Below are 51650 nucleotides of genomic sequence, written 5' to 3' on the forward strand. Positions count from 1 at the left end.
CTCGGACGGTCCGCCGCGCCCTGTCCCTTCTGGAGCCGTACTCCTTCGAACGCGTCTACGGCGGCTGGTGGAAGAGGGTCGTGCACACCGACGGCGCCGAAGCCGTCCGCCGCTCCGCCGACCGCTACCTGACCTACGCCCTGGACGACGCCCCGGAGTGATGATCCGGGACCGACTCCATCGACCTTTCCACTTCGTGTGACCAGCGACCGATCGCTCCGAGAGATCACAGGTTGATCACCCGACGCCACAACGCCCACTTGCTCAAATAATCTCCACATGTGCAGAAAGTAGCAAAACCTCCATACGCCAAAATCGGCCGTTCCCTGACAATTTTGAAAGGCGCCACCGAGGACGTCCAAGGCGAGAGTTGCTCGGGTAAGCGGGCCACCGGTCGTCAAACGACCTGGAGTCTCAAGATTGAAGGCCACCATACTCTCCCGGTTTGGCTGCGGGAGTGGAACACGGGTGAGAGCGATGTCGTGCTGGGACGCCCCCCCAACGTACCGCCGATGCCGGAAGCACTGTCAACGCTCCTTAACAGGCGGAGGGCCGGCATCGAGCAGCGACGCGAATCGTTCATGAGCGTCTATCTAGTCCAGCCAAACGATCAAGGCTGGCCAAAGCTGCGCAAGAAGCTCACGTTCGACGACTTCCATCGCGCAGTGGGTTCTGAACTGATCGAAGCGACGCACAACCTCGGTGTCATGTGTATCGCCTCCAAGGAGGAACTTCTCGGTGAGACCGGGCGGAGCATGAACGAGTTGTGTGGAACGTTCAAAACCTATACGGAAGCGGCTCCGGTGGCGCTCTACGTAATCTCGCGAGTGGTCCCCACTCTGCGTGCTGTCAACTGGATGTAAGAGGGACTACGGAACACCATGGAGCGCCTCAATGTTTTCATCCAGGAAGGTGTGGGCGGCGACCTTCGCCTTCGCACCATCGGAAGTGAATCCCAGATCAAGGCCGTTGCGCTTCAAGTAGCCCAACTAGCTGTCGACAATCAGTTCGAACCGGTGGTCATCGCCTCGGTCCCGGGTGACCTGAATACGATCAAAGTACTTCTGGAAAAGTACAAGACTCCAACCGCCGGCAAGGCGAGCGTCTATCAGACGGAGCCCGTTCTCACGCTTCTCAAGGGACTTGGAACGCGGATGACTTCTGCGGCCAAGAAATTCGAGGATACGCTGGCCGCGTACTACGGCCAGGAGATGGCCCGAACCTACGTAAGTCCCGACCCGGTCAATCGCACTGGCAACACGGGCCTTGCCATGATCCAGGACCAAGTCCGCAGTTCCCTGACAGAGCATATCCAAGCACTTGCCGCAGTCGGCCTGATCACCGCCGATGACCTGCTTGCCATCGCAACCAAGATCGAAACCTCTTCATGAGCTGAGGTAAGCATCGGTGGTTTGTTGTGATCGCGGCCGTGGTGGGGTTGCCTCACGAGAGGCAGGATGGAGAGTGAAGCTCTGCTCATTCACCTGGGAGGACATCATGGCTGAGCGGCTTCCCGTTTCTCCGGCTCCGGGTCCGTTGGAAGGCTACCTGGCCTGGTTTCGACGATCTTCTCGTCTCGCGGGCGCAGCGCCGGACGCTGCGGGACTATGTCACGGCGCTGCTGGCCCCGCGTGAGCGCAACAAGACGCTGACCGCGCTGGCGGAGGCTGAGCCGGTCATTGGCGCCACGCACCGGGAAGTCCAGCGACTACAGTGGTTTTTATCCGAATCGCCGTGGGAGCACGAGCCGATCAACGACCAGCGGCGCGCCGCAGGTGACCGCCATGTCGCTGCCCTGCGTAACCTCTTCATTCTGTTTACAGCTGACCGCTAACGACGAACCGACTACATTACGGTTGTGAGCGTGTGGCACGGGCCGGAGGTATGGGAGACGGTCGCCGCCGAGCTCCGTACCTATCGGCGGCGTGGTCTCGGTCAGCTGCTTACCGAGGACACGGTGCGGTTCGCCGCGGCGCGGGCGCTCGTTGATGCCGGTGCCGACCCCGCCGGGCTCCGTGTCGAGTGGCCGCACCCGGTGCTCAAGGGGGCGCGTGTTGACCTTGTAGCCGGTGGTCAGCCACCGGCCGTGCACATCGAGTTCAAGTTTCCGCGAGAGCCCAACGAGCAGAACGCCGCCTGGACGATGGTGCTGGGTGAAGTCCTCAAGGACTTCTACCGGCTCGCCACTTGCCCGGGGCGGGCGGACCGGCTGTTCGTGTACGTCGAGACCGCCCAGTTGCGCCGATACATGGCCGGTGCCGCCCAGCGATACGGCTTAGATCTTGATGTCGGAGAGGTTGCTCTGCGCCCGGCCGACGTGGCGCGGCTGCCGATGACCGCGGCGCAGATCATCGGTGCCGATCTGACCGCTCACCATGTCAAAGCACGGCGCCTCGTGCTCATCGACGTCGACGACGCGCTGCGGCTGGCCGTGTACGAGGTCGACCCGCTAGGCGCGCCACCTGATCCGACCGCTGGTCGTCTGACCGTCGAAGGCACTCCGCTTGATTGGGCCGCTACGGTGGCGGAGCCCGGCGGCGGGCTCTCGTTGCAGACGGCGGGTAAGGATAACGCGCCCGAGCTGCCGACCACCATGGCGGTAGTTCCCGTCGGGACTCGAGATGGTGCTCGACGCGAGATCCTCGAGGCGATCCGCGTCCTGCTCGCCCGTTCCGGTGGCGACACGTTCACCCCCGCGCAGGTTGTGGCCGAGATGGCCCATCGCGGCACCGGCTACGCCGAGTCGACGATCCGCACGATGGTCATCTCGCATATGTGTCGCACCGCGCCGGACAATGCGGCGACCACCTACGATGATCTGGAACGGGTCGACCGGGGCGTTTATCGGCTCGTCTATCACGGCCACGCGGATGGTCAGCCGGTGAGGTAGAACCAGATGAGGCCGTCGTCGCGGATGATGGTGAAGCCGAGTCCCCTGAGGGCCTCCTCAATCTCATCGCGTCGTTCCGCCGGGTAGACGAACTCCGGCTGCTCCCACTCCCGAGAGGGCATTGCGTAGTAGCCGCCCTCGACCTCCCCGAACCGGGCGGCCACCTCGCTCGGCATCCAGGAGTCGGTGTCCAGATCAAGGTCTGCTTCGGGTGAGTCGGCGTACTCGGACACGGTGGTGTCGAACGCCGGGTGACCGTCCACGGTGAACGGTTCATCGTCGCTGGGGCACACGATGTCCCACAGCTCTTCCTCGGTCAGATCATCAAGCTCCTCTTCTGGGTTTCGGTCCTGGTACATGTCCAGGTAGTAGTCGAGGAGACCGTGGCGTTTCGGATCGTCGATTTGGTCGCCCCACCCCGCCGCCCTCACCTCGCCGTAGGTCCGGGCTGCCGCAAGCTTGGCCTGATTGTCGGCACCCCACAGGGCCGTACGCCGGGGGATCATCGTCAGCTTGCCGCGCACGGCGACGGAGGTGACGAGCGTCGGGTCATCGCCGAGATGGGCCAGAAGTCGGGCCGCCGTCCAGCGGTCCGGGTTGGTTTCCCTGGGCTGGTCCTCGGCCTGCGGCGCCGCGTGCACGAGCGTCTCGGGCTTCTCCTCCGGTGCAGGAGCGGGGGCTGCGGCTCGGCGGGCAGCGTGCCAGCGTCGGGGCGTGAGCAGAACCGCATCCTCGTCTCCGGGCCACCAGGTCCGCAGCAGCGCAGGCTGACGACCGCTGGTCGGCGTGGGATGAAGAGCGCGGACGGCGACGGCCCTGACCATCTCCTCCATCGCCGGGACGGTTTCAGAAACGAGAGAAAGCAGACGCGCCGACATAACGGCCCGGTACTCGACACCACTCTGATCCTCACGCCGCCAGTGCCCAGGCGCGAAGCGGCTCAGCTGCGCGTCGGCACGGTTCAGGTCCTGCAGTTGGATGCCGATCGCGTCTCGCGACTCCATGGCAGCCGCTGGGGGCCGGGCGACCAGGCACAACCCCCAGCCGGTGCGCCTGCCGTACTCGACCCGGCCGAAGAACGCCTCTCCCGCCGGGCCGGTCGCCGACATCGCACGCTCTTCCTGTTGGACGCTCCATCCGGAAGGGAACGTTTCGGATGGAGCGTCCAACAATCCGTTCAGCCCCTGCAGGGAGTCCTGCCGTAAGCCGTTGATGCGCGGCGATCGCCCTACCAGCGGGTGAAAGAACCTTCTGCGGCGACCGTCGACGAGCGTGACCGCCGGATACCCGGGGAGGTGATGCCGAGCGATAATCGCCTCCCCGTCGTACACCAACTCGGCCACGCATCCGCTCAGCAGACGAACCGCAGCCAAGCCGCCGAGGATCGGCAAGTCGGAGACAAGCGACAGGATCAGACGGTGCGGGTCGTGGACCAGACGGCCCAGCGACCGCGGGAGCACGAGACCATCGCGGTAGAGACTCCAGAGGTCGGGACCGGTACGTGCGCCACAGGTCAGCCGTACCTCGATGCGAAGGCACGGACGGTCTGGGTCGCCGGTCACGGTCAGCCAGGTGCCGAGCTGGCCAGCGACGAATCCGATGCCGCTATCGTCTTCGACGGTCCACTCCGGCTCCATCGCCAGCTCGTCGACGATCTTCCTCAGGAGCATCTCAGCCATCCCGGCCTTCCTTGTTTTCTCTTTCAGAGCCGCATGGGACCTGCGCAAGCAGCCTGCAGGGGTCTGTGGAACTACTCGATGAGCACGTCAACATGGAGGTCAGGACAGCCATCTGTCAAGGAATGCGCCGTCACGCAAGAGGTGATCTCGGACCACGGTGAATCCGAGGTCGCGGAGCGCCTGCTCGATCTCATCCTGCTTCTCGAGCGGATAGAGATATTCGGCGGGAAAGTAGTCCAGTCCACATCCGTTGTCGGGGGTACCGAAGCGCTCGGCGATCTCGGCTGGCATCCACTCGTCGGTGGCGAGGTGCAACGGGATGCGGCGTTCGTTGTAGTGGTATTCGTACCATTGCTGCTCGTCGAAGCCTTCGTCAAGGTCATTCTCAGTCGGGGCCGGTGGTTCGCGGGGCAGGCTGTTCTCCCACTCCTTGAGCACGACAAACAGCTGCACGGGATTGCTGTTGTCGATGGCCATCGTGGCGGATGGCCAGATCGCGAGGATCTCCACTGCGGTGCGGCGCGGTGAGCCGGTCAATTCGGGCACGATTGTTGGGCCTTTCGTAGGGATCAAGTCATCGGCCACGTTCGGCCTCGTCTCCAGGAGTGCGATAGGGGGTTCCCCGAGGTGTAGACACCGGCTGTTATGCAGCAAATGGCACGCTCTCCGCTAGTCGTTCGTAGTCGATCGGGCTGAGGTAGTTCAGGCTGGAATGCCTTCTGCGGGTGTTGTAAAGGGTGATCCACTTGAAGACTGCCATGACGTCTCCCTACTGGCCCGGGCGCTGGGTGCTCTTGCGCCAGGGCTACTACGCCTGGGCCAAGGAGGGACCCTCACGCCGAGCTCAGGAGGATGCGTGGCTCACGGAGAGATCCGCAAGCATCACACGGCGTCCGATGCACCCGCACACTCCTTCATCTCCCGCACAGCACCATTCCTGGAAGCTGCCCTACAGCGAACTCCCTTTCATGTTCAGGACACAAGAACCGGGGATACGACAGAGCGCCTCGCGGCGCACAAGGTCCGCTCGACCACCCACCTGCAGGAGATGCCGTTGAATCCCCGCTGGTCGGCTGGTTTGCGCACGATCTCGATCGTGGTGCGCAACGTGTCTTTCGCCCAGTCCACCAGTCGGCCCGCGAGGTCCTGGTCGGCGAACACCTGCGTCCGTACCCCGGCGACGATCAACGGTTGAGCAAGGCGCGGATGCGCGCTGCCGTGTCGGGATCGTCCCCGTAGAGCTCCAGTAGTGCGTTGAGGAAGCGGAGTCCTTCCTCGCTGCGTGGTTCGAAGCCGATCTCGGGCTCGTCGAAGTCGTAGTACCGCTCCTCGTCGTCGAGGTCGGTTTCGTCCAGTTCCTCATCATCGTCGAGGTCGGTTTCAGGCAGTTCGTCCTCGACGCCGAGCAGAGAGTTGAGGATGTGGCGGCCGAACCTGAAACCGGTCAGTTCCTCGACGGCGAACTTCGGAAGGTCTCCACGGGCCAGCGTCAGGGGGCGGTCCCACATCTCCTCCTGGAAGTCGCCCCAGGAGACATTGAGACCCGGGCGGATCTCCCCAATGGTCTCGAAGCCCGGGCCGCTGGAGATGCCGCCCCCGTCGAAGTCGTAGCTGATCGACAGGAACGTGCGGGTCAGCACCGGGGTGGGGAAGCTGGCGTCGTTGTTGACGGGGATGAGCGCCCAGCTGTCGTCGAGTCTCGCGGCGAAGTGGAGGATGCCGTTGACGCGCAGCCGGAGGGGCACCAGGTTGTCGAAGTAGCCGATGAGCACATCCTCTTCGACCTCGAAGAAGTCGAGGTCGTCCTGGTTCAGCGAGTCGATCATCTCGCGGCGGTTTGGGTCGGCGCTGAGCCGGATGGTGTCGGCGACCGCGAACAGGGCGTCGGTGGTGATGTCCACCGCCGTGTGCGGGTCGAACGTGAGTAGGTCGGGGACGGCCTGGAGGGCGAGGGCCAGCGGGTCGTCGTCCGCGGTGAGCGGACCCAGTGTGGTGACGGTCTTGGGGATGCCCTCTCCAGTCCTGACCAGTTCCAGGATCTCGTCTCGTATGCGGAGCGCGTACTCGCCACTGCCGGCGGCGTGGACGGTGAGGAAGGACTCCAGCGGCAGGGCGGAGACCTGTTCCTTCCAGTTCCAGCCGAGCAGTGCCGGGCCTTCGTAGGTGGAGACCAGCTTCCACTCCTCCTTCCACGGTTCTTCGAGGATTTCCGGTGGTGCGGCGGGCAGCAGGCGGGGGGTGGGGCCGCCGTAGTGGCGGCACAGGAACTCTCGCTGGCCGTAATCGAGCCTCGTGTAGAAGGCCAGGCCGTGGCCGCGGGCCAGGAGGAGGTCATGGAAGGCGGGCTCGCCGTACCGGGTGCTGGTGGTCTTGAGCGCGGTCAGCAGGAACTGCCGTGCCCGCCGCTTGTTGAGCGTCTGCACGGGAGGCCGGCGAGATTCCTTGTCATCACCCCACCTGGCGGTGAAGGCGTCGACGAGGTCGTCGAAGTCGTCGTCGTCCTCGTCGTCGTCCTCGTCCTCGTCCTCGTCCTCCGGTTCGTCGTCTGCTTCCTCGGGCGGGTCCTTCGGTTCCTCCGATTCCTTCTCCATGGGCGGGTTGGGGTTGGGGAACACGCCGATCAGCGTGGCGGAGTCGTATCGGTCGCTGAAGACCTTCGTTGAGGGCGGGTGCGACCGGCCGGCCGGTCGGGCGAGCACCCGGCCGTTGGCAGCCCGGTAGAAGGCCACGTCGGCTCCGGCGGCGAGCCACTCATCGAACGCCTGGTCCGTGGCGTGCTCGCCGTCGGGGGTGATCTCCGCCGTCGCGAACAGGTTCTTGGCCGTGGTCATGTCCATAGTGGTTGATCCTGGTCCGCTTGGAACTGTCATTCTTCGATTTCGATCACGCACTCGCCCGGGCAGCCCAGATAGTCCCAGGCGGCCACGCGGCGCTCGAACTCCTCGACGCTGCAGCGGGCGACGAGGACATCGCCGTCCTCGACCCCGGTGGCCCAGGCGATGTGCAGGTCGCCGCGGACGTTTCCCGAGCCGGTCCACCAGTGGCTGTTGGAGGGCCAGAAGCCGTTGTCGCATCCGCACGAGTCATGGTCGAAGTACTCGCAGACCCGGGGGATCGGAGGGCCATCTCCTGGATAGATGTCCATCGGGATGAGGGTCCAGCGTCCGTCGACCTCCGCGACCAGGTGCAGGACGCCGTTGATGTGGATGCGGACGGCGGTCAGTCCGTCGTAGCGGGTGCAGGCGCCCCCGTAGCGGGACCAGGCATGCTTACGCCCGGCGTTGTAGTCGTCCCAGTCCTCCTCATCCCAGTCCTCCTCATCCCACTCCTCGTTATCCCAGTCGTCGTCGTAGTCGTACAGCTCCTTCCCCTTCACGGGGTACAGGTCGTCGCCGGTCAGTTGGACGAGGTCGGCGACCCGGTCTTTCCCCTCGACCTCCTCGACCTCCTCGACACGGCAGTCGATCTCCACGGCGGCCTCCGTGGGAAAGGTCAGGAGGTCTGGCACCCGGGCAAGAGCGGTGGCCAGGGCGTCGGCGGGGATGGGCCCGAGGTCGATCGACTCCACCGGGTCCTTGCCGCGGCGGCTGAGAAGTTCCAGTCGGCCGTCGCGGACATGTAGGACCCGTGCCAGCCTTCTGCCGAACATGCGCCAGGCGCGAATGTCGAGCAGGACCTGCCCGGTTTCGCCGAGCGGGCGGCTGGGATACAGGCAGTCCGCGACGAGCCGTTCCGGCTTCGGCGGAGCAGGATGCCGGGGAGCGGGAGCCGTCGGAGCAGCAGGCGAGGGAGCGGAGAGACTGCGCGGCGGCCGGCGCTTCTTCGGGTTCCGGTACGGCAGGCGTCACCGGTTCCCGGTCCCGTGCGGCCGATGCCGTGAGTTCCTCCGGGGCAGGCTGTTCGGCGGAGGTGTCCGACTGCCAGCCCGCCAGGGAGCAGGAGCCGTCGGCGCAGGAGAAGACGCTCAGGCAGATCTCGCTCCACGCGTAGACCACGTCCTGGCCGGACCGGCGGCCCAGCTCGCACGCCTGCTCATGGCTCAGGCCGGCGACCGCGAACGAGGGGGTCATGCGCTCAGGCTCGCCGTACTCCGCCTCCCAGGATCCCTCGGGCCCGACGCCGCCGATCACGTGGATCGTCTCTTGGCTGGGTCGCTGTCTCGTCGGCGTGCCGATGCCGGCGGATGTCACATTGATCCACTGATCGTCGACCCGGATGCGAATGATCGTCATTACTGTCCTTACAGGGCGGCATGGAACGTTCCAGTCCGTCAGGTCCGGCGGCGATGGGAGGCGCCGCCGACGATGTAGCCACTGGTGATGCGGGGGAAGTCCAGGACGCCGGGGGTGGCGCGGTCCTCGTCGGTCAGGCGCGACTCCCACAGGGCCAGGGAGTCGGCGTTGATGCCGCAGACCCGGCCCAGCGCGTCCTCGAAGTGGCAGATGGCGTGAGGGTTGCGGGGCTGGGCGCCGTCGTTGTACGGCTCGCGCCGGGCGATGACGTCGGCTTCCTCATCGCCGGGCCAGCCGGGGCCCAGCAGCACCCGCACGGTCTCCGCGCGGTACCGAAAGGCGGCGTGGAACTGCTCGGCGGTCAGCCAGGCGAGCCGGTCGACGAACAGCGCCGCGATGTCGGGAGGTGTGGCGGCAAGGAGGGCGGCGGGGATGAAGAGGCGGTGCACGGTGTTGTCCCCGCCGCCCAGGGTCCAGCAGCCCGGTGCCACCCCTCCGCGGGCCGCCGCCTCCCGGTTGAGCGTGGCCAGCGTGCGGATGTCGGTGGCGAAATCGGGGATGTCGGGAACCACGCCGCCGGCGATCATATCGCGCCGCTCGGAGGCGAGCAGAAACCCTGCCCCGATCATGATCCCCCAGCCCAGCCGAGGGTTTTCCGCCACATCCAGCGCCATGACCGTGCCCGAGCCGCTCCACAGCTCCAGCCGGTCCTCCCGGGCGGAGTACCACCCCTGACCGAACCAGGTGACATGCCCTTTGGGCAGGCTCTGCCGCACCAGGTCGACGACCGCACGCACCGGCGCGGGGTCGCCGCCCCTGCGGCGGGTCTCGGTCAGCCGGTCCAGCAGCGGATGGGCGATGGTACGGCGGCGCCCGGCGACGAGGGTGAGCGCCTTGCCCGCCCCGAGTTTCTGCTGCGGGATGGAGTTGCAGGCGGCGATCTCCGCGCGGCAGGCCAGCAGTGCGACGAACTCGGCGTACAGTCCGACGAGCCCGGGCTCTTCGGGCACGGGCAGGTCGACGACGAGCGCGACGACCCCGCTGGCCGGATCGTGGACCCACCGGCCCCCCAGCGAGCCGAACTCGGGCGCGCTATTGAGGTAGTGGCAGAACTCCCAGGTCTCCGGCTCATCGGGAGCGTGCCGGGCCAGGCGGGCCTCGATGCGGAGCACCGCCGGCCAGTCCTCCGCGCCGCGGACGGTCAGCAGGACGCTGATCTCTCCGGCGACGAAACCGATCACGCCGGGCACCTGGACGGTCCACTCGGGCTCGATGTCCAGGATGCGCACGATCCGCTGGGACAGGTCGGTGATAATGCCGGGTTCGGGCATGGACGTATTCCTCCGGAGTCTGGGACCCCGGTAGTGCCACACCCCGGTGATCCGCCGTTCCCCACACGCCTCGCGTGGGGCGGGTCGTCACCCGGGGCACCCGCAGCGGGCGGGATGCCGTCCAGCAAGCCGGGGCTGAGCGCTGGATCTCGTGACCTGGCGAGAAAATTAGCACCCCTATCGAATGTCTGCAATATGCCCTTAAAGCTGGACTATGTCTGCGATCTGTGCGAATATCCGGCTTGGTCACGAAGCCGAACGCGCCCCTGGACGATCATCGGCTGGCAACCTCGCAAACCGCGCAAGGTGCCCTCCAGGGAAGACCGGGCCTCCACAGCCCAATGGAGGTAAGCGCGGATCTCCCTGCCAGGCAGGTAAGGGGGTCCCCTTCTTGAAGGAGACCTCGTGCACGTCGCTGTTGACCAGTGGACGCTTTATCGGCAGGCAGTCGTGGACGTCCAGCTCGCAGACCGCACTCTGCGAGTGACACCGAGCCCATGGGATATGACCACGGGCTTCTTCCCGGAGTCGTCTGGGAGGACCATCCACGTGATCACAGCGTTCAACCCCGGCGGCCGTACGGTTCCCGCTGAGGACAACTACCGTGCCCAAGGCGTGCTGCTTGACGAAATCGACAGACGCGGAGTCGCATGGTGGCCCGCGGCAGGAGGTGACGCTCATGGCGTCCACGTCGAGAAGAGCGCCGCCGTCGTCGGCCTGAGTGAGGCTGCGGCGTGTGAACTGGGCCGGCGTTTCGGTCAGGATGCCATCTTCGCGTGGACTCCCGGCTCCTGGCGTCTGCTGTCTTGTAGCAGCGACGACTCGGCCGTGTACGGATGGAGGACGACCACGAAGATCGGTAGGCACTGATGGGTGACAGTCATTCGGTGCGCCGTTGCCTGTACTGCCACGGTGAATACGGCTCGCCGCGCTCACCTGCCTGTCGCAGCTACGCCCTCGGTCACGGCGTGCGCCGGATGCCGGACGGTCGCTTCTCGAACGAGCCGGGAGACAGCCGTGACCTGCCCATAGAAATGATCAACGTGGAGCAGAGCGGATTCGTCTCGTTCGCCGTCGAGGACGCACAAGGAACTCTCGATGTCAGCGGTTGGAACCACGATCCGGCCGCCGCTCTCAGGTGGATCACGAGCTCGCGGCAGGCTTCAACCGTGTGGTACCCGCGTCGGCAGACCCTGACAGTCCAGCTGCCGTGCGGGCGCGTGAATGCGATCAGCCTCGACGTGACCGGGGCGACGTCGTGCCGGTCACTGAAGCAGAGGACCTACAAGTCGTGGGCACACAATGCCATCGTTTTGATCCGCGGTGAGGGCGGGGACTACACCTATCCTGTGGTCTGCAACGACTGCGGATGGCGTACGTCCGACCCGCAGCCCTCTACGCCGGAGCAGGCGCATGCCCTCGCCGCGGAGCATTACTCCTACCCGGAGATCATTCCTTGGTAATACCTGGACGATCTTCGGGCGAGTTCCCTGAGCTCAGGGCCGGGTTCGGCGTCGGCTGACCCTGGGGCGGGGAGCGGCGTCCGCAGGCGGTACCACTGCAGATCGTCCAGGCGCGTGCCGCCGGGGCCGGGTAGCAGCCCGTAGAGGAGTGCATCCCGGGCGAAGCCCGCGCGCTCCAGTACCCGGTGCGAGGCGACGTTGCCCGTGTCGGTGCCCGCGATGATCCGGCATAGGGGGGTGTGCTCGAAGGCCCAGTCGACCAGCAGGACGGTGGCCCTGGTGACGAAGCCCCTGCCGCGGAACCGTGGCAGCAGGCTGTAGCCCGTCATGGCCTGGTTCAGCGGCGGGATGATCGAGCCGAGTTGGATGTGCCCGGCGAAGGCGTCGGTCCGCGCGTCGCGGATGCTCAGCTCGACCCGCTCACCGGCCAGCCAGCGCATGCCCGCCTCGCGGCAGAATTCCTCGGCCTTGCCGGGCTGGGGCCCTCCTGAGGCACGCTGTAGCGGACAACGTCGGGCAGATTTTGCAACGCGTGGTAGTCGTCGGCGTCGGCCGCGGTCAGCGGCGTCAGCCGTACCACCCCGTCGGACAGTGAGCCGCCGGGGAACGCGGGCAAAAACGGCCGCACGCGGTCACCGGGGTCGCCGGAGAGCCTGGCGAAGGCCACCAGGTCGCCGCCGGGTGCCGTCGCGCCGGTCCTCGGCCGAGCGCCGCACGCCCTCGCGCCGGAAACCGGCGGCCAGCGCGACCCGCTGGCTGGCCAGGTTCTCGGCGGCGGCCAGCACCTCCACGCGCCGCACCCCCTGGGCGAAGGCCCACCGTGCCAGTGCCGTAGTGACCGCCGTGGCCACGCCGCGTCCCCGCGCCCACGGCGCGATCAGATAGCCGATCTCGCCGTTGCCCCGCGGGTCGAGCGCCTTGAGGTCGATGTTGCCCAGCCACTCGCCCGTCCCGGCGTCCGCGACGGCGAACAAGGCGCCGCCCGCCTCCCACAACTGCTCGGCCAGCTTCAAAAAGCGCATCGCGTCGTCTGGGGTGCACGGCGCGGGCATGGCCGGTATGAACCGAATGATCTCCGGGTCGGCGCAGGCGCGAACGATCGGCTCGACGTCGGCGGCGGTGAGCGCGCGCAGGATGGCGGGACCGGCGCAGCGCCAGGCCGAGGAGGCCCAGGCGGCGCAGCGCCTCACGGCGCGGGATGAGCCCGTCGGCGTGGTCGACCGCGACCTCTTCTGCGAGATACCGCTGGAAGGACGTCATCACTTCACCCTAGAAGGAGACCGCGAAAAATCTCAGAAGGAGCCCGCGGAAAATCGCGGCAAAGACAAGGAGCGTCCCCGGTTCCCAGCTCATGCCGGGGCGTGGGCGGGAGGGGCTCCGCGGGTCCGTGCCGGGGCGTGAGCGGATGGGGGTTCGCCGGAGCGTGAGGGTTATGGGCGCGAGCCTACGCCGGGTCGTGAAGCGTCCCGGACCCCGGGGGATCGGCGGAAGGGAGGCTCCGCAGGCGCCGCCGTATCTCGGTGACCTGGAGGGGCTCGGCGATTCCGTCCCACGGGGCGAGCGCGTCCAGCCCCTTCTCCCGGTGCCGCTGGGCGTTTCGCGGCTCCGCGCCGGCGAGATGCAGCCACGCCAGCGCGGTGCTCACGCCCGTCGTGGGAAGCCGCGTCAGAGCCGAGCGAAGCAGCCTGCCGGCCTCCTCGCGGCGGTTTCGCGGAAGCGCCGCCGCCTGGTGCACCTGGCAGCGGGCCTGGCCGATCGTGTCTCCTGAGCGTTCGTACAGCTGGACCGCCTTTTCCCAGCTCCTCGTGGCATCGTGAGCCCGGCCCAGATACCAGTGGACAAGCGCGAGGAGCTCCCGGCTGTGGGCCTGGGCGTGCACGTCGCCCGCCTGCTCCGAGATCCCGAGGGCCTGGACCAGGGTGCCCAGAGCATCGGCGTACAGGCGGTTGGCCTCGTCTGTCCTGCCCTCGAAGCCGCAGACCTGCCCTCGGCGGATCCTCAGTACGGCCATGTTGATCCACCGGGTGGCCTGCCCGACGGCGTCGCCGCCCGGCAGGGCCTGGCCGTACTGCACCAGCGACGACTCCACCGCGGTGAATTCGTCACCGGTGGCCAGCAGCGTCGCCGCGCGTGCCAGATGGAGCTGGACGGGCCAGGACTCGACCCCGGCCTGTAGCCCCGAGGCGTTGTCGAGATGCTCCTGGGCCGCGCGAGGGTCGCCCAGCGCCAAAGCGATCAAGCACAAACGTAGCTCGGCGGTCGCCTGGACATCGGCATCGCCCAGAGTCCTGGCCGCGTACGTCAGGGCGCGGGCGGCCTCCCGCCTTTCCTGGTGACGCTGCTCAAGGAGAAACCACACCTCCAGGGCGTCCGCGATCCGCCCCAGCGGACCGGCCGCCCGCGGGGACGGTTGCCGCGTCCTCAGGATCTGCAGCAGCGCCCTGTCCTCGATCCCGAACCAGTGGCGGGCCTCCTCCTCGTGGAGCCGTTCGGCGAAGAAGTCGGCTCGATCCGCGAAGCGCTCCACCAGGCGCTGCCACGCCGCGTCCCAGTCCTTCGGCGGCGCCGCGATGGCGCGGGCGGCGTCCACCACGCGGACTCGGGACGTCCGTACCTTCTCCACCAGGCCGTGCTGGCTCAACTCCTCCATCGCCTGTTCGACCTCGGGCTCCGACCCGCCCGCGAGTGCGGTGGCCCCGTCGATCCCGAGCTCGGCGATCGGAGCGCGCGCGAACAGTGCCAGCAGTCGTTGCGCCCCCGGGCTCACCCGCCGCAGTTGCATGGCGAGCAGCACGTGAAGGGTGTGGTCGTGAGGTCCCTGCTCCAGGTCGGTCACCAGGGTCGCTATCGGGACCTGCGGGTTCTCGGCCAGCCAGCGGCCGATTCCGACCGCGATCGCGGGCCTGCGCAGGAACAGGTTCGTCAACCTCTCCGTCGCCGCCGGATCCGCCTCGATCCGTTCCTTCGCGATCTGGGAGCTCAGCAACGCCACACCGTCGTCGGCGTCCAGAAGGCCGATCTGGACGACGGCCACATCCGCGGGAACCGCGTCACCCGCACCGGCCTTGAGTTCCCCGGCGACGATCATCCAGCTTCCCGGCACGTGGCGGGGGAGCCACGCCACCTGGCTCCACCGTTCGACGTTGTCGAGCAGCAGCACCTGGTCGGTGTGCTGAAGCGCGGCGGAGACCTTCCGCGCCGCCCCCTCCAGGCTCTCGATCGGCCCCAGCGGGCAGTCGAGTGTCCGCAGCACCCGTTCCACCACGCTCAGGGTGCCTTCGGGCTCGTCCGGGTCCTGGCCGCGGAGATCCGCGTAGCGTTGCCGGTGGGTCTCCGGAGCCAGTCTCCATCCGGCGTTGACGGCCAGCGCGGAGGTGCCGATTCCGGCCACACCCCGCACGATGACCAGACCTCGCTTCAGGGCCTGGTCGATCACCTCCTCGACCTCGGCCTCCCTCCCGATCAACGGTCTGACCGGTGGGGGGAGCCGCAGGGGTTCGGCCGGTTCCCGGGGCTTCGGGGGCCGCTCGCGCCTGCGCAGCCATCTGGTGGAGAGCAGGAACAGGGCCACGCCGATGGTGAGGCCGGTCGGGACCAGCGGCAGGAAGAAACCGAACGCCGTCTCCATGATGATGGCCGCACCCAGCGGAGGGGCGAAGGCGAGCGCGGCGGCCAGGGACTCCCTGCGGTTCCTGGGCAGCGTCGAGCGCAGCCTGGCCAGCCGCGACCGGGGCTCCCCGGGTGGTTGCCGGGGAGGGAGGCTCATCGGCGGACCCCTTGCGTCAATCCCCGGACCAGCCACCTGCCGGTCGCGAACAGCAGCAGCACGGGTACGGCGGTCAGCACGATCGTCTGGGCCGCCAGCCCACCGGCCGAGGTCGTGAAGTGGCGGGCCTGCTGCAGGACGACCAGAGGCGCCTGATCCGCCGGCCAGTTCAGGAGCAGGCCGAGCACCAGGTCGTTCCACGTGAGCACGAACGCCAGCACCGCCACCGCCACCACGGCGGGACCGCTCTCGGCCGTCACCTGGAACATCGCGGAACGCCCCTCGGCGAGGGGGCGCAGCACCACCGGACGCGGCACCGATGTGAACGCGTTGCGGAGCAGCAGCACCGCCAGGGGCAGCACCAGCGCGGCGTGCACGAAACTCAGGATCATGATGCCGCCCGGCCCCGGGCCCAGTACCTTTCCGAGCGGCAGGGCCAGCGCCTGCGGGGGCAGCACCGTGAGCACGACCGCCCCCGTGGCGACGATCCGTCGCGCCCGGCGAGGAAGCTGTTCGGGCGTCAGGGCATAGGCGGCGGGAACGGCCAGCAGCAGGACGACGACGGCGACCAGCAGTCCGCGCTGGGCCGTGGCCCCCAGCGCGGAGGCGAAGGAACCGTCGCTGAACGCCTCGCCGTACGATCCCAGGCCGTAGCCTCCGGTCCACCACCCGGAGGTGGCGGCCTCCACCGGAGCTCGGAACGACGTGAGCAGGAGGGCGACGAGGGGAAAGGCCCACACCACGGCCACCACGGCGGACAGGACCTGGATGACTCGCCGGGGACGTCCGGGCGCGGGTACGGGCCGATCCTCCCGCCGCGGTCCCGCACTCGGCCAGTCCCGGCGTAGTCGCCACAGCACGAGCATCACCAGCGCGACGGCCATCGCGAACAACAGGATCGCCAGGGCCGACGCCCGGCCGTCTCCGAGATCGTCGCGGTGACGCCACCAGAAAAGCCCCACCACGTCCACCGATGACTGGATCGAACCGGGCACGCCCACCAGGACCAGGTCGAACACGCGGACGGCGGCGGTGAGCACGATCAGCATCACCAGCGCCGCCGTGGGAAACAACGCCGGAACCACCACCGTGCGGAGGCGACGCAGCTTCCCGGCGCCGAAGACGCGTCCCACGCGCAGCAGATCCTCGGGCATGGTGGACAGGCCCACGTGGAAGACCAGGAACGCCAGGCCCGTCCACTGCCAGACGAAGGCCAGGCCGAGAACCAGCCAGATCCAGCCGGGGCCGAGAAAGGCCACGTCACCGGGGAGCAGAGCGCTCACCAGGCCCCGGCTGGGATTCGCGTCGAAGATCAGGCGGAAGGCCACCCCGGTCGTCAGCGGCGAGGTCACGGAGGGCAGCGCCAGTACGGCGAGCAGTACCCATCGCATGCGGGGGCCCGTGTCCCGGGCGAGCCAGGCGAGTCCGAGCCCGAGCCCGCAGACCACCAGCGCGAGCATCAGCCAGAGGGCGTTGTGGAACAGGGCCAGCCAGACCTCGTCATCGGTCAGGACCTTCAGATATCCGTCCAGGCCGCCGTCTTCGGTCACGCTCGTCACCACGGTGACGGTCAGCGGCGCGAGCAGGACGACGGCCGTGAGCACAACCGCGGGAAGCAGGTATCCCCAGGCGCCCCACCTGCCCTGACCGTGCCATCTGGCCGGCGCGCGCAGGTCGTGATGCGGCGTCACGTCGAAGAGGAGGGCGTCCTCGCCCGTCATGACGGCCTCCCCGTCCCGCTGAGCGCCGTCAGCATCGCCATCGCCTCGTCCACCGCCTTTTTCCGGTTGGGAGGCTGACTGCCGGCGGCGACCGCGATGAAGAGTTCGGTCAGGACCCGCCACAGGCCTCGGCCGTCTCCGCCGGCCAGGCCGCCGGTGAGCCGGTCGGAGAGATCGAAGGCGATGTCCCCCCGCAGTTCCATCCTCAGCTCGTCCAGCGCCGGGTGCGGAGGCGGGGCGCTCGTGTTGAGAGACAGGAAACCCCCGGCTTCGATCCAGTGCGTCAACCGCGTTCTCGCCACATCCGGCCCGGTGAGCCAATCCGCGAAGTGCTTACCCCGGTGCTTGGCCGAGGTGAGTGCCACCACCACATCCCCTCCGACCAGTACGGGTGGTTTTTTGCCGCCGGCGGCCCAGGGAAAGCGGAAACTCGTCACCCGTTCCCGCTCCTGCGCCGGAGAGCGATAGCCCTTGATGACCGGCCAGGCGAAATCGGGCCCGGCCACCATGTCCGCGCGGCCGTACCGGAAGACGTCGAGGATCGAGTCGTGAAACTGGGTGGTCAGCGCTTGGCGGCCCCCGCCGGGGAACAGTCCCCGGATGGACCACAGCTCGGCCAACCGCGTGAGCGTCTCTTTGATGGAGTCGTGGCTCCAGCCGTCTCCGGGCTTCCAGCCGCCCTGCGGCGGGAGATGCAGCCTGCCGTAGAGCTCGGCATTGACTCCGAGCAGGACGTTCTCGAACCAGTCGGTGAGAACCCAGCCGTCGGCCGCCCCGATGGAGAGCGGCCGAGGGCCGGGTCTCCCCGCGCGCGTCCTGCACTCATCCACCCAGCTGCCCCAGTCGATGGGCAGCTTCGGGGCGGCGCCGGGGCGGCACCACACGCGTGACTTGTGCGCGACCTTGAACCAGGCACCTTTGATCGAGTTGCCCGGCCCCTGGCTCACCAGGTTCTGCCAGGGGAGGGGGTCGGTGGAGACGAGGTCTTCCAGTCGAGCGCGGATGCCGTCGTCCTCGACCAGCTCCAGCCGTGGCACGATCGCCACATCCGGAGCGGACGCCGAGGCCACCGGGTTTTTGAGCAGAGCGGTGATGTTGTCCCCGGCCGAGTACACGACGGTGGGGGGGCCGTCATAGGCCTTCAGGATGTCGCGGAACTGGTTCAGCTCCCAGCCGCTCCACACCACCGCGATCCGCAGCGGGCCCTCGTCGTCGCACCCGGCGAGTCCCGCCGCCGCCAGGCCTGACAGCACGGTGAGGGCCTGTCTACGATTCATCGGCATCGACGACCTCCCAGGAAAACGTGGAGGCACGGAGCGTCTCGACCCGGTGCCTGTCGTCGCTCACCACCAGGATCGGAAGGTCGGGATAGGCCTTCAGGCTTTCGCTGACCGCGGCGTGACAGGGGGTGTATCCGGCGTGGTCCTCGATCACCACGGCCCTCGCCGCCTGCCAGTGGCACATCGCCCGGGCGAGCGCCACCCGGAGCCTCTCGTCGGGGGAGAGGTCGTGTGGCCGCCAACTGAGGATTCCGTGAAGGTTCAGCCGTCCGGCCACGTAGTTCACCTGCCCTCTCCGGAAGTCGTGGCGATAGCGCCTCCGCACCCCGAACCCGATGTTCTGCTCGATCGTCAGATGGGGGAAGAGGCCGCCTCCGGCGGGCACCAGGGCGATGCCGCGATCTTCGGTGGGGAGCGAGGTGACCTCACGCCCGGAGATCCAGACGGTGCCCGTGAGCGGCCAGGCCTGTCCCAGCAGCACATCGGTGAAGGCGTGGGCATCGGGGGCGTCTCTCGCCAGCACGACGGCGGTCTCTCCCGCGTCGACGACCAGCCGATCAGGCTTCAGCGTCCGTTTGTCCTGGCCGTGCTCCCAGGAAAGACCGTCCAACTGAAGACGTAGTCCGGGCACGGATTCATCAGCTCCGGCAAATGAGGGAATGTCCTTTATTCATATAACGCAGTTCTTCATATAGCACAATGTGATCCGGTCGTGAGGAGTTCCCTATGAAACGCAGCCGAAACGATCCGACCTTCGATGGCTGAGTCGCGACTGAGTCGTAATGCCTTGACCATGTGTTATGCGTGCTGAACTGATTCGGCGGTGCGTGGTAACGGTTTCCGGGACGGTGACGGATGCCCGTGCGGAAGGAAGGCGGTCTCGCATCCGCCGGGGCCTGGTCCGCGGCGTTCTCGCGTCCGCCGCCCGGGAACGCGGTCCGCGACGGCTCTGTGCCGGCCACCGCCCCGGGCCGCCCGTGCGCCAGGCGTCCCCCGAGCCGCCCCGACGGGGTGGTTCCGGGCCCGCCACCAGGTCGGAGAGACTCCCGGCTCCCCGGCCGGGCACGAACCCCCGGCGGTACCTGTGAGTACGGTCACGAATCTGTGGATTCTTCGTTTTCGCTGGAGGAGCGGTCAGGAGGTCACGTGAGGTGATCTAGCGTAGAAACAGAGAAAAACCGATACTTGGAGATGGTTTAGATGCGCAACTCACCCCCCTTCCGTGCGGATCACGTCGGCAGCCTGCTGCGCCCGGCGTCTCTCCTGCAGGCTCGGGACGACTTCGCCGCGGGCCGCATCCCCGCCGACGCGTTGCGCGAGATCGAGGACGAGGCGATCCGCGAGGTCGTACGGCGGCAGCAGGAGGTGGGCCTGCAGTCGGCGACCGACGGTGAGTTCCGCAGGGCGTCCTGGCACATGGACTTCATCTACCGGCTTGGCGGCATCGGCCAGGCCACTGACGAGCACATCACGGTCAAGTTCGAGAACGAGCAGGAAAAGATCGAGTTCACTCCCGCGGCCATGCGGGTCCACGACAAGATCCGGCTCGAAGAGACCATCTTCGCCGACGACTTCACCTTCCTGCGCGACACCGTCACCACGGCCGTGCCGAAGCTGACGATCCCCTCGCCCAGCATGGTTCACTACCGCGGCGGAGCCGCCTCGATCGACCCGGGCGTCTACTCCGACACCGAGGAGTTCTGGACCGACCTCAGCGCGGCCTATGCCGAGGAGGTCCGCAGGCTCGGCGAGCTGGGCTGCACGTACCTGCAGTTCGACGACACGAGCCTGGCCTACCTGAACGACCCGTCGCAGCGAGCGGAGCTCAACGAGCGCGGGGACGACGCCGAGCACATGCACCTGCGCTACATCCGGCAGATCAACAGCGCCCTGGCCGGCAAGCCGGAGGGCATGACGGTCACCACGCACATGTGCCGGGGCAACTTCCGCTCCTCCTGGGCGGCCTCCGGCAGCTACGACTTCGTCGCGGAGGCGCTCTTCGGCGAGCTCGCGGTGGACGGCTTTTTCATGGAGTTCGACGATGAGCGCTCCGGCGGGTTCGAGCCGCTGCGTTTTGTCCCGCCGGGCAAGATGGTGGTCCTCGGCCTGGTCACCACCAAGCGGGGCGAGCTGGAGTCCAAGGACGCCCTCAAGCGCCGCATCGAGCAGGCCGCCAAGTTCGTCGACATCGACCAGTTGTGCCTGTCGCCGCAGTGCGGCTTCTCCTCCACGGTCGAGGGGAACGTCCTCACCCACGATGAGCAGTTCGCCAAGCTGGCCCTGATCGTCGAAACCGCGCAGGAGGTCTGGGGCTGATCCCCGCCGTAGCGGAGCATCCCGTCTCACACCAGGCCAGGCCGGAATTCCGGCCTGGCCTGGTGTCTTGTTCGTCCTGGGCGGTGCTCGCGCTGAGGAGACATTGAGCTCGAACCCGGAGAGATCCGGAGAGGCCCCCGCCGACCTGAAGGTCGGCGGGGGCCTTTTTATATTGCATAACGTACATTTCATGCCTTAATAGTAAAAATGAAAAAAATTAGTGTTGATTAATGTCGCCAATGCTCCAAAAGTGGATGAATGGAAAAAATCGGAAGTATCAATAGTAGCTAGGTGGCATATGTTATTTATTGACCTATGACACGATATGGCTTTGACGTGTCTGATGTTCCTTTTGGTGGGGGGTGGGGAGGTATTGCCTGAGGCCTTTTCGGTCGGAAAATGAGGGGATGTGAGGGGTATGGCTCCGATGGCACTCGGCATTAAAGCCCAGGTGTCCCCGGTGACATCGTCTGTTCGGTGCCGGGCGCGCGTTCGCCGGGCGACGTCGAGCTGCGCGGGGCATATGTGTCTATGGGTGAGGCCGGAAAAGGGGCCGCTTCTCTCCGACGTTCCATTGTTCTGGTGCTAGGGGATCTTCTCCCTGGGCCGTTGCCGTCGGGCGGCGAGCCGGATTTCCGAGATCTCGTCCATTCGTACGTGACTACCGACGTTCGGCCGGGCTGGACGCGACCACCGCCACTCCATGAGGCGGCTCATCGGGTGTGGGCCGAGCCTCAACGTCCATCGACCGGAGGGCGCCAATGACTTCCGTTCGATTCAGCTAAGCATTCGCGCTCAACGCTTCAGCGGATATGTCAAAGGGGACTACGCAATGCCCAATATCAAGAATATCGTCACCACGCTTACTCTCGGCGGCCTGCTCGCGGGAGGCGTGATCGGTTTAGGCGGCGAGGCCATGGCGACCGGTGCCGGTGCGATCGGTTCGGTCAACGCGGTGAGTTCGGCCTGGGGACGGACGACCGACTGGGACTGGGGCTGGGGAAGTGCCACCCGGGGCGGGCACCTCCACAGGGGGGGATGCCACTGGAGAGGTGGCGAGAGATTCCACGCGAGAATCAGATGCGGCAGGCACCACAACAGGGATATCAATATCAATGGGCTTGCCGAGGATCCCCTGGCGATCGTCCGCCAGTTGACGAACCAGGGCTGACCCTGTGGCGCCTGTCCGCGTGACAGCCCCGGGGGCAGGCCGCATCGGGACATGAAGGAGCCCCGCTCGTCTCTTCGGAGACGAGCGGGGCCTTCTCTGTGTCGTACGCCCGAATCACCATGTGCTCGCACAGGTCGGCGCACGCCGGTCGGGGATTTTTCCCGGCGGATGTAGAGACCGGGCCATTCGCTCCGACCTACCTCGGGGTGCCCACCACCGGGCATCGGACCGTGGAGGGTGAGGACATGAAGTGCATGCTGCCGGCCTGCGACGATGAGGAGGTCCGGGGATTGTTCTCCGAGGCGCTGATCGCGGGGGACACGGCGTTCCAGGGGATCCGCGCATCCGGAGAGCCGGTCGGCGTGGGAGCCTGGCCGCTGTCGAACCCGTCCGAGGTGGAGATGTGAGAACGGACAACCACGTCGAGGACCTGCTGCATCGGCTGGCGCCACAGGTCCTCGGCACGCTCGTCCGGCGCTACGGCAACTTCGACGCCTGCGAGGATGCGGTCCAGGAGGCTCTGCTGGCCGCCGCCGTTCAGTGGCCGGACCAGGGCATGCCGGAGAACCCTCAGGGCTGGCTGATCACTGTCGCGTCCCGCCGGCTGACCGACCAGTTGCGCAGCGATCAGGCGCGCCGCCGCAGGGAGGCCACCGCCGCGGCCCAGGAGCCGCCCGGCGAGTCTGTGACACCGGCTCCCGGCGACGAGCACCCGCCGGACCAGGACGACACGCTGACCCTGCTGTTCATGTGCTGCCATCCGGAGCTTTCGCCCCCCTCCCAGGTCGCGCTCACCCTGCGCGCCGTCGGTGGCCTGACCACGGCGCAGATCGCCCGCGCGTTCCTGGTCCCCGAGGCCACCATGGCCCAGCGCATCAGCCGGGCCAAGCAACGCATCAAGACCACCGGCGTCCCGTTCCGGATGCCTCCTGAGCCCGAGCGGGCCGAGCGGCTGCGCGTGGTCCTGCACGTGCTTTACCTGATCTTCAACGAGGGCTACACCGCCACCTCCGGCCCGGAACTGCAGCGCGGCGAGCTCACCGACGAGGCGATCCGGCTCACCCGGGAGGTCCACCGGCTGCTACGGGACGACGGAGAGGTCGCCGGACTGCTCGCCCTCATGCTGCTCACCGATGCCCGGCGTACGGCGCGCACCCGCCCCGACGGCGCGTTGATCCCGCTCGCCGAACAGAACCGTGACCGGTGGAACCGGGAGTACATCCGGGAGGGCATCGAGCTCATCACGCACACGCTGGCCCGGGCGCCGATCGGCCCGTACCAACTCCAGGCGGCGATCGCCGCGGTTCATGCGGAGGCGGCACGCGTGGAGGACACGGACTGGCCCCAGATCCTCGCCCTTTACCAACTGCTCACCCGTATCTCGCCCAATCCCATGGTCACCCTCAACCACGCCGTCGCGGTGGCGATGGTGGAAGGCCCCGGGGCCGGGCTCGATCTGCTCAAGACGCTGGACGCCGATGGCCGGTTGGCAGGGCACCACCGTCTCGACGCGGTCCGCGCACACCTGCTGGAGATGGCCGGTGACCATGACGGCGCCCGCTCCGCCTACCGGACGGCGGCGCGCCGCACCGCCAGCCTCCCCGAACAGCGCTACCTCGAGAGCCGGGCCGCCCGGCTGGCAGCGGAAGGTCCCTGACGTCCTTTCCCGCCCGCAGGCCGGAGCCCGGCCTGCGTTCCGCCGGCGATTCACCGCAAAGACGGTTCCTGTCCGAAGACCTTCCCGGGGGCGCTCTTCCTCAAGCCCCGCACCGGGTATTACCTCTGTCAGCGACATTGCCGGAGCCCTGTGTCGCCAGGGCCCGTATAGCGGGGCTGTGAGGTGCGGATATAAGGGTGCAGATACAATCAGCTACGGAAGAATTGCCCGGCTACGGCACGTTGTGAAGATCTCGCAAGCCGGTTCCGTATCCGTCGCGGATCCTTTTTCGGGTTCCGCCAGATACCGCTGATCCGGGGGGCATCATGAAGTGGATCATTGTCGCGGCGGCGCTGCTCGCGGCCACCGCGGCCGGACCTGTCATCACCGGGGTTTCACCTCAAGCGGTGGACAAAATAAAGGTGAGCAGAGAGCAATACCAGGCCCTCCTTGACCAATGCCGGTATTCAAATGGTCCACAGGCCCAAGCCGATTGCCAGGCCAGAGTCAAGAACAACTACCAGATCGGGGAGGAGAACCACGCCCTGGACTGCCGCGAATACGCCAGCACCCGTGTATGCGGCACATTGGAACTCAGCAGGGAAGAACGCGCGTGCGTGCAGCGAGAGGTGAATGAGGGAACGTCCTACCGGCGTGCCGAGGTCCAGTGCTACGTATTCTCATAGCCGCGGCGGCAAACCGGCTGGAATGAGTTCTTCGACGATGTGCTGAAAGCCGGACCGGCTGCCGGCGCCCGTTCGCCGGATCGCCGATCCGCGACCGGGCCGTGACCTGCGTCATCAGGATGAAAAGCCCCGGTGGGCTTCGATGCGTGGGTCAGGCGCGGTGTACCTCGAACAGGAAACAGCCGAACTCCACCGCCCGTACGTGGACCAGCGCCACCTCGGGGTCCGCGAACTGCTCGGCCAAGATGGTCTCCGATGCGGTGGCGTCGCGGCTGATGTGGTGATCCACCAGCCGTCCGCCGAGGATGTTGCCGTCGGCGTCGTAGGCGCGGAAGACCCGCCGCTCACCGCACATGCCGATGGGAAAGCCCGTCCCATCAGGCCCCTCGCACGGCTCGGCGTGCACGAACACCGGGCCCAGCTCCTCATACGGGCCGGGATCGCCCCCGGTCCGCGCCCCCCACCGGCGCAGCGGCGCGTACGCAAGCAGGGCGAGCCGCTCTCCTGGGAGGCTACGGCGTAGGCAGCATCGCAGCGGGGAGCCCCCCTCGGTGTCGGTGATCATGCGGGGCGGACGCCCGGCGTCGTCGCGGACGCGCAGCTCGGCGGCGACCTCGGCTTCGATGGCGAATGTGCGGAGAGTGCTCATAGATCCATACTTGGCTCCGCCGATGTGATGTGCTGGCGGAAATCGGCCTCGGTTGTGGACCCGGAGGTCGCTTGAGAAGAGCGAGCATTCGGCGACCGCCCGCCGGCCGCCGGAGACGGCAGACACGACGGGCCCCGGCCACGAGTAGATCGTTCACGTGTGCGTGGAACGCGCGAGGGCGCCCACCCCGGTCGTCGCGAACCGGGTGTGGACGCCCTCGTTCTGTCTTCGCGGTCACGTTTCCACGTGGCTACGCCGTCGGGTCGATGATCCGGGACCTCGTGCCGGCATTCCGATGGACGCTGAGCGATCGATTGATTACTTTTAGCTCGTGGGTTCGAATTGAGGAGGAGGCACCTGACCCCCTCGGGTAGACGTCGCCCGGAAGTTTCTCCCTGAGGAGAGATGAAACGCTTGTCGAGACCAGGTAGGACCAGCGGGCAACCTTGGGCACCGGTCGGTGGGGCAGGAACGGGGAATCACCGAGGTTCTCCGGACGGTTTCAGCACTGGCCGTCGGCGAGGACCCAGAAGTTCGAGCCGGTCTGCTTGAGCGTGTGGCTGGTGAAGGTGTTCCACAGCCCCATGGCGTCGTTGGATCCGTTGGCGTAGGTGTAGCCGCCGGACTGGTGGGCCCGTCCCGCGGTGGTGTGGGCGTAGTTGCTCGCGGTCACGCAGGCCTGGGGCACGGTCGGAGTCGGCGTGGGGGTGGGGGTCGGCGTGGGCGTGGTCGGGGGATCGGTCGGCGGGGTCCCGCCGTTCAGGCGGAAGAACTGCACGTCGTGGTAGGCCGAGCAGATGGTGTCGAGGAAGTACGCGGCGGCGGTGCCGCACTGATCGGCGGCGCTGCCCGGGTCGATCGGCAGGCCGTGCCCCATGCCGGTGATCTCGTACAGGCGCACGTCGTCATTGCCGTACACCTTCAGCGACGTGCCGCCGGGAAGGCTCTGGGTGGAGGTGGGGGTCTGCGAGACGCCCCGTACGTTTGTCCATTGGTCGCGCAGTTGCGCGGCGTTGGCGGGAACGACCGTGAAGTCGGACAGACCCTGCCAGATGGCGACGCGCGGGTATGGCCCCGAGTATCCGGAGTAGGCGTTGCGTACCAGGGTGCCCCACTGCTGGGGGGTTTTGCTGACGGGGCCGTACTGGCAGGTGGACGCCTGGGTCAGGCTGGCCGCGCAGCGGTACGCCAGCCCGGCTCCGATCGAGCCGCCCGCGAAGACGTCCGGGTAGGTGGCGAGCATGACCGCCGACATGGCCGCGCCCGCGGAGAGCCCGCTGACGTAGACGCGCGCGGGGTCGGCCCCGTAGTTCGTGACCGCGTAGGAGACCATGGCGCGGATCGAGGCCGCCTCACCCTGACCGCGGGTGGTGTCGCCGGTCTCAAACCAGTTGAAGCAGCTGGAGGAGTTGTTGGCGCTGCTGGTCTGCGGCACCACGAGGGAGAAGCCCCACTGGTCGGCGAACTTGCGCCATCCCGAATTGGCGAAGTATCCGGAGGCGTTCTGCGTGCAGCCGTGCAGCAACACCACGACCGGGCGGCCACCGGCCAGCCCGTCGGGCCGGTAGCCGTACATGGAGAGATTGCCGGGATTGCTGCCGAACGAGCTGACCTGGACCAGCGACGCCGCCCGCGCGGGAGACGCCAGTGTGGCCGCACCGAGCAGCCCGAGAAGGAGGGTCATGAGGGTCATGAAGGTCAGGGCGGTTCGCGACAGGGGCGCTGGAAGAGATACGGTCATGGGGGGTGCTCCTTGCTGTGGCCTGGCTCACCGGCTCTTACCAGCGCACGTTAGGACGACCGTAACGCCCCCGACATGTTCATGACACACACTCTTCGGCTCCGCGCTATGGATTGCGTTCTCATGCCGCAAGCCGAGAATCTCCGTGTTCTTCTGGAGGAACGCTCGATGCGTGGCGGCGCTCGAAGGGCCCGCCGCTCGTCCCTCCGGTGCGCGCGGCGGTTACGGAAGCGGAATCGTTTCCACAGACAGAACGCTATCGACATGCCCCGTGGCGGATCATGGACGCTACGGCGGCCCATGACGGCGACGGGTGGGAACGAGGAGCTCGACGATGACCTTGAACACCAGTGACGAACCGACCCTGAACACGGGCGACGACCCGGGAAGCTTCGCCGACCTGGGGCTGCGACCCGAGCTTCTTCAGGCGCTCTCCAGCCTCGGCTACGAGGAGCCCACACCGATCCAGCGTGAGGCGATTCCTCCGCTGCTGGAGGGACTTGACCTGCTGGGGCAGGCCGCGACGGGGACGGGCAAGACGGCCGCGTTCGCGCTCCCGGTGCTCCACCGGATGACGCGGGGCGGCAGGGGGCCGGAGCCGATGGCCCTGGTGCTCGTGCCCACGCGCGAGCTGGCCGTCCAGGTCTCTGAGGCGATCCACCGCTACGGCCGCGACCTGGACGCGCGCGTCCTGCCGATCTACGGCGGGCAGCCGATCGGCCGGCAGCTGCGGGCGCTCGAAAGCGGGGTCGACGTCGTCGTCGCGACGCCCGGGCGCGCCCTCGACCACATCGGCCGCGGGACGCTTCGCCTGGACGGTCTCCAGATGGTCGTCCTGGACGAGGCGGACGAGATGCTCGACATGGGATTCGCCGACGAGATCGAGGCGATCCTCCAGGAGACCCCCGCGGATCGCCAGACGGTGCTCTTCTCGGCGACGATGCCCTCGCGGATCAACGGAATCACCCGCCGGCACCTCCAGAACCCGGTCCGGATCCAGACCGGGCGGGAGATGGCGGCCCCGGGGGAGGCCCCGCTGGTACGGCAGATCGCGTACGTGGTCCCGCGGGCGCACAAGCCCGCGGCGCTCGGACGCGTGCTGGACGTCGAGTCGCCCTCGGCCGCGATCGTCTTCTGCCGCACGCGGGACGAGGTCGACCGGCTCACCGAGAGCCTGAACGGGCGCGGCTACCGCGCCGAGGCGCTGCACGGCGGGATGAGCCAGGAGCAGCGCGACCGGGTGATGCTGCGGCTGCGGAACGGAACGGCGGACCTGCTCATCGCGACCGACGTGGCGGCGCGCGGGCTCGACATCGAGCAGCTCACCCATGTGATCAACTACGACGTTCCCTCCGCGCCCGACTCGTACGTGCACCGGATCGGCCGGGTCGGCAGGGCGGGCCGCGAGGGTGTGGCGATCACCCTGGCGGAGCCGCGGGAGCACCGGATGCTCAAGACCATCGAGCGGGTGACCAAAAGCCGGATCACGGTCGAGAAGGTGCCGACCGTCGCCGACCTGCATGCCCGGCAGCTGGAGATGACGCGCTCCGCGCTGCACGAGAGCCTCCTGGAGGACGACCTGGAGCGCTTCCGCGTTGTGGTCGAGACGCTCGCCGACGAGTTCGACATCATGGAGGTCGCCCTCGCCGCGGTGAAGCTGGCGCACGAGGCCAGCGGGGTGACGGCCGACGAGGAGGAGATCCCGGAGGTCGACACGAGGTTCGAGCGGGAGGGGCGTGGCCGCCGCGAGACCGGCGGCCGCGACGATCGGCGCGGTCGCACCCCGATGGGCGGGATGACCCGTCTGTTCGTCGGTGCCGGGCGCAGCAGCAGGATCCGGCCGCAGGACCTGGTGGGAGCGATAGCCAACGAGTCACGCCTCAGCGGGCGCGACATCGGGGCGATCGAGATCGCCGACCGGTTCTCGCTCGTGGAGGTCCCGGAGTCGGCGGCCGACGAGGTGGTCGCGGCCCTGCGGGAGAGCAGCATCAAGGGCAAGAGGGTGACGGTCCGCCGGGAGCGGGACGACCGGCGGTAGCCGCTCCCGGGAGGCGCCGAACGCGGCGAGGTCGTGGGCAGGCTGTTCGACCTTGTCCGATCGTGGCGCGGGCCCGGGGAGTCCGGGCCGTACCACGCACGTCCGCGGCCGGCCGAAGCCGTTGGGCCTCGTCCGATCGTGGCGCGGGCCCGGAAAGTCCGGGCCGTACCACGTGCGTCCCGCGGGATGCCTCTCGGACCGCCCAGTCATGAGGAAACGGTCCTAGTGTGGAGCCGTGCAGGGACTACTGCTGCGTCTGTCGGCTCTGGACGCCGACGCGGAGAGCGCCGTCCGCGTCATCTCGTACTTCGACTCGCTGGTGCGAGACCACGCGAGCGTCTCGGCGCTGCTGCAGGCGACCGCGCGGCTGGTGCAGTGCCCCGTCGGCCTCGTCGACTCGGTCACGGGCAGGCGGACGCGGGTGTCGCCCGGCGGAGCCGCCGAGCGGTCCGGGCCGCCGCCCGAGTCGGCGGCCAAGCGCTCGCTCGGCTCGGCCCTCGGCGTCGTGTGGATGGAGCGTGAGGGACAGGCGCACGGGCTTGACGAGATCGTGCTGGAGCGCTTCGCCGGGGCGGCCGAGGTCGCGCTCGAGCGGGCGGCCGCCCAGGTGCGGGTAGGCGATGATCCGGCCCTGGTGGAGCTGGTCCTGTCCGCCGACACCGGAGAGGCCGAGTTGACAAGGGCTCTACGGCTGCTCGGCTTCGGCCCGGCCGCGTCGCTGTGGGTGCTCGCCACCCCGTCCGACGACGACCGCGACGACGGCACCTCGGCGATCACCCATCTGCGCGCGGGCGGGCACCACGCGAGGGCCGCCCGGATGGGCGACGTCGTGGCGGTGCTGGTGAGCCTCGGCGCGGAGCGGTTGTCCGAGACGGTGGAGCCGCTGGCTGAGATCGTGGGCCGGCTGCCCGGCACGTGGCGTGTCGGCATCGGGCCGTCGGCGCGCGGGGCGGCCGTCGCGGAGTCGTGGGCGGGCGCGCGGATCGCCCTGCGGTTCACCGGCCCGCACCCTGCGGACCGGGTGGTGAACTGGGCCGATCTCGGAGCTCTCGCGCTGTTCGCGGCACATGTGCCCCAGGAGGCGATCGCCGGTCTGGCCGACGTGCGAGCCGTCGAGGAGCTCTCACGCCGGCCGTACGGGGCCGAGGCGATGGAGGCGGTGCGGGCGCTGTGCGCGGAGGGGTCGGTGCGCCGGGCGGCCGTCGCCGTGCATCTGCATCACAGCTCACTGGCCGCGCGCATCGCACGGGCCGAGGCCGTTCTGGGCTTCTCCCTCGCGGACTCCGCGGGCCGGCTCCGTGCGCACCTGGCCCTCCAGCTGGTACGGCTGCGCCCGTAGATCAGCGCAGCAGCGCCCGGCGCAGCGCGACCACCCGCTCGGCGGCGGCCCGGCGGCTGATCTCCGCTTCGGGGATCATCCCGTCGAAGCCGTGGAAGGCTCCCGGGTACAGGTGGAACTCGGTGGAGACGCCCGCCTGTACCAGTCGCCGGGCGTAGTCGATGCACTCGTCCCGGAAGACCTCCAGCTCGCCGACGTCGATGTAGGCGGGGGGCAGGCCGGACAGGTCGGTCGCGCGGGCGGGGGCGGCGTACGGCGAGACGTCATCGGAGCCCGCGGCGTCGCCCAGGAGCGCGGTCCAGCCGAAAAGGTTGGCACCCCGGTTCCAGACGACCGCCTCGGCGAACTCCTGGCTGGACGGGGTGATGTTGCGGTCGTCCAGCATCGGGCAGACGAGCAGCTGGAAGGCCAGGGCCGGGCCGCCGCGGTCGCGGGCCAGCAGCACGGTGCCGGCGGCGAGGCCGCCTCCGGCGCTGAGCCCGCCCACCGCGAGACGGTCGGGGTCGATGCCGAGCTCGGCGGCGTTCTTGGCGGTCCAGACGAGACCGGCGTAGCAGTCCTCCACCGGCGCCGGATGCGGGTGCTCGGGCGCGAGGCGATAGTCGACGGATACGGCCACGCATCCCAGCTGGACGACGTATTCGACCATTCGCTGGTCATCCATCTCGGGGTCACCGATGATCATCCCGCCGCCGTGGATCCAGTAGAGGCCCGGGACGGCGCCTTCCTGGCCGGCGCGGCGGTAGATCCGTAGCCGGATGTCGGGCTCGCCCTCCGGGCCGGGCACCATCCGGTCCTCGATCGTGACCCGCTCGTCAAGCGCGACCGGGGCCATCGCGGCACGCATCGCGTTCATCTGGGCACGGATGTCAGGCAGGTCCTCCTGCCGTACGGTGGACATGTCGGCCAGGGGGACGGGGGAAGCCAGGAGAGCGGCTCCCAGTCCGGGATCGATGTTCGGATGAAGCGACATGTCACTCACCTTCGGGAAGACGGTACTGCCGGTCCGTGCGATCGGCCCTGTCATCGATCATGCGCGGATCCGGACCCTTCTCACAACCGAAACCTGGCCACGATGAGGGAGCATATGACCGCCAGTTGGCGGTCCTATGCTCGACGCCCCGATATCGGGTGCACCCCGCGCTCGGATGCGACCGATGGAAGACGTGGCCGGGGCCGGGGAAGAAGGCATCCTTTCCGAAATTCGATGCCCGGGGAAACGGCCGGAGCGAGGGGAATCTGTCGTCCCGTTAAATGCATGGCGCCCGGTGAAAGCCGGGTCTACCGTAGGCAGTGATCAGCGCGGAGACACTCCTTCGATCCTCCATCGTGGCAGCCTGCAGACGGGATGTCATCGGAGACCTAGGTCTTAATGCCGGAAAGATTCGAGCGGGAAGGAAGGTGGCGAATTTGCACATCGGACGAAACTCGAATTCGACTGTCCGTGGCCGTGGGAATTCATGGCGACGGGCGCGACGAGCACCGAAAATCCGCGCTGAAAGAGAAACGGCCCGTCCATTCACGCGACCCCGAAAGGCGAGCGTGGAAAGAGTTTGCGGTCGAAGATCTCCCCGGATACGCCGATTCCGGAAGGATCTTCAGCCGCAGCCGGCCCCCGCCGCTTCGCGCAGCGGACATCCGGCGTGACCCGTGACCCATCCCGCCGCCGGGCGGGTGAGCCACGCCGCAGAGGCCGAACGGGTAAGGCAGCTGGTCTCCACCCAGCAGGACGGGGTTCGAGCCCCCGCTGCGGCTCCGCCCTGAAAGAAGAGGGCCACGGGACCGGGACTCGGCGAAGGGAGTGGCGACCCTCGCCAGGTCGGCGGTTCCACCATGCGTCCGGTACGGCTCACGCCAACCGGGCCGGGCGCGTAGGACAACGCAGGTCAGCGGGCGGAGCGGGTGTTCGGATCCCACCCTCTCCGCCCGGTCTTGTCATTTGATTGCCTGGTCCCCCTCCCCGCCCGGCTCCGTTGGCCGCCGAGTCAGGGAGTTCGCGGAAGGTGCCCGGCCGGACGAGAAGCGCCGCCGGAAGCGATGACCTATGGTTCGAGCGGCAAGGTGCGAAAGAATGCCGGTGTGGACCAGCTGCCTGTGATCGATGTCGGCGCCCTGGTGAACGGCGAGTCCGATGCCCGGCGAGAACGGGCCGCCCGTGAGATCGGGCAGGCGTGCCGTGACAGCGGTTTCTTCTACATCTCGGGCCACGGGGTCCCGCCCTCGCTGCTCGAACGCCTCGACCGGGCCGCCCGCCGCTTCTTCGAGCTGCCCCTCGACCAGAAGATGGAGATCTCCATGGATCGGGGAGGCCGTGCCTGGCGGGGGTTCTTCCCCGTGGGGGGCGAGCTCACCTCCGGTCGGCCGGACCTCAAGGAGGGCGTCTACTTCGGCACCGAGCTGCTCGAGGGCGATCCACGCGCCGGCCTGCCGCTCCACGGCCGTAACCTCTTCCCCGCGCGGGTGCCCGAGCTGGGCGAGGCGGTCCTGGAATATCTCGACACCCTGACGGGCCTCGGCCAGTCGGTCATGCGCGGCATCGCGCTCAGTCTCGGGCTGGCGGAGGACTACTTCGCGGCCGGCTACACGGCCGACCCCACCGTGCTGTTCCGGATCTTCCACTACCCGCCGGCTCCGCCCGCCTCCGACGACTGGGGCGTGGGCGAGCACACCGACTACGGCCTGCTCACCCTGCTGGCCCAGGACCGGCACGGGGGCCTGCAGGTGCACGCACGGACGGGCTGGATCGAGGCCCCGCCGATCCCCGGCACCTTCGTCTGCAACCTCGGCGACATGCTCGACAGGCTCACCGGTGGCCTCTACCGATCGACTCCGCACCGGGTCAAGAACGTGAGCGGTCGCGAGCGGCTGTCGTTCCCCTTCTTCTTCGATCCCGGCTGGGACGCCGAGGTGCCCCCGCTTCCCTCGCGGGCCGCAGGTTCGCCGGATGTGATCGGAGGCGGCCCCGCCCGGTGGGACGGTCAGGACCTTCGCGCCTTCACCGGCACCTACGGCGAATACCTCCTCGGCAAGGTCTCCAGGGTGTTCCCGCAGCTGCGCGAGGACGTCCTCTGAGAGGACTCGTATACGGCCCGTCCGGCCGTGAGCGTGAAGGCGCATACGACGATCCCCGGTGTTCCGGGCTGCCGTCGCGTGATCCGTACGGGCGGCCATGCGCTGTTAACCACATGACCGGGTAGATGTTGACCAATGCTTGTAATCTTTGGCGCTGTCGGGGAGAACGGTCCTGTTGATCCTTCTTGTGGAGGTTCGTTGATGGAACGCCGTACGTTTCTTCGTGCCTCGGTGCTCGGCGCGAGCACCGTGGCCTTTACCGGGAGCCTCTGGCAGGACGCCTTCGCGGCCCCCGCCCAGAACGCTTCCGGTCCCTACGGGTCCCTGCTGGCCGCCGACGCCAACGGCGTCCAGCTCCCGGCGGGGTTCACCAGCAAGGTGATCGCCCGCTCGGGGCAGGTGGTCCCCGGCACCTCCTACACCTGGCACAGCGCCCCCGACGGCGGCGCCTGCTTCGCCGACGGCAGCGGCTGGATCTACGTGTCCAACTCCGAGGTCAACCCCGGCGGCGGCGCCTCGGCGATCCGTTTCAACTCCGGTGGCACCGTCGTCTCCGCGAACTCGATCCTGTCGGGCACCCGGCAGAACTGCGCCGGCGGCGCGACCCCGTGGAAGACCTGGTTGTCGTGTGAGGAGGTCAGCCTCGGCTACGTCTACGAGACCTACCCCTTCGGCGGCGCCGCCGTACGGCGTCCGGCCATGGGCCGCTTCAAGCACGAGGCGGCGGCGGCCGACCCCGTCCGCAAGGTGATCTACCTCACCGAGGACGAGACCAACGGCCGGTTCTACCGGTTCGTCCCGACGACCTGGGGCGACCTGTCCTCCGGCACGTTGCAGGTGTTCGTCGCGGGCTCGGCGACCAGTGGTTCGTTCACCTGGGCGAACATCCCCGATCCCGACGGTTCGCCGACCGTGACCCGTAGCCAGGTCTCGGGCTCTAAGTCCTTCAACGGCGGTGAGGGCTGCTACTACGCCAACAACACGGTGTGGTTCACCACCAAGGGCGACAACCGGGTCTGGCAGGTCAACCTCGCCGCGGGCACATACGAGCTCGCCTACGACGACAGTCTCGTCAGCCCCGGCACGGCGCCGCTGACCGGCGTGGACAACGTCACCGGCTCGACCTTCGGAGACCTCTACGTCGCCGAGGACGGCGGCAACATGGAGATCTGCCTGATCACTCCCGACGACAAGGTCTCCTCGTTCCTGCGGATCACCGGCCAGGGCTCCTCGGAGATCACCGGCCCGGCCTTCTCTCCCGCCGGCGACCGCCTCTACTTCTCCTCCCAGCGCGGCACGTCCGGTTCCTCCTCGGGAGGAATCACCTACTGCGTGACCGGACCTTTCCGCACCTGACGGACGGCGCGGGCCGTACGGGATCCTCACCCGTCCGGCCCGCGCCGCCACGCCCTCGTCCGGGGCGGGGACCGGCGGAAAAATAGGCCAAAAGACCCCTGACCAGGTCTTTTGGGTCATCATGACGATTCTTGGGAAGGAGGGAGGTAGAGGGAGGCATTAGGAGGGCGATATGGCAGCGCATGTAGTGGTGGGCGCGGATGGCTCGGCCCCCTCGCAGACAGCGGTCGAGTGGGCTGCCGAGGACGCCGCCAGGCGTGGGTGCGATCTCCGGATCGTTCACGTGTACGAACCGACGGATCATTACGCGCCATCGCCGGAGTTTCAGGACTCGGTGAGGAAGTACGGCCAGGACGTGCTGGAGAAGGCGGCCGAGCGGGCGCGTGGCCGCGCCCCGTGGACCGAGGTGAGCACCTCGCTGGTGAGCGGCCGGGTGGCCGAGGTTCTCCGGCGGGAGGCCGAGGACGCCGAGCAGGTCGTGGTCGGCAGCCGGGGCCTGGGTGGGTTCACCGGTCTGCTGCTCGGGTCGGTCACGCGATCCCTGGCCGGTCATGTGGCGGCGCCGATCGTGGTCGTCAGAGACGTCCCGGAACGGGTTCGGGGGGAGATCGCCGTCGGGTACGACGGCTCGGAGCATTCGGTGACGACGCTGCAGTACGCCTTCGAGGAGGCGGCGCGTCGCAAAGCCCGGCTGCAGGCGATCCACACGTGGCAGATGCCGATAATGGGGCTGTACGCCGTGGCCTACGCTCCGCTGCTGGAGGACATGGCGGCCGCGGAGCAGCGCACCGCCACGAACGCCCTCAGCCCCTGGCGGGAGAGGTATCCCGGCGTGGAGGTCAAGCAGACGGTGATCTGTGAGCATCCGGTCGTGGCCCTGCGAAACGCCTCGGCCACCGCGGATCTGGTGGTGGTCGGCTCACGGGGGCTGGGCGCCTTCGAGTCCGCCGTTCTGGGGTCGGTGAGTCATGGGGTCCTGCATCATGCCCACTGCCCCGTCGCGGTGGTGAATCCCAGGGACGAGGCATGACGGATCTGCGGAGCCCTCGTAACCGCTGGTAGAGACCCCGGTCAGGGGGTATTTCAGGAGGAGGCGCCGCAGGTCGCCGTGATGAGGGGCATGCCGCCGGCCGTCGCAGGCCGGATGGTGCCGTCTCCCGGTGGGGGCTCGTCCGGACGGCAGGCGTAGGGCGCGGCCTGCCGGTGGCCGTGGTCCACCGGAATTCATGAGGGGGAACTGACATGAAGGCAGCGGTAGGGGACGAACTGGTCATCGAAAGTGCCCACGAGGGTGAGGCCCGGCGGATCGGCGTGATCGTGGAGCTGCGTAACGAGGACGGCTCTCCGCCCTACGTGGTGCGATGGCTCCACGTCGAGCAGGAGACGCTCGTGTTTCCCGGCCCCGACGCGCATGTGATGCCCAAAAAGCAGGAGGCACGGCTCACGACAGAGCAGTAGGCACGGCTCACCCACCCTGACCGGCTGATCCCGCCGGCCAGGGTGGGTGAGGTCGTTCTTTCCCCCGCGCACTGCCGCGCCGAGCCCCTGCGCCGCCTGTTCGGCAGGTCGGCCGAGCCCCTGCACCGCCTCTGCCCGGCAGGTCGGTCGAGCCCATGCGCCGCCTCTGCCCGGCAGGTCGGCTGCAACCCTGCGTTGCCCCTGCCTGACTGCCTTCCTGCCTGACAGGGCAGACCCGAGGCCCGAGTCGATTCGACGTCATCATCGGCCTCGCGGGCCGGTCGGGTTGCTCGGGGTGCCATCGAGGAACCACCGCAGGGCCGGTACCGCCGTTCTTGGCCACTCCCGCATTCCTCGCATTCCCCGCACTTCCCGCATTGACTTTGTCCCAACGTTTGACGCACCATGTTGAGACAAAGCTTGCGACATTAGGGAGGGGTCATGCCGAGCGAAGCGTTACCGGACGCCGGCTCATCGGTGCGTCCGGCGGATCTCCGGCAGGCGGGCGCATGGCTGGTCCGGCACGGCCTGGCCGATGCCCGGCCGACACCATTGCTGGCCGTGCGTCTGGCGGCGCGGCGACGTGCACGCCTGGCCGATCACATCATGCTGGCCGCGTTGATGCTGGCGGCCGCACTCGCCCAGGCCTACGACCGGCTCGCCACCTCCGCCTATGGCGGGTTCGAGCCGCACAGCCAGACGCCGTTGCTGGTCCTGACGGCGTTGGTGGTCGCGCTGCTGCTGGTCCGGTCGCTGCTTGATCAATGGGTGCGGCGCGTCGACCGGCGTGCCGGCGCGGCGTTGTCGCGACGGGCGGCCCATCCGCTCCAGCCCGGCTGGAGAGCCATGCTCGGCCGACCGTACGCCGCCTTCACCGTTGCCACCTTCGCCGGCGCGATGGCGCTGGCGGCGAGCGCCCTGACCGTCCCGGACTCCACCGTGCGGTATGCGGCCTTCATCCTGCTGGTCGGCCTGCTCGGTGTCGCCGTCGGCGTCGCCCTGCAGCTCCGCGATCTGCTGACGCGCCCGGTCGTGGCCGAGGACGAGGTCTCGCTGACGGCCGACGTCATCATGCGCATCGAGGACGCGCGCGAGCTCACCGCGCCGACCGTGCCGTGGGCGCTGCCTGTGGTGTTGCTGTTCGGTACGGCGTTCGGATGGTGGAACGCCGCCGCGCTCATTCTGGCGCTCCTGGGCTTCGTCGCGAGCCACATGATCCATGCGAGGACTCCGTCAATCGTGACGATGGCGCGGCAAGCCATGAGCGCCCGATGATCGTCATCGATGCGGCCTCGCCCGTTCCGCCATTCGAGCAACTGCGTGCCCAGCTCGCCAGGCAGATCCAGGACCGCACGCTGGCCGTGGGCTCCCGGCTGCCGACGATCCGCCACCTCGCGGCCGACCTCGGCCTGGCCGTCAACACGGTCGGCAGGGCTTACCGGGAGCTGGAGGAGGCGGGGCTGATCGAGACTCGCAGGCGAGCGGGTTCGTTCGTGTCGGCCGCCGGCGAGGAGGGACGCGAACGGGCACGCCGTGCCGCCGCCGACTATGCGGCCGTGATCGCCAGTGTCGGCATCGACGCGGGCGAGGCGATCCGCATAGTCCAGGCTGCGCTGGCGTCCGGCATGGCGGCACCGGCCTCTCCATGACCCGCTACGCGGGCCACAATGTCTGACCTGCTATGTCTAGCGGGCCGCTCTGAGGCCGGGAAGCTGATTTCGAGTGCCGGGTACCGCAGAGTCGGGCGAAAAGCGAGGGTGGATACGTTCAGGCCCATAAGATCGCGCGGAGCAGATGTGCATTTATCAGTCTCGACCTGGCGGCACCCCTTGCCCCACCCGGTCTCGTCCGAGCGCAGTGCACTGATCGAACGGATCGCAGACCGCGTCCTGGCGCTTGGCCCTGGTCGCACACTCACGTCCATTGCCAGATAGGGAGGCTCGGTGAGCGGTATACCTGATCTTGGTCCAATGCCCCAGCGCATCACGGTCGACGCGGAGCAGGTCCATCGGCTCATTGCCGGGCAGTTTCCTCAGTGGGCGGACCTTCCGGTTGAGCCCGTGGCCAACGGCGGCTGGGATAACCGGACCTTCCACCTCGGCGACGGAATGCTGGTGCGTTTGCCCAGTGCATCCGAATACGCCTTGGCGGTTGAAAAGGAACACCGGTGGCTTCCGCCGCTCGCCTCACAGCTTCCGCTGCCCATTCCTGCCCCGCTGGCGAAGGGCGAGCCAGGTGCGGGCTACCCCTTCTCGTGGTCGATCTACCGGTGGCTTGACGGCGAGCCTGCGAGCGTCGACCGGATCGCTGATCCGGTCGGATTCGCGGTCGATCTGGCCGGCTTCGTCGCGGCCTTGCAGAGCATCGACACCGCTGACGGCCCCCGGCCGGGAAAGCACAACTGGTTCCGGGGCGCCACACTGCGCACCTATGAGGGGCAACTCGAGAGCGCGCTGGAGAAATTGGACGGCCACGTCGACGTCAGCCTGGCGCGCGAGATCTGGAAGACCGCACTGGACGCGCGCTGGGACGGTGTGGACAGTTGGTTCCACGGCGATCTCGCCCAGGGGAATCTCCTGCTCAAAGACGGGCGATTGGCAGCTGTCATCGACTTCGGCACGTGCGGCGTCGGCGACCCGGCCTGCGACCTGGCAATTGCATGGACATTGCTGACCGCTGACGGCCGCCAGGCGTTCCGCGAGCGACTGTCCGTTGACGATGCAAGGTGGGCGCGCGGGCGTGGCTGGGCTCTCTGGAAGACGATGGTCACCTGCTCTTACACCCTGGGCGATACCGGCGAGTCGGCGCTGAACGCACGGCGCGCCCTAACCGAGATCTTCGCCGAGTACTCAGCAGGGAGCCCTTCCACAGACCTGGCGACGCGCGGCCGATGATCTGGCAAGTGAGCGGTTCACCTGGCGGGGCTGAGCGCTCTACCCGGCGAGCTGAGCATGTATTGGTGGGAGAGGTGATCTCTGTCTGGCGATGGTGCGGATGCCGTCGCAGAACGGGTGCATAGGATCGCCGGCATGGCACTGCGACCTGTTCAGGTGAACATAAAGGCTCTTGATGACTCGGCGGTCGGCCGGTTCTGGGCGGAGGCGCTCGGCTGGAGCGTTTTCCGACCCGGCGTGACCACTTACATTGGACCCGTCGGCGGCTTCGTCTGGCCGGACCCGGTTGCTGTCGGAATCGACGTCGTTCCCGTCCCGGAAGCCAAGACAACAACAAAGAACCGTGTGCACCTCGATCTCGCCACCACCTCTGCGGCCCATCAGGCGGAGTTGGTCACGCGCCTCCGGGCTCTTGGTGCGACGCCCGCCCACGTAGGGCAGGGCAAAGTGCCGTGGACGGTCCTCGCCGACCCGGAGGGCAACGAGTTCTGCGTGCTGGAGCCTCGGGAGATCTACCGGGACACCGGGTCGATCGCCGCGGTGGTGGTCGACTGTGCGGATCCGCAGGCGATGGCCCGGTTCTGGGGTGAGGCGATCGACTGGACCCTGCACGAGGTGGCCGACGATCATGCAACGTTGCGCTCCGCCAAGGGTGTCGGCCCGTATCTCGAGTTCCTCCGCACGCCCGACGTGAAGACCGTGCCAGACCGCGTCCACCTTGACCTGCTGCCGTACCCCGGTGACGACAGAGCGGCGGAGGTGGCCCGGCTGCGGGCCCTCGGCGCCACCGACCTCGACCTCGGCCAGGGTGACGTGGCGTGGACGTGTCTGGCCGACCCGGAGGGCCACGAATTCTGCGTCCTCGCCTCGTCCTGACGCGGAGCCCTAAAGACACCCCGACGCGTGAGCCTTGTGTGCTCCTACTCCATGACCCCGGGTGGGTTGGGCTGCCGCGTCTCGGTCGATCAGGGCTGCGAGAGCTTGCGTGTAGGGGGCGAGATCGGCTCGCTCGTCAACCACAACTCAACGTGCCAATCAATGCGCTAAGTCACACTGACCGCTGGTCGTCCGCTGCGGTATCACCGGAGGCATGCGGTATCCACAGGGGGCGGGCTGATCGCCGAACGCCAGGAGTTTCGCGAGGGGTTACGGCTCCAGCCCGCGGAGCGGTTCGCTATTTACTCCGTGACGTGATCCGGCGATATAGTAACTTTTTCCCGGCACGAGCAGACGCGGTTATCCTCGTTCAGATACAACTGACCGATGATCTCACCGTTGACGTTCCAGACTCTCCGACATGCGACTGTCCTGTTATGTGTCGCCGCCGTCACTGGTTGCAGCGCCATCCCATGGATCGGCATAACCACGCCTCGCGAGGCGTCGGATCTCACCCTCCCCTTGGACGTTTACGAGCTCGGCCCAAAGGACCGCGCTCAGGTCCTGCGCGTTCGGTTCACATTGATAAAGAAATGCATGCAGCAATTTCAGATTGACTTCCAGGGGCCTTCTACCGAACCGGTTTACTATCCAAAGAATGCCATTTACCTGGACTGGCTCGACGAAAATTGGGCTGAGAGCTATGGATATGCGGAACCGCCGGGACAAGCGGAGGAGCGTTCTGCCGCGATGTCCGGCATTCGATCGTACGTGATACAGGACGAGCAGAGTTATGTGCTATGGGGAAAGGTCAAGCGATTTCGAGGTAAGGCGGTGCCGCGCGGAGGGTGCCTCGCCAAGGCTGACGGCATCCTCAACCAAGGGGCGAAAGGCCTTTCCAAGGCGGATAGCGAGAAAACATTCAACGACGAGGAAATCGCTGCTCTCGCCACTGGTTCGGCCGACCTTATCTTGAAGGACGAGAGAATTAAAGCGGCCGAGCGCTCCTGGAGTTCTTGCATGATGTGGGCGGGCTTCGTCTATCAGACCCCCGATGATGCGATGGGTGATCCGCAATGGGCCTCAACCGTTATGGATGATCAGATTAAAAAGCCGCGTGGCACACAGGCGGAGATCAATACGGCGACCGCAGACGCCAAGTGTCGCTTGGATACGAACTACTACGGTGCCCGGCAGGCGAGCTACTCGGATTCTCAAAACAAGATCATCGAGAAACATCGTGACCGGCTGAACACCATCAAGCTGCTGAATCAGACTCGCCTGGCCAATTCCGCCAAGGTCCTCAGCGGCGAGATCGTGGTGCCCTGGTAGGTATTCGTTCCGTAGCGCGCATGTAGACCACGAACGGAATCACGTAGCGCCCGCAGGCGAGTTGAGAGCCCGCAGTTACGCAAGCCGTTGCACCGAATTGTTGGCTCGGGTATCACGACCAACCGCAATAAGGCCACCGCCATGTGCCGATCGCTTTGGGCGACTTGCCAGTATCCGGACAGCTGCGACGAGTATCCGTTCGCCTCCACCAAGGAAGGAGCGGCCTCGACTCCGAGCAATTACTCGGTTGAGCTGATCAAGCTTGAGGACAACTGCGCCTCGGGGTCGCGGCTCGGCTGGTTCTACCAGCAGAACAGAATCATTCCCGAGCATCGAAACGACCGGGGACTGATGGCAGGAACACCGTTCTACGTGAGCGTTGTCACCAGCGGGCCATCCAATCCGAAGGGACCCAGTACGCCGGATGGACTGCCGCTGAGCGAACGCTTCTGCGACGAGCAATGACGACTCGGCATCGATAACCGACGCGCGTGGTGCCCGGGCATGCTCCATCCCGGGCACCACACCCTCAGGAAATCGCTCCGGTGCTCTTCCTGATGAAGTGCACGCACCCGGCGAGCACCGACAGGCGTAAACGGGTCTCAACGTCGAGCCACCGCAACTGCCGTACGGCCCTGACCGTCTGGAAGGCGGCCGTGGCCAGATCAGGGATGAAGGCCGCAGCCAAGGCGTTGAGCGTGCTGAACTGATCCATCCTCGCCAGCGGGTCTCGGACGCCATCGGTCGTCTGAGCGCGGAACCGGTGGGCGACCTCGGTCAACCGCCCGTTCAGCCGCTCGCATTCCGCGGCCCCGGGACGATCCCGCAGCGCGGCCATCGCCTCGGCGACGACGGGGTCGTCCGAGATGTCCTGCGGCGCGTTCTCGCGCATGGCGATGTCCAACGCCGAGGCGATGATGAACGGCAGCCGGTCGGGTGTCGGAGCGGTGGCCACGAGAGGGCGCAGTTCGGCGGAGTCGAGCATGGGATGACCGAATGCCGCCTCCAGCAGCCAAGGCCGGGCGTGACGGATCGGATTCACCATGAACATCCGCCGATGACGGCGCGACAACCACGCGGAGTCCAACCTCTGACCCGTGATGCGCTCGGCGAGGATCAGCCCTGATTCCAGCGACTTGGGCAGGTCCTCCACCAATTCCTCTATCTCGTCGGCGTCGCCGCCCGGCCGCGCCGGCGGATCCAGCAGGTCGAAACCGGCTATCCTCAGGCCGTTCACCGCATAGAAGAAGATGGTGTCGAGATTGACGGTCCATTTGAAGCTCAGCGCTCGGCCGCCGCCTTCCGACAGCGTCTGTAATACCAATGGTCTGACGCCTTGACCTCCGTAGGGTTCAAGGACGACCGTCCACTCGCCCAGCTCTCCTATCAGGATGACCGGAGGTCGAACCGCCTCGTCGTCGTCCTCGTCCTTGTCCGCCTCCGACGCCTCGTCGAAAGCCTCGTCCAGCGTCTTGAGCTCGGCATCGACCGGCTCACCGCCGAAAAGGCGGGCCACTTCATCTGCACTTTTTCCTCGGCACCAGGTGATGCACATGTCATCTCCCAGGAAGCCCGATCCGAGGAGGCTTTGATAATGGGATTCCGCGTCAGCGTTCATGGGGGAAGCTTGCCATCGAGAAGGATGCTCGCCGACCGCTGCAATTGTTTGGCCTGTCGGATTTCATCACTACAGATAGGATGCGCCGGTTGCTACATTCGAGGCATCAAGATACTCGGCCACCGCGCGTACCGGTCACCTGTGGGAGAGCGGACCAGGGTGGGGTCTCATCGTCATTGGCCCGACAGCCGCGCGTGACCGACTCCTGTCGGGGTGTCATACCGGCGGGACGCGGTCAGCCGCGCAATCGCATGCGATAAACCCGGTGACGTGGACGGTCATCCCGGGATACTGGTCGCCATGGATGAGGTCAAGGTCGTCGTCGCCCATTCCGAGCGCGCGACCCTGCGCGTCGGTGACGTGTTCCTGAAGGTGGACGCCGATCAGGCGCGCATCGACGTCGAGGTCGAGGCGATGGCCGTGGCGCCGGTCCCGACCCCGAAGGTCCTGTGGCACAAGCCGCCCGTGCTCGCGATCGCCGCGGTCCCGGGGACGGCGCTCGGCCGCCTCGGCGAGCCGTCGACCGCGTCCCCGGCGGCATGGGCCGCGGCGGGCGCCGCCATCCGGAGGTTGCACGACGCGCCGCTGCCGCCCCGGCCCGGCGGGGCTGGCCGGGGCCTCGACGAGTTGGCGGCGGATCTCGACGGCGAGTGCGAGTGGCTCGTGACGAACGGCGTCCTGCCCGCCGACCTGGTCACCCGCAACCGCCGGGTCGCCGAGGCCGCGCTTCGGCCGTGGACTCCGGTGTTCACGCATGGCGACCTGCAGATCGCTCACGTGTTCGTCGACGGCGACGGGATCACCGGCATCATCGACTGGTCCGAGGCGGGCCAGGGTGATGCCCTGTTCGACCTCGCCACCTTGACGCTCGGACACGAGGAGCATCTGGGCGACGTCGTCGCCGGCTACGGCACCGACGTCGACCTCGATGTGATCCGCGCGTGGTGGTCGTTGCGAAGCCTGCTGGGGGTTCGCTGGCTCGTCGAGCACGGCTTCGACCCGTTCGCGCCGGGCTGTGAGGTCGACGTGCTGAGATCCCGGATGTGAGGCTGCGCGGGCCGCACCGCTGTGAGTGCGTTCTGACGCATCGGGCAGGCCATCCCCTGGTGCGCATCGCCTGCCCTTACTCCCGACAGAGTGCGATGCGGAGTCGTCGCCGGCAGATGACGGCGCAACCGAGGGTGACGAACGCGTGGTGGATGTCGCGGATGCCATGACCGGTCGGATCGGTTGGTCAGGCCGGGGCTTCACGCCGGCCGATGAGTACGGCGGCGCCTTCGAAGCGGCCGGCGGCCAGGTCGTCCAGCGCTTGGTCCGCGGCGGCGAAGGGGTAGGGCTTGGTCGTCACCCGTGGCGGATGGGCCGAGGTGAGGTCCAGGAAGGCCCGGCCGTCGGCGCGGGTGTTGGCGGTGACACTGCGCAGCGTCCGCTCCTGGAACAGATGACGCTGGTAGTTCAGCGGGGGAACATCGCTGAGGTGGATGCCCGCGATCGCGAGCGTTCCACCTCGGTCGAGGGCGGCCAGCGCGACCGGGACCAGCTCGCCCACCGGGGCGAACAGGATCGCGGCGTCCAGCGATCCGGGTGGGGCGTCCGTGTCGTTGCCCGCCGAGGCCGCGCCCAGCGTTCTCGCCAGTTCCCGGGCCCCGGCGGACCGGGTGTAAACGTGCACGGTCGCGCCCTGGGCGATGGCGACCTGCGCGGTCAGGTGGGCCGAGCCGCCGAAGCCGTAGATGCCCAGCCGCCCGCCCGGCGGCAGGTCACAGCGGAGCAGAGCGCGATATCCGATGATCCCGGCACACAGCAGCGGAGCCAGCTTCTCGGCGGGAGCCTCCTCGGGAAGGGGGTAGGCGTACTCCTCGGGGACGACCAGGTATTCGGCGTAGCCGCCGTCGGCGTCCCAGCCGGTGTAGGTGGAGAAGGGACAGAGATTCTCCGCGCCCCTGCGGCAGTAACGACAGTGCCCGCAGGTCGAGCGGAGCCATGCCACGCCGACGCGGTTGCCCGGCGCGAACCGTACCGAACCAGGAGCGGCGGCGGCCATCCGGCCCACGACCTCGTGGCCGGGCACGGTGCGCGGGCGTCGCGGAGGCAGGTCGCCCTCGGCGAGGTGGAGATCGGTACGGCAGACGCCGCACGCCTCGACCTCTACCAGCACCTCTCCGGGGCCCGGCGCGGGAACCGGGAGCCGGACCGGTTCCAGAGGCCCGGAGGAGATCGGCCCGGGCCGTGCGACCACCCAGGCATCCATCTCGTCGGGGATCGTGGGCCGCAGCGGATACGGCGTGGGCCGAGGGCTTCGCACGTCCCGGGCATCCGGGTCTGCGGGTGTCGCCGGGCGTTCGTTCATGGTCATGATGAACCTCCGCGGATGAGTCGTCGCTCCCGCGTCAGGCGACGCTGATGTCTATCTGCGGGGAGTGCTTCGGATCCATCCAGCGCAGAACCTGCAGGAGCTTGTCGACCGGCAGGCTGACGCAGCCGGTGGTGGGCCCGCCGTTGCTGATGTGAAGGAAGATCGCGCTACCCAGGTGGGGCGTGTGTTCCTTGGTGTTGTAGGCGATCACGGCGCCGTAGTTGTAGGCCGGGAGGGTCACCATGTTCTCGGGAGCGACCCCCGGATCGGCGTGGCGGGAGTCCACCCACTTGTTGTAAAGGGGACTGGCGGAGTCGTCGTTCCACTTGTCGTAGGAGAATGCCTGCCGGTAGGGGAACTTCACACCGGGGTCGGGCTTGACCCCGAACATGAAGTCGAATCCGTACGTCCCGGACGGGGTGCGCCCGTCGCCCTCCCGCTTCTGGCCCGGCGGGGCGATGCCGCTCTTGCCGACGTTTGCGGTCCACGGCCCGTACGTCTTCACCCAGCGGTCGCCCTCAGCGGTGTAGGCGATCAACGTGGCGGTGGTCTTCTGGTAGGAGTCGGCCGTCACGGTGATGAGCTGCCGTCCCTGCGACGCGGGCGGTAGAGCGGACGCGGACGCGGAAACGGCACGGGCCACGGCGGCTCCGCTGAAGATCATGACGAGTGCCAGCAGAACGGCACTCACGCGTACGGAAGTCGTTCTCGTGTCCGTAGGCGCTCCCTGATTGGCGGTGTTCATACAGGTCAGGCTATCCAGGGGAGAGATGTGCTCGGTGTGCGCCGCCGTTCCCCGGGGGGCGGTCGCGGCGCAGCTCAGGGCCGATATGGGCCGGAGAATCGCTCATGTCAGGCGTTGCCCGGCCACGCCATACGGTGAACATCGGCCGCAGTTCGTATCGGGCGTGTTCGGCCACGCCATGCGGTGGCATCGGCCCGCCCACCCCGAGAACGGCCCAGCTTGGCTGCCGTCAACCGTATTCCGCGCCGCCGTCGTAACCGCCGGCTCCGCCGCCTTCGCCGTCTTGGGGTTTTGCGCCTTTGGCGCAGCCCCTTTTCCTGTTCGCGGGCATCCTCGGAGACCAACGCGCAGGCGAATCCCTCTGATCTCAACTCCATACAGATCCCGGTTGGTGGCGTCCATTCGGTCGAACGGGGGCGGCAATGGGGCTGTAAAAGTATGCTAACGCACGTTACTATAACTATCGTTACCTACTTTGAGGGGGAGCGATGTTGGATCAGCTGGGACGGGCACTCGCCGCGGAGGACGCCGCTGCCGTGTCCGTGGTGCTGGCCGAGGACGTCACCCTGCGGGTCGCGGTGCACGACGAGCCGATCGAGGGGGTCGGTGCCGCGCCCCACGTCATCGGGGCTGTGCTCGATGGAGTGCTGCACGACATCGAGGTGTCGGCGATCATCGGGGGCATCGGCGACACCTCGGTTCTGATGTTCGGCGCCCAGGTCGCGGGCCACCCCGGCCGGGCCGACGGGCTGCTCGTCGCCCGCCAGGATCGGGACGAGCGGATCTCGGACCTCACGGTGTTCGTCCGGCCGCTCGCGGCGTTGCAAGCGCTGGCCGACGAGATGGGACGGCGGCTGGGTGTGCCGCGCCCCGGCGGTGTCGTCTGATGGCCACTCCCTCGCTGCGCAACTGGATCCCGGCCGCGATCCTGTCCTCACCGCTGCACCCGGTGATGAGCCGCAGGAGTCTCCTGCTGAGCTTCACCGGGCGCCGCAGCGGCGCCCGCTACGTCACCCCCGTCAACTACCTCCAGCGTGACCGCGAGCTGCTGATCACCACGGAGAGGGGGTGGTGGCGCAACTTCGACGGCGGGGTGCCGGTGGAGCTGCGGCTGCGGGGCCGCCGGGTCGCGGCGGTGGCCGAGGCGGTGTGCGAGCCCACTGTTGTGGCCGAGGCGCTCACCGCACTCGTGCGTGACCATCGCGCGTACGGGCGCTGGGCGCGGGTCCGGGTCGGCGCGGACGGCACCCCGGACACCGCGGACGTACACGCGGCTATCGCGAGCGGCCGGGTTCTGGTCCGCGTGCTGCTGGACGGCGAGACGATCACCCCATGACCGCAACGCATCGCAGGCGCCGTGGCACCGGGCACGAGCTGCGTGAAGTGGTGGTCCGGGTGGCCACCGACCTGCTGGCGCAGCTCGGCGACACCGACGCGCTCACCATGCGGGCCGTCGCCGCCGCCGCAGGCGTCACCGCACCCTCGGTATACCGGCACTTCCCGGACAAGGAGGCGTTGCTGCGCGTTGTCGTCGCCGAGCGGTTCGCCGAGTTCACCGAGCAGCTCGAAAGCGCCGCCGTGGCCGCTGCCGGCGACCCCGTCGCGCGGCTCGAGGCGATCGCCAGGGCGTACGTCCGGAGCGGTCTGGAGCAACCGGGGCACTATCGGGTGCTGTTCAGCGCCATGAACGCGGGCCCGGCCGGGCTGGGGCTCGAGCCCGGCGCCGCGCATCCCGGCGCGGCCTCCTACAAGGTACTGGTCGACGCGGTCAGCGCGTGCCTGTCACCCGCCGGCCGTGGTGCGGCGTTCGTGCTGGCCACCGAGCTGTGGGCTTCCCTGCACGGCGCCATCGACCTGCGCATCACCAAACCCGACATGCCATGGCCCGAGCCCGATGCCCTGATCGAGACGGCGTTGACCGCTGTGCGAGCAGCGTCGCCGCCGGGGCCACTACCCGCGGAGTCGCCGTGAACCTGCTCGTCTTCGTCACGCTGGCCGTCACCGGTTTTGTCGCCTGTTCCGAGTTCGGCTCCTATGCCTTCGTCCATCCTGTGCTGCGCCACCTGCCCGGCACCGAACGCATCACCGTCGAGAAGGGCCTGCTCAAGACGTTCGGGCGGGTCATGCCGGTCGGGATGACGCTGTGCGTGGTGCTCGCGGTGGCCGTCGCGATCGAGGGCAGCGGGCTCGGGTGGCTCGCCTGGGCCGCGGTGGTCGCGTTCGCCGTCGCGGTCGGGTTCACCGTCGCCGTCAACGTCCCGATCAACATCGCCACCGGACGCTGGGACCCGGCGAACCCGCCCGCCGGATGGGAACGGACCCGCCGCCGCTGGGAGTTCTTCCAGGGCGTGCGCTCCTGGCTGCTGCTGATCGGTTTTGTCCTGGTCTGCGCGGCAGGCACCGTCTGATCAGCGCGCCACGGCAGCCACGAGCGCACGTTCGGATCTGCTTGAAGACCGCCCCACCACGTTCCAGCGCGCCGTACCGGCCCCGTCGGCACCACAGCCCATTGCCGCCACATGTGGCAATTCAGGGCATGCGTTCGCCCCTACCACGTCAAACACGAATATGGAGGCAGCCATGGGCTTCTCTCGAATCACCGGCATCGCCGCCATTGGCTTCGCCATCACGATCGTCCTCGCCAACGCGATCATGATGCCCGCCGGCCTGCCGCTCACCGGCGCCGAGATCGGCGAGGTCAACGCGTTCTTCGGCACCGAGGGCGATATCGTGGCCATCGCGTCCGCGCTCACTCCCTCCGCCTGGCTACTGGCCACCTTGTTCGGCGCGGGCGCGGTCTCCGCGCTGCGGCGCTTCGAACGCGGCCGGGGCGAAGCGTGGTCACTGTTCGGATTCACCGGCCTGGCCCTGCAGAACGCCACCTTCGCCGCGGTCATCGCGACCCGCCTCGCGCTCACGTCGACGGCCGCGCGCGACAGCGCCACAGCCGGGGGACTGTGGGCCCTGCACGACGCGCTGTTCACCCTCAACGGCACCTTCCTGGCACTCGCCCTCATCGGCCTGTCCGTCGCCGGCCTGCGCGCCGGTCTCATCCGGCCGTGGCATGGCACCCTGGGGCTGGTATCGGCCGCGCTGCTGTTCGGCTCGGCCACCCTCACCCCCCTGGTCATCGACCACACCGGCCCCCTCGGTCTTCTCGGCCTCGTCGGCTGGCTGATGTGGGTTGCCTGGATCATCGCGTACGGCGTCACCCTGATCCGCCTGAACCCGGCCTCGTTGTCGCACGAGGTGAGCTGACCGGTCGACGAGGGCCCCTCCACGACAGGGTCTGAGGGCCAGGAGGACAGAGCAATCGTCAATGCCTGTGGATCATCGTCCGTTCTGGGAGAAGTGCTGGTAGTCCTTCTCGGTCGACCAGGATCCGCCCCAGCCCCAGCCGATCTTCTTGAACGCGCGCACCACGGCGTCGCCGGGGTTGATGACCCCTGGCCGGTCCAGGGGCCGCCGAACGTAGTCCTTCGCGTTCGGGGGTTCGAGGGTTCCGCCTGGATAGGGGTGGATGTAGGGATTTTCTCGGGTATTGATGTCGATCGCCAGGCCGTAGGCGTGTTGCGACCAGCTGCCGCTGGTCCCGACGCGTCGGCAGTTGAAGCCCGAGGTGTTGTCCGCCTTCATCGAGGCGGCGTCGCTGCCCTTGTAGACCTCCACCGACCGCATCTGCCGGATGGGGAAGCGCTGACCGTACAGCTTCCTGAAAACCGAGACGACCTGGTCGGCCACCGATTTGTTGATCACCAGCTCTCCGGTGTGGGGCGCGCCGTCGAAACCCCAGTAGGTCATAGTGATCATCCTGAGGTCGGCGGGTTGCACCGGACACCCGCGGCGCCAGGAATGGCGCAGCTGGTCCGGCGAGACCGGCGTCACCTTGGCGGTGAACGCCTGCGATGCGCCCGGAGAGGACGTGCCCGGAGAAGGGGTCGGCGACGGAGACGCCGCAGCCGTCGTCATGGCGACGGCGGTCACGCTGAGCAGGACGAGTGCCGCCGCGGCCGGTCTGCGGCGTGGGATGAATGCCATTTCCCCAGGTTAGGCACTCTCTGGATGCCTGCCCTAATCGATCGGATCAACCGGTCAACGATTCTTTGCGAGAAATTGCCTTTCCCGGGCGGGCGGGCTCCGGGCAGGAGTCGGGAACCGCCCCGAGGTCACGTCGGCCCGTCGTAGCCGGAGGACAGCGAGACGCGGCTCCACACCGGCTCGTCCCAGCCGGAGGACGAACGAAGCGCCGGCCCGTCATAACCGGAGGACGAACGAAGCGCCGGCCCGTCATAACCGGAGGATGCCGGAGAACGAGCGGGGCGCCACCGGCTGCCGGCTGGACCCGCTCCGGATGAGGAGGCTGAACGAGAAGAGCCCTGGGCTTGACCTCAAGTTGGGTCGAGGTTGCAGGCTTGGCCGCGGAGTTGGAGCCGACCTGAAGGGATCTCATGCGCGCGGTGTGGTTGAGGGAATTCGGCGGGCCGGAGGTGCTCGTCGCGGAGGACACCCCGGATCCGGTGGCCGGACCGGGGCAGGTGCTGATCGAGGTGGCGTTCGCCAACATCACCTTCGTGGAGACCCAGATCCGCGCGGGTGCCGGGCCGTTCAAGGTGGAGTTGCCGGTGATCCCGGGCAACGGCGTCGGCGGTGTGGTCACGTCGGTCGGTACGGAGGCGGACCGGGGGCTGATCGGCAGGAGGGTGGTCAGTGGCACCGGGGGTTCGGGCGGCTACGCCGAACTCGCCGTCGTGGATGCCGGCGGAATCTTCGAGGTGCCGGACGGTATGGACCTCGACAGTGCGGTGGCCCTGCTGGCGGATGGGCGTACGGCGATGCTGATGGCCGGGGCGGTCGATCTGCGCGGCGGGGAAAGGGTGCTGGTCGAGGCGGCCGCGGGCGGGGTGGGCACCCTGCTGGTCCAGCTCGCGCGGGCGGCCGGTGCCGAGGTCGTCGCGGCGGCCGGTGGCACGCGCAAGGTCGGGCTGGCACGCGACCTGGGTGCCGAGGTGGCGGTCGACTATCGGGAGCCGGGCTGGACGGAGCGGGTGCGCGAGGTTGTGGACGAGGTGGACGTCGTTTTCGACGGGGTTGGCGGCGCCATCGGCCGGTCGGCGTTCGAGTTGCTCGGCCTGGGTGGGCGGATGATCAGTTTCGGGCTCGCGAGCGGGGAGTGGGCGAACATCTCCGACGAGGCCGCTGCGGACCGTGGAGTGACGCTGGTGCGGCCGGTGACGACGCCGGAGAAGATGCGCTCGCTGACGGAGAGGGCGCTGGCCGAGGCGGCGGCCGGCCGGCTGCGGCCGGTGATCGGGCAGCGGTTCCCGCTGGATCGGGCGGCCGAGGCGCACGCGGCCATGCAGGCGCGGACCACCGTGGGTAAAACCCTGCTGAAGGTGCGATGAGGAGTCCCGGCGTCATTCCGGTGACTCGATGTCATTTTGATGGGCCGGCGACCCGGGGATATCGCGACCAATTTGGGGTGTTTACGGTGATCTGGTGTTTTTAGGGATATTCGCCGTTATTTAGATGTGATTCCGGTGACCCGGTGCGGCGACGGGGGGCTCGCCGCACCGGGAGGCCGGATTAGTCGGATCGTCGTCGACTATTTGGTGATGGTGAAGGTGTCAATGTCGAACAGGTTGCCGCTGCCGCCGGTGAAGACGAGGAAGAGGTTTCCTGTGGCGGAGCCGGTCAGGGTGGTGGAGACGTTCTGGAAGGTGTCCCAGTTGCCGGTGATCGGTACGGTGACCGAGCCGAGGAGGGTTCCGGTGGCTGATCCTGATCGGATTTGGATGGTGCCGCCGGATCCGGCGGAGGAGATGCGGGCGCTGAAGGCGGTGGCGCCGGAGGTGTTGACGGTGGAGTAGCCGGCCCAGTCTCCGTTTTCGATGTAGCCGACGGTCTTGCCGCCGCTGGCGGGTCCGTGGTCGGCGGGCTGTACGCCGGAGTTGGAGGTGTAGGCCTCACCCTCGACGGTCTGGGTG

At 67.9% G+C, this 51650-nt stretch carries 50 protein-coding genes, 1 tRNA gene, 1 pseudogene and 2 riboswitches; of the genes and pseudogenes, 31 read left to right on the forward strand and 21 right to left on the reverse strand.

Annotated elements, in window-relative coordinates; all coding sequences use genetic code 11:
• The first annotated feature begins 281 nt into the window (after positions 1–281).
• The 4 genes from CHC08_RS48850 to CHC08_RS39245 all read left to right on the forward strand — a co-directional run bounded on the left by CHC08_RS48850 (position 282) and on the right by CHC08_RS39245 (position 2890).
• Entirely contained in the window at positions 282–863 is a 582-nt protein-coding gene (locus CHC08_RS48850; RefSeq protein WP_143653530.1) for a hypothetical protein, read from the forward strand.
• 18 nt (positions 864–881) lie between these two features.
• Entirely contained in the window at positions 882–1391 is a 510-nt protein-coding gene (locus CHC08_RS39235; protein ID WP_089212463.1) for a hypothetical protein, read from the forward strand.
• A gap of 230 nt (positions 1392–1621) precedes the next feature.
• Entirely contained in the window at positions 1622–1834 is a 213-nt protein-coding gene (locus tag CHC08_RS53080) for a hypothetical protein (protein WP_420823607.1), read from the forward strand.
• Between the two features lie 24 nt (positions 1835–1858).
• On the forward strand, positions 1859–2890 hold the full coding sequence (locus tag CHC08_RS39245) for a DUF7669 domain-containing protein (RefSeq protein WP_089212464.1): 1032 nt from the start codon (positions 1859–1861) through the stop codon (positions 2888–2890).
• Here CHC08_RS39245 and CHC08_RS39250 read toward each other — a convergent pair.
• The 7 genes from CHC08_RS39250 to CHC08_RS39280 form a co-directional block, all read right to left on the reverse strand.
• Positions 2875–4569, reverse strand: a complete 1695-nt coding sequence (locus CHC08_RS39250; protein ID WP_089212465.1) for a hypothetical protein — start codon at positions 4567–4569, stop codon at positions 2875–2877. The two genes, CHC08_RS39245 and CHC08_RS39250, sit on opposite strands and share 16 nt — an antisense overlap.
• A gap of 99 nt (positions 4570–4668) precedes the next feature.
• Positions 4669–5154 carry a hypothetical protein gene (locus CHC08_RS39255; protein ID WP_143653531.1) on the reverse strand — a complete coding sequence of 162 codons (486 nt, stop codon included), beginning with the start codon at positions 5152–5154 and terminating at the stop codon, positions 4669–4671.
• Between the two features lie 58 nt (positions 5155–5212).
• The gene (locus CHC08_RS52020) at positions 5213–5329 is read right to left on the reverse strand and encodes an integrase core domain-containing protein (protein WP_420823605.1); all 117 of its coding nucleotides are present in this window, start codon (positions 5327–5329) and stop codon (positions 5213–5215) included.
• A 212-nt stretch (positions 5330–5541) separates the two neighbouring features.
• Complete coding sequence (locus tag CHC08_RS39260) at positions 5542–5757, reverse strand: hypothetical protein (protein WP_143653532.1); 216 nt, start codon at positions 5755–5757, stop codon at positions 5542–5544.
• Positions 5754–7406 carry a hypothetical protein gene (locus tag CHC08_RS39265; RefSeq protein ID WP_179282473.1) on the reverse strand — a complete coding sequence of 551 codons (1653 nt, stop codon included), beginning with the start codon at positions 7404–7406 and terminating at the stop codon, positions 5754–5756. Before CHC08_RS39265 ends, CHC08_RS39260 begins: the two co-directional genes overlap by 4 nt.
• A gap of 29 nt (positions 7407–7435) precedes the next feature.
• Positions 7436–8218, reverse strand: coding sequence for a hypothetical protein (locus CHC08_RS39275; RefSeq protein ID WP_089212470.1), 783 nt, complete (start codon positions 8216–8218; stop codon positions 7436–7438).
• A 621-nt stretch (positions 8219–8839) separates the two neighbouring features.
• Positions 8840–10132, reverse strand: a complete 1293-nt coding sequence (locus tag CHC08_RS39280) for a hypothetical protein (RefSeq protein ID WP_089212471.1) — start codon at positions 10130–10132, stop codon at positions 8840–8842.
• A gap of 48 nt (positions 10133–10180) precedes the next feature.
• A riboswitch (SAM riboswitch) is annotated at positions 10181–10289 on the reverse strand.
• An 87-nt stretch (positions 10290–10376) separates the two neighbouring features.
• Positions 10377–10492: riboswitch (SAM riboswitch) on the forward strand.
• A gap of 45 nt (positions 10493–10537) precedes the next feature.
• Between CHC08_RS39280 and CHC08_RS39285 the strand changes: the two genes are divergently transcribed.
• On the forward strand, positions 10538–11002 hold the full coding sequence (locus tag CHC08_RS39285) for a DUF3293 domain-containing protein (protein WP_089212472.1): 465 nt from the start codon (positions 10538–10540) through the stop codon (positions 11000–11002).
• Positions 11002–11595 carry a hypothetical protein gene (locus CHC08_RS39290; protein WP_143653534.1) on the forward strand — a complete coding sequence of 198 codons (594 nt, stop codon included), beginning with the start codon at positions 11002–11004 and terminating at the stop codon, positions 11593–11595. Before CHC08_RS39285 ends, CHC08_RS39290 begins: the two co-directional genes overlap by 1 nt.
• On the opposite strand, the pseudogene CHC08_RS52025 reads toward CHC08_RS39290, so the two are convergent.
• The 6 genes and pseudogenes from CHC08_RS52025 to CHC08_RS39315 form a co-directional block, all read right to left on the reverse strand.
• Positions 11571–12065: pseudogene (locus CHC08_RS52025) on the reverse strand (GNAT family N-acetyltransferase); the annotation flags it as partial. The gene CHC08_RS39290 and the pseudogene CHC08_RS52025 overlap by 25 nt on opposite strands.
• A 162-nt stretch (positions 12066–12227) precedes the next feature.
• Complete coding sequence (locus tag CHC08_RS52030; protein WP_245878846.1) at positions 12228–12785, reverse strand: GNAT family N-acetyltransferase; 558 nt, start codon at positions 12783–12785, stop codon at positions 12228–12230.
• Between the two features lie 254 nt (positions 12786–13039).
• Positions 13040–15361, reverse strand: coding sequence for a tetratricopeptide repeat protein (locus tag CHC08_RS39300; protein WP_089212474.1), 2322 nt, complete (start codon positions 15359–15361; stop codon positions 13040–13042).
• Positions 15358–17082 (reverse strand): ABC transporter permease subunit, encoded by a 1725-nt coding sequence (locus tag CHC08_RS39305; protein WP_089212475.1) that lies wholly within the window; start codon positions 17080–17082, stop codon positions 15358–15360. The genes CHC08_RS39300 and CHC08_RS39305 overlap by 4 nt, the downstream gene beginning before the upstream one ends.
• A complete protein-coding gene (locus CHC08_RS39310) occupies positions 17079–18359 on the reverse strand; it encodes a hypothetical protein (RefSeq protein ID WP_143653535.1) in 1281 nt (426 codons plus the stop codon). Before CHC08_RS39310 ends, CHC08_RS39305 begins: the two co-directional genes overlap by 4 nt.
• Complete coding sequence (locus CHC08_RS39315; protein WP_089212477.1) at positions 18349–18972, reverse strand: ATP-binding cassette domain-containing protein; 624 nt, start codon at positions 18970–18972, stop codon at positions 18349–18351. The genes CHC08_RS39310 and CHC08_RS39315 overlap by 11 nt, the downstream gene beginning before the upstream one ends.
• A gap of 590 nt (positions 18973–19562) precedes the next feature.
• Here CHC08_RS39315 and CHC08_RS39320 point away from each other — a divergent pair.
• From CHC08_RS39320 to CHC08_RS48860, 5 genes are all read left to right on the forward strand, one after another.
• The gene (locus CHC08_RS39320; protein WP_089212478.1) at positions 19563–20678 is read left to right on the forward strand and encodes a 5-methyltetrahydropteroyltriglutamate--homocysteine S-methyltransferase; all 1116 of its coding nucleotides are present in this window, start codon (positions 19563–19565) and stop codon (positions 20676–20678) included.
• Positions 20679–21510: 832 nt separating this feature from the next.
• The gene (locus tag CHC08_RS39325) at positions 21511–21849 is read left to right on the forward strand and encodes a hypothetical protein (RefSeq protein WP_089212479.1); all 339 of its coding nucleotides are present in this window, start codon (positions 21511–21513) and stop codon (positions 21847–21849) included.
• Between the two features lie 245 nt (positions 21850–22094).
• Positions 22095–22256 carry a hypothetical protein gene (locus CHC08_RS50085; RefSeq protein ID WP_179282475.1) on the forward strand — a complete coding sequence of 54 codons (162 nt, stop codon included), beginning with the start codon at positions 22095–22097 and terminating at the stop codon, positions 22254–22256.
• Positions 22253–23506: an RNA polymerase sigma factor gene (locus CHC08_RS39335; protein WP_089212481.1), complete on the forward strand. Its 1254-nt coding sequence runs from the start codon at positions 22253–22255 to the stop codon at positions 23504–23506. The genes CHC08_RS50085 and CHC08_RS39335 overlap by 4 nt, the downstream gene beginning before the upstream one ends.
• Before the next feature lie 326 nt (positions 23507–23832).
• Positions 23833–24192: a hypothetical protein gene (locus tag CHC08_RS48860; RefSeq protein ID WP_143653538.1), complete on the forward strand. Its 360-nt coding sequence runs from the start codon at positions 23833–23835 to the stop codon at positions 24190–24192.
• Between the two features lie 151 nt (positions 24193–24343).
• Here the strand turns inward: CHC08_RS48860 and CHC08_RS39340 are convergent, their stop codons facing one another.
• Positions 24344–24841 carry a DUF1203 domain-containing protein gene (locus CHC08_RS39340; RefSeq protein ID WP_089212482.1) on the reverse strand — a complete coding sequence of 166 codons (498 nt, stop codon included), beginning with the start codon at positions 24839–24841 and terminating at the stop codon, positions 24344–24346.
• A gap of 502 nt (positions 24842–25343) precedes the next feature.
• Positions 25344–26582, reverse strand: a complete 1239-nt coding sequence (locus tag CHC08_RS39345; protein WP_218825701.1) for an extracellular catalytic domain type 1 short-chain-length polyhydroxyalkanoate depolymerase — start codon at positions 26580–26582, stop codon at positions 25344–25346.
• A gap of 334 nt (positions 26583–26916) precedes the next feature.
• On the opposite strand from CHC08_RS39345, the gene CHC08_RS39350 reads away from it, so the two are divergent.
• Together CHC08_RS39350 and CHC08_RS39355 are read left to right on the forward strand one after the other, a co-directional pair.
• Positions 26917–28620, forward strand: coding sequence for a DEAD/DEAH box helicase (locus CHC08_RS39350; RefSeq protein WP_089212483.1), 1704 nt, complete (start codon positions 26917–26919; stop codon positions 28618–28620).
• A gap of 235 nt (positions 28621–28855) precedes the next feature.
• Positions 28856–29959 carry a PucR family transcriptional regulator gene (locus CHC08_RS39355; RefSeq protein WP_089212484.1) on the forward strand — a complete coding sequence of 368 codons (1104 nt, stop codon included), beginning with the start codon at positions 28856–28858 and terminating at the stop codon, positions 29957–29959.
• Position 29960: 1 nt separating this feature from the next.
• Here CHC08_RS39355 and CHC08_RS39360 read toward each other — a convergent pair whose 3' ends face one another.
• Complete coding sequence (locus CHC08_RS39360; RefSeq protein WP_089212504.1) at positions 29961–30932, reverse strand: alpha/beta hydrolase; 972 nt, start codon at positions 30930–30932, stop codon at positions 29961–29963.
• 710 nt (positions 30933–31642) lie between these two features.
• Here CHC08_RS39360 and CHC08_RS39365 point away from each other — a divergent pair.
• The 11 genes from CHC08_RS39365 to CHC08_RS39415 all read left to right on the forward strand — a co-directional run bounded on the left by CHC08_RS39365 (position 31643) and on the right by CHC08_RS39415 (position 41412).
• Positions 31643–31714: transfer RNA gene (locus CHC08_RS39365), tRNA-Gly, on the forward strand.
• A gap of 324 nt (positions 31715–32038) precedes the next feature.
• A complete protein-coding gene (locus CHC08_RS39370; RefSeq protein WP_218825702.1) occupies positions 32039–33031 on the forward strand; it encodes an isopenicillin N synthase family dioxygenase in 993 nt (330 codons plus the stop codon).
• Between the two features lie 201 nt (positions 33032–33232).
• Positions 33233–34387 (forward strand): alkaline phosphatase PhoX, encoded by a 1155-nt coding sequence (locus CHC08_RS39375; RefSeq protein WP_089212486.1) that lies wholly within the window; start codon positions 33233–33235, stop codon positions 34385–34387.
• A gap of 172 nt (positions 34388–34559) precedes the next feature.
• Positions 34560–35417 carry a universal stress protein gene (locus tag CHC08_RS39380; RefSeq protein WP_089212487.1) on the forward strand — a complete coding sequence of 286 codons (858 nt, stop codon included), beginning with the start codon at positions 34560–34562 and terminating at the stop codon, positions 35415–35417.
• Positions 35418–35629: 212 nt separating this feature from the next.
• Complete coding sequence (locus CHC08_RS39385; protein WP_089212488.1) at positions 35630–35845, forward strand: DUF1918 domain-containing protein; 216 nt, start codon at positions 35630–35632, stop codon at positions 35843–35845.
• Positions 35846–36286: 441 nt separating this feature from the next.
• Positions 36287–37120, forward strand: a complete 834-nt coding sequence (locus CHC08_RS50090; RefSeq protein WP_089212489.1) for a hypothetical protein — start codon at positions 36287–36289, stop codon at positions 37118–37120.
• A complete protein-coding gene (locus tag CHC08_RS39395; RefSeq protein ID WP_089212490.1) occupies positions 37117–37494 on the forward strand; it encodes a GntR family transcriptional regulator in 378 nt (125 codons plus the stop codon). The genes CHC08_RS50090 and CHC08_RS39395 overlap by 4 nt, the downstream gene beginning before the upstream one ends.
• 321 nt (positions 37495–37815) lie before the next feature.
• Positions 37816–38739, forward strand: coding sequence for an aminoglycoside phosphotransferase family protein (locus CHC08_RS39400; protein WP_218825703.1), 924 nt, complete (start codon positions 37816–37818; stop codon positions 38737–38739).
• Positions 38740–38874: 135 nt separating this feature from the next.
• Positions 38875–39615, forward strand: a complete 741-nt coding sequence (locus CHC08_RS39405; RefSeq protein ID WP_089212492.1) for a VOC family protein — start codon at positions 38875–38877, stop codon at positions 39613–39615.
• 597 nt (positions 39616–40212) lie between these two features.
• Positions 40213–40947, forward strand: a complete 735-nt coding sequence (locus CHC08_RS39410; RefSeq protein ID WP_179282476.1) for a hypothetical protein — start codon at positions 40213–40215, stop codon at positions 40945–40947.
• A gap of 87 nt (positions 40948–41034) precedes the next feature.
• Positions 41035–41412: a NucA/NucB deoxyribonuclease domain-containing protein gene (locus CHC08_RS39415; protein ID WP_089212494.1), complete on the forward strand. Its 378-nt coding sequence runs from the start codon at positions 41035–41037 to the stop codon at positions 41410–41412.
• A gap of 64 nt (positions 41413–41476) precedes the next feature.
• On the opposite strand, the gene CHC08_RS39420 is transcribed toward CHC08_RS39415, so the two are convergent.
• Positions 41477–42565, reverse strand: coding sequence for a DUF6461 domain-containing protein (locus CHC08_RS39420; RefSeq protein ID WP_143653540.1), 1089 nt, complete (start codon positions 42563–42565; stop codon positions 41477–41479).
• A gap of 300 nt (positions 42566–42865) precedes the next feature.
• Between CHC08_RS39420 and CHC08_RS39425 the strand changes: the two genes are divergently transcribed.
• Positions 42866–43612: a phosphotransferase family protein gene (locus tag CHC08_RS39425; protein WP_089212496.1), complete on the forward strand. Its 747-nt coding sequence runs from the start codon at positions 42866–42868 to the stop codon at positions 43610–43612.
• Between the two features lie 187 nt (positions 43613–43799).
• Here CHC08_RS39425 and CHC08_RS39430 read toward each other — a convergent pair whose 3' ends face one another.
• Both CHC08_RS39430 and CHC08_RS39435 read right to left on the reverse strand, forming a co-directional pair.
• A complete protein-coding gene (locus tag CHC08_RS39430) occupies positions 43800–44921 on the reverse strand; it encodes a zinc-dependent alcohol dehydrogenase family protein (RefSeq protein ID WP_420823606.1) in 1122 nt (373 codons plus the stop codon).
• 34 nt (positions 44922–44955) lie between these two features.
• Positions 44956–45612 (reverse strand): L,D-transpeptidase family protein, encoded by a 657-nt coding sequence (locus CHC08_RS39435; protein WP_179282477.1) that lies wholly within the window; start codon positions 45610–45612, stop codon positions 44956–44958.
• Positions 45613–46154: 542 nt separating this feature from the next.
• On the opposite strand from CHC08_RS39435, the gene CHC08_RS39440 reads away from it, so the two are divergent.
• The 5 genes from CHC08_RS39440 to CHC08_RS39460 all read left to right on the forward strand — a co-directional run bounded on the left by CHC08_RS39440 (position 46155) and on the right by CHC08_RS39460 (position 48924).
• A complete protein-coding gene (locus CHC08_RS39440) occupies positions 46155–46553 on the forward strand; it encodes a hypothetical protein (RefSeq protein WP_089212498.1) in 399 nt (132 codons plus the stop codon).
• Positions 46553–47002, forward strand: coding sequence for a nitroreductase/quinone reductase family protein (locus CHC08_RS39445; RefSeq protein WP_089212499.1), 450 nt, complete (start codon positions 46553–46555; stop codon positions 47000–47002). Before CHC08_RS39440 ends, CHC08_RS39445 begins: the two co-directional genes overlap by 1 nt.
• The gene (locus CHC08_RS39450; RefSeq protein ID WP_089212500.1) at positions 46999–47637 is read left to right on the forward strand and encodes a TetR/AcrR family transcriptional regulator; all 639 of its coding nucleotides are present in this window, start codon (positions 46999–47001) and stop codon (positions 47635–47637) included. The genes CHC08_RS39445 and CHC08_RS39450 overlap by 4 nt, the downstream gene beginning before the upstream one ends.
• Positions 47634–48074, forward strand: coding sequence for an anthrone oxygenase family protein (locus CHC08_RS39455; RefSeq protein WP_218825704.1), 441 nt, complete (start codon positions 47634–47636; stop codon positions 48072–48074). Before CHC08_RS39450 ends, CHC08_RS39455 begins: the two co-directional genes overlap by 4 nt.
• 172 nt (positions 48075–48246) lie before the next feature.
• Complete coding sequence (locus CHC08_RS39460) at positions 48247–48924, forward strand: hypothetical protein (protein WP_218825705.1); 678 nt, start codon at positions 48247–48249, stop codon at positions 48922–48924.
• A gap of 72 nt (positions 48925–48996) precedes the next feature.
• Here the strand turns inward: CHC08_RS39460 and CHC08_RS39465 are convergent, their stop codons facing one another.
• Positions 48997–49704: a M15 family metallopeptidase gene (locus CHC08_RS39465; protein ID WP_089212501.1), complete on the reverse strand. Its 708-nt coding sequence runs from the start codon at positions 49702–49704 to the stop codon at positions 48997–48999.
• 410 nt (positions 49705–50114) lie between these two features.
• On the opposite strand from CHC08_RS39465, the gene CHC08_RS39470 reads away from it, so the two are divergent.
• Positions 50115–51068: a zinc-binding dehydrogenase gene (locus CHC08_RS39470; protein WP_089212502.1), complete on the forward strand. Its 954-nt coding sequence runs from the start codon at positions 50115–50117 to the stop codon at positions 51066–51068.
• A 200-nt stretch (positions 51069–51268) separates the two neighbouring features.
• Here CHC08_RS39470 and CHC08_RS39475 read toward each other — a convergent pair.
• A partial coding sequence (locus CHC08_RS39475; protein ID WP_143653541.1) for a carbohydrate-binding protein occupies positions 51269–51650 on the reverse strand: 382 nt, incomplete at its 5' end.

It is taken from the genome of Streptosporangium subroseum, from assembly GCF_900188345.1.
Taxonomy (GTDB): Bacteria; Actinomycetota; Actinomycetes; order Streptosporangiales; family Streptosporangiaceae; genus Streptosporangium; species Streptosporangium subroseum.

What these genes read in the sequence shown, in the direction of transcription:
- CHC08_RS39345 (WP_218825701.1), bottom strand. Translation starts at nt 26,582, where the DNA reads ATGACCGTATCTCTTCCAGCGCCCCTGTCGCGAACCGCCCTGACCTTC.
- CHC08_RS39340 (WP_089212482.1), bottom strand. Translation starts at nt 24,841, where the DNA reads ATGAGCACTCTCCGCACATTCGCCATCGAAGCCGAGGTCGCCGCCGAG.
- CHC08_RS39420 (WP_143653540.1), bottom strand. Translation starts at nt 42,565, where the DNA reads ATGAACGCTGACGCGGAATCCCATTATCAAAGCCTCCTCGGATCGGGC.
- CHC08_RS39325 (WP_089212479.1), top strand. Translation starts at nt 21,511, where the DNA reads ATGCCCAATATCAAGAATATCGTCACCACGCTTACTCTCGGCGGCCTG.
- CHC08_RS52020 (WP_420823605.1), bottom strand. Translation starts at nt 5,329, where the DNA reads ATGGCAGTCTTCAAGTGGATCACCCTTTACAACACCCGCAGAAGGCAT.
- CHC08_RS39430 (WP_420823606.1), bottom strand. Translation starts at nt 44,921, where the DNA reads ATGACCATGAACGAACGCCCGGCGACACCCGCAGACCCGGATGCCCGG.
- CHC08_RS39385 (WP_089212488.1), top strand. Translation starts at nt 35,630, where the DNA reads ATGAAGGCAGCGGTAGGGGACGAACTGGTCATCGAAAGTGCCCACGAG.
- CHC08_RS39275 (WP_089212470.1), bottom strand. Translation starts at nt 8,218, where the DNA reads ATGTTCGGCAGAAGGCTGGCACGGGTCCTACATGTCCGCGACGGCCGA.
- CHC08_RS39440 (WP_089212498.1), top strand. Translation starts at nt 46,155, where the DNA reads ATGTTGGATCAGCTGGGACGGGCACTCGCCGCGGAGGACGCCGCTGCC.
- CHC08_RS39450 (WP_089212500.1), top strand. Translation starts at nt 46,999, where the DNA reads ATGACCGCAACGCATCGCAGGCGCCGTGGCACCGGGCACGAGCTGCGT.
- CHC08_RS39250 (WP_089212465.1), bottom strand. Translation starts at nt 4,569, where the DNA reads ATGGCTGAGATGCTCCTGAGGAAGATCGTCGACGAGCTGGCGATGGAG.
- CHC08_RS39310 (WP_143653535.1), bottom strand. Translation starts at nt 18,359, where the DNA reads ATGAATCGTAGACAGGCCCTCACCGTGCTGTCAGGCCTGGCGGCGGCG.
- CHC08_RS39375 (WP_089212486.1), top strand. Translation starts at nt 33,233, where the DNA reads ATGGAACGCCGTACGTTTCTTCGTGCCTCGGTGCTCGGCGCGAGCACC.
- CHC08_RS39445 (WP_089212499.1), top strand. Translation starts at nt 46,553, where the DNA reads ATGGCCACTCCCTCGCTGCGCAACTGGATCCCGGCCGCGATCCTGTCC.
- CHC08_RS39305 (WP_089212475.1), bottom strand. Translation starts at nt 17,082, where the DNA reads ATGACGGGCGAGGACGCCCTCCTCTTCGACGTGACGCCGCATCACGAC.
- CHC08_RS39405 (WP_089212492.1), top strand. Translation starts at nt 38,875, where the DNA reads ATGGCACTGCGACCTGTTCAGGTGAACATAAAGGCTCTTGATGACTCG.
- CHC08_RS39290 (WP_143653534.1), top strand. Translation starts at nt 11,002, where the DNA reads ATGGGTGACAGTCATTCGGTGCGCCGTTGCCTGTACTGCCACGGTGAA.
- CHC08_RS48860 (WP_143653538.1), top strand. Translation starts at nt 23,833, where the DNA reads ATGAAGTGGATCATTGTCGCGGCGGCGCTGCTCGCGGCCACCGCGGCC.
- CHC08_RS39235 (WP_089212463.1), top strand. Translation starts at nt 882, where the DNA reads ATGGAGCGCCTCAATGTTTTCATCCAGGAAGGTGTGGGCGGCGACCTT.
- CHC08_RS39380 (WP_089212487.1), top strand. Translation starts at nt 34,560, where the DNA reads ATGGCAGCGCATGTAGTGGTGGGCGCGGATGGCTCGGCCCCCTCGCAG.
- CHC08_RS39465 (WP_089212501.1), bottom strand. Translation starts at nt 49,704, where the DNA reads ATGGCATTCATCCCACGCCGCAGACCGGCCGCGGCGGCACTCGTCCTG.
- CHC08_RS50085 (WP_179282475.1), top strand. Translation starts at nt 22,095, where the DNA reads ATGAAGTGCATGCTGCCGGCCTGCGACGATGAGGAGGTCCGGGGATTG.
- CHC08_RS39350 (WP_089212483.1), top strand. Translation starts at nt 26,917, where the DNA reads ATGACCTTGAACACCAGTGACGAACCGACCCTGAACACGGGCGACGAC.
- CHC08_RS39320 (WP_089212478.1), top strand. Translation starts at nt 19,563, where the DNA reads ATGCGCAACTCACCCCCCTTCCGTGCGGATCACGTCGGCAGCCTGCTG.
- CHC08_RS39470 (WP_089212502.1), top strand. Translation starts at nt 50,115, where the DNA reads ATGCGCGCGGTGTGGTTGAGGGAATTCGGCGGGCCGGAGGTGCTCGTC.
- CHC08_RS39265 (WP_179282473.1), bottom strand. Translation starts at nt 7,406, where the DNA reads ATGGACATGACCACGGCCAAGAACCTGTTCGCGACGGCGGAGATCACC.
- CHC08_RS39360 (WP_089212504.1), bottom strand. Translation starts at nt 30,932, where the DNA reads ATGTCGCTTCATCCGAACATCGATCCCGGACTGGGAGCCGCTCTCCTG.
- CHC08_RS39395 (WP_089212490.1), top strand. Translation starts at nt 37,117, where the DNA reads ATGATCGTCATCGATGCGGCCTCGCCCGTTCCGCCATTCGAGCAACTG.
- CHC08_RS39280 (WP_089212471.1), bottom strand. Translation starts at nt 10,132, where the DNA reads ATGCCCGAACCCGGCATTATCACCGACCTGTCCCAGCGGATCGTGCGC.
- CHC08_RS39400 (WP_218825703.1), top strand. Translation starts at nt 37,816, where the DNA reads ATGCCCCAGCGCATCACGGTCGACGCGGAGCAGGTCCATCGGCTCATT.
- CHC08_RS39410 (WP_179282476.1), top strand. Translation starts at nt 40,213, where the DNA reads ATGCAGCAATTTCAGATTGACTTCCAGGGGCCTTCTACCGAACCGGTT.
- CHC08_RS39425 (WP_089212496.1), top strand. Translation starts at nt 42,866, where the DNA reads ATGGATGAGGTCAAGGTCGTCGTCGCCCATTCCGAGCGCGCGACCCTG.
- CHC08_RS39460 (WP_218825705.1), top strand. Translation starts at nt 48,247, where the DNA reads ATGGGCTTCTCTCGAATCACCGGCATCGCCGCCATTGGCTTCGCCATC.
- CHC08_RS39300 (WP_089212474.1), bottom strand. Translation starts at nt 15,361, where the DNA reads ATGAGCCTCCCTCCCCGGCAACCACCCGGGGAGCCCCGGTCGCGGCTG.
- CHC08_RS50090 (WP_089212489.1), top strand. Translation starts at nt 36,287, where the DNA reads ATGCCGAGCGAAGCGTTACCGGACGCCGGCTCATCGGTGCGTCCGGCG.